A 42,702-nucleotide genomic window follows, 5' to 3' on the forward strand; every position below is an offset into this window, starting at 1 on the left:
AAAGCGTTACCGCCGATCGTTTGCGTGGCCGATCTGCGCGCGGCTCAGCCGAAACTTGATGCTGCCAAGAGAGACGCGGCCGCCGCACGGGCCGCCGCATGGGCCGCCGCAGGGGACGCCGCACGGGCCGCCGCAGGGGACGCCGCACGGGCCGCCGCATGGGACGCCGCACGGGCCGCCGCAGGGGACGCCGCATGGGACGCCGCACGGGCCGCCGCAGGGGACGCCGCAGGGGACGCCGCAGGGGACGCCGCATGGGACGCCGCACGGGCCGCCGCAGGGGCCGCCGCATGGGACGCCGCAGGGGCCGCCGCATGGGACGCCGCAGGGGTGAAACTCGAACCGACCGTCAAGCAGCTTCAGGCCAGCGCACACGACCTCTTTTCGCGAATGATCGACGCGGAGTAACAGCCATTGAGGCTTCTTTTCTGATTGAGGATGCGACCGTGTTACAGCCCTATGGAGCTTCAATCGGCAGGACCGAGCAAAACATCAATCGCCGCCTGTCCAGCTATCTCCGCGACAAGGTATGCCCAGCGCCGGGTGAACGGGCCGTTCCGCAGCGATATAGGACGCCCGCGCGCACCGAGAATGCCGAGATTATCGTGCCCCTTTATCTGAACCGTGACATCAAACATATCCGGAGCGGCTGGTGTGAGTTGAACGTCAATTTCGAAGCCTCGGTACTCAATAGTGCGACGCATGACAACCTCCATGAGGTGAATCTCAGCCTAGCACGAATGCAATTCAACCTCCTGACAGCCTGAGGACCACACATGACCACCCAAAACGAAAAGAGCCCCACTCCCAAACAGGCGAGCGAGGCAGCGAACAGTGGTGCTGGCCCTGTCCGCGAAGCTATTGTCGATGCGAACGCTGCGGGCAGCAATGGGACGAGTTCGAAAGTTCAAACCGTTTGGAGCAGCAACAACGAGGACTTCACGTGTTATGAGCTCGACGAACTGCTCGACATGCACGACGACCTCACCATCGGTGCCATCGTGTACTTCGGCGACGTTGCGCCGATTCCGACCAAGCACCTTTGCGACGCAGACGACGTAATCGACTTGATGGGCGAACGCGCATACGACGAAGTCGGCGAGTACGCCGATGGGTATCCGGACGTCACGTCGGAAGCGAAGGCAGAACTCAACGCGCTGCTGGCCCGCTGGATCGAAAAGCACGCGAAACCGACGTTCTACAGAGTCATCAACGTTCGCGAACACATCATCACAGCGGCAGACATGGAGGGCCGGGACCAATGACCACCACCAACCATAGCTGCGCTGATGCGCCCTACAGCGATGCCGAGAAGGCCGAGGACATGCGGATGATGAAGATCGTGCTCGACGATTACACCCGCAACGGAATCGCCACTATGACCGATTCTGAGAAGGTCACTTACCTGTCGGCATCGATGCTGTCGGCATACCAACTGATCCGGAGCGTCGCTGGCGACGAATGGGTGAAGGGCTGGCTCGAATCCGCGCTGTACGACGTGAAGAACAACCCCTGCGCATTCGTGATCCGCAAGCCGTCCTGAATCGAGGTGATTTACATGAACGACCAACAACATAGCCACGCTGATGCGCTGACGGACGAGCAAATCATCGAAGCAGGCTACATGCATACCGTCGATGACGACGAACCACTGTTCGTCTTTGGCCGCCCGGAATTGATCGCACTCGTCCGCGAGCTGATTCCGCCCCCTGTCGAGCAGCACGAAGCAGCGCCGGCCGAAAGCCACGAGTGCGTCTACGAAAACGGCGATGGAATCTGCCGGACATGTGCAGAGCTTGCGAAGCGCGCGAAGCACGAAACCGCGCCGGCTGATGCTGTGACGGCAAACGACCGCGAATTGCTGATTGGCATGATCGACGCTGCGATGGTGGAAATGAAGAACATCGATCCACCATTGAGCCGGTCGGATTGCAAGCGACTAATCTATGCAGCAGTTCTCGCGTGCAATCACGCAGTCCTATCGGGCCAACCCGCACCCTCCGCCCCGCTCGAAGGCACGGGCAATGGGGCGGATGAGCGGGTGGCGTTCCAGAAGTTCTACTACTCCCCAGCGTGCAAGACCATCGACGAATGCGCGCCGATCAGGGGCGCGAATTATTGCGGCGAACCTGAAGAAGAATTCGCATGGCAATTCTGGCAAGCGGCCCGCGCCCATCGCACTGAGGTGGCGGGAGCGATGCCGGAGGGGTGGAAGCTTGTGCCGGAAGTGATCACGCAGCCGATGATGCGCGCCAGCGGTATCGGCTCGCACTCGTGGGGATGCGCTCTCGAAGTCGCTCCGCAGCCTCCCTCCGCAGATGCAGCGGCAGCGCCGGCAGACGAGCGGGCGGCGTTCGGTTATGCCGTCCCTGTAGAGCTGGAACACATGGAGAAGGGCTACCGAAACTCCATGGTGATCTGTCGAAGCAAAGAAGGCGCGTATTCCGTCCCGATCTTTCGTACGTCCGAGGCTCCCCGCGCAGCAGTGCCGACAGCCTGGCAGCAGGCTCTTCCGCAAATCCCCGATCTCGTGAAGAGCATGGCGTGGCTGACGGTCTGCCTGCGCACCGAACTGTCCAGGCTCGACGACACCACGCACAAGGCCCTCGAAGAAGTCGAGGCACAGCTCTGCTGTGTGCGGGCGATCACGAACGGCGCGATCGACTACGAGGCGATGGTTGCCCGCGCGGCACCATCGCAGCCCGCAGCGGCAGCGGGGCAGGCGATAGCCGGGGGAATCGTAGGCGCGTGGGTAACCGATGATGATCGGTCGATCACGGCTGCGCAAAAGCAGAGAGCATTGGCCGATGGCGGTGCAACCGCGTCATCAGTGCGGCCGTATTCGATCCCGTGCTATCTCGATGCCCCGCCCGCGCAGGTCGCCACTCGGCAGGGGCTGACGGACGAGCAGCGCGAGCACGTTGACTACGCGATTCAAGTGCTTCGGCAAGTCGAGGCCGGCGACGGCACATTCGTCGGCCAGTGCGCGGATGCAATTTCCGGGCTCGATACCCTTCTCGAAGGAGCCAAGCGATGAATTGCAATTGCATCGGCGAGATCGAGAAGAAGCTCGCAAAGCGATACGGCGAAGAACTTGGCACGGATGCAACCGCCGATTGTCAATCCTCCGGGTTTGCAATGACGAGCAATTCGGTGGCTGTGATCCACAAAACCGAATTCAAGATCGTCGCCCAAGCCAAAGGGTTCACTCGCGGCAAGCTGGTCCCTGTGCTGTCGAGCTACTGCCCGTTTTGTGGGAAACCAACGAGTGAAGAGGCTAAGCAATGAGCGCCCGCAGGAAGCGCCTGACCCAACGCGAGATCGGGTTCATCCAGGGCGTTGCGTGGGCGGCTGGATTCGTTGAGTCGCAGGGTTGCCACATCGCGCCCGACGAATTGATTCTCCAAAGCGGAATTGAATTACGCGAATTCCGGCACGCAGCCGAGTACGACCTCGACCTGCTCCGCACCGCCAACCCTGACTTAAAACTGCCGAAGGGGAAAGCATGAATAAGCCGCTAACAGTCGATCAACGGCGCACCATCATGGACGCATGCCAGAGCATTTCACGCAGCGCTGATGCGTTTAAGTACGGCTGCTCGATCGATGGTGAGTGGCCCGATTCTGACGACAAAACGTTCTACGAAGCTGAACTGAACCTGCTCGAACGCTTGGTTGGACTGCTCGATTATCCAGGGCAGCCGGAGCCGCGCGCCGAGGTGACGGATACCGAGCGACTCGACTGGTTGATCGCGCAGCAGGCGTGGATTCAGTGGACCGTGCGTGATGGATCGATCCGGCAATGTCAAGTCTACGATCAGGACGAGGATGAGAATTACCACATCCTGTCTGGCGATGATCGTTACTTCAACACACCTCGCGAAGCCATCGACGCCGCTCGCGAAGGAGACGCTTGATGGATGCACGTCCCTTCCTTTTGGCCATGGCAATCGTGTTCGGCGCGCTTATGCTGATTTGTATTTCCGGCATGCTTTAGAGGTAAGTCATGAAAATACCCGGAGTTGAATCAAGCACCGTAAATCGGAAGTGGCGCATGCGTGTACGCCCGTGGCTCAACATAAAGTCGCTAAATCCCGAGTACTCCGTTGAAGTCCATCACCCCGAGTTCAAATGCTGGCTCGCATTGTATGAGAAAAAACGCGGGCTTCTAAGGTTTAAGACTGAGAATGCGGCGCAGGACTTCATCACCGAACTGAAAGCGCGGCCTCAACAAGGATTAAGCCATGAAGATCACCGATGACATGCTGACGGAATGGTTTCCAGCGTCGATTAATCCGGTTCACGAAGGTGAATATGAGACACGTGCACTTACGGCAAGTGGATTGCGACGCAAATTTATAGATGGCCAATGGTGGTATTTTTCAAGACGTAATGGCCGATGGTATCTATCTGAATTCAAAAAATTCCCCGGCGCTGAATGGCGTGGTTTGAAGGAGCCATACCGTGACTGAGTATCAGATCAGGGATTCAATCATCCAGGAATGTGTAAATATATGTGATGAGTTGGTACAAGCCTGGAATCAAGAGCTGCTCGCCTCAACGCACGGCGATGGAAGAGAGCATCACATGGCGGAAGCGACCAACCGATGCGCAGAAAGAATTCTTGCGCTTAAGGCGGCCAGCAATGCCGTCGAGCAAACCAGTCATCGAACCGCGCTCGACAGGGAGGCGATTATCGAAGAATGCGCGAAGGTATGTGACGAACTGGCTCACGAATGGGGTTCGGATGCAGTCGTTATCGATTTGAATTACGCCGGCTGCGATCGCGAAATCAGCCGCCGCGTCGAGCTCGCTTTGACCACGAGGGGAAAATGACCGAAATCACCGAACTGGCTCAAGAAATTGCCGCGCGCCTGACGCCGCACGCACTGTGGGATCTGGCCGAACTGGCGAAATATCTACACCGCAGCGAACAGCACACGCGGCAGTGGATCATCACGCAGGATGGGTTCCCTCGTCCGATCCGCATCCCATCGGGCAAGAGCGTGACCGAGCGGCCCCGGCCGCTCTGGCGCGCGAAGGACGTGATCGCGTGGGCCGAGTCTCACGTCGAAGCCTGATGAAGCTTGTCGGCAAGATCAGCGGCGTGCGGCGCGTAATACACCGCCTGCAGGATGCGCAGGTCTTGGTGGCCGCTGATCTTCGCCAGTTCCATCACGCTGAAAATCTTGGAAAGCCGCGTCAGCGCCTCGCGGCGCGCGTCGTGGAAATGCAGGTCGTCCAGCATCACCGCCTTCTTCGCCTTCGCAAACAGCGCGCTCCGTAGCGCAGGTTCGACGCCGAACACATTCCCCCCGAATTCCTTCCTCAGCGGATCAAGCTGCTTCAGAACGGCAAGCGCGCGCGGCGACAGTGGCACGTCGCGGGCCACGCCGGTCTTCGTGCGCGGCAGGTGCACGTAACGCTTCTTCAGGTCGACCGCATCCCACGTCATCCCCTCGATCTCCCCCGCCCGCATAGCCGTTTCGATTGCGAACACGAGCATCGCGCCGATGCGCGCTGACTTCGTTGCCGGTGTCTCATCGTCTCGATAGCCGAGCCGGCCGAGCAATAGCCCAACTTCCTCATCCGTAATACGCCGCTTCCGCGGCTCAGGCTCGGTCGGGCGCCGCATGCCGGTCAGCGGGCTTTCAGTGATCCATTTCCATTCGTCCCGTGCCGTCGTGAACACGTGCGACAGCAGGTTGATCTCACGCAGCACCGTCGCCGTGCCGACTTTGCCGCGGCCTGCGCTCTCGTCGCCGGCAAGCCGCGCATCGCGCCATCGCCCCATATGCTCGGCCGTCACATCGGCGAGCGGCATCGCAGCTAGGTCAGGAAAATTCCGGATGAACGCGGCGAAGCGAATCGCCTCCCAGCGCGCGGTGCGCTTCGTCGGGCTGACGCGCTTTTCATACTCGCAGAGCGCATCGGCGAGCGTGTGTTTCGTGCCGGGCGTCAGCTTGCCGACGTTGATTTCGTGCTCGATCCGTGTCGCCCAAGCGACAGCGTCCGCCTTGCTTTGGAACGTCTCCGATACGCTTACGCCCTTGCGGCGCACCTGCGCGCGCCAGACGCCGCCGCGCTTCGTATATGTCGCCATCCTGCCCCCTGGTGCAAATCATGGTGCATTTCTGGTGCACGCGGGTGCAAAAATGGCTTGTTTTTGCTACAACGCGGCTACCTTCACGAGGCGGAAAGATAGCACGGAAAGCCTTTGTAGGATTGGGTTTGCTACAGGAGGGATAGCTTGCGCTACAGAATTGGATGGTGCCGGGGACCGGACTCGAACCGGCAAGCCGATTAAGGCGGCGGATTTTCGTCACACCACTTCTTTCGAAGCCGGCGCGCCGCGATGCGCGCGCCGTTCGTGCGCTGGACTATGCCTTCGCCATCGCCCGCATGCGGCGTGTGCCGCATGCGTCACTTTAGGCGCCCCCCGTCTAGTCTCTACACCTTCCCCCCGCGCCGCTTGCGCGCTCGCTTCGGGCTTGGCTCGGCGTTGCCTCGGCGCATCGCGCGCCAGGGGTTTCGCCGAATTTGAAGGGTTCTGCACCGGCCGTTTCCGGCCGGGCACTCAATCGTTTAAGTCCGCTATGTTTACCAATTTCATCACCCCGGCAAGGGCGGAGCGCATTCTACCATCTGTGCGCCACGGCGCCCGCTTTCGTCCCCAATTGCCGCCCCCCCGGCCCGCCACGTTGCGTCAGCAGCGCGCGTCATCAGCTTTTCATCGACGCCCGCGACAATACCGAAGACGAAAACGTTTACATCCCATCACGCCGACCCACGCCATGACGCCGACTATTCGAGATGTCGCCGCGCTTGCCGGCTGTTCGATCGCCACCGTGTCGCGCGCCATCAACGCGCCGCACACTGTCAGCCCGGCCACGCTCGCGAAAATCCGCGCCGCGATCGACACGCTGCGCTTCCGTCCGAACCCTCTCGGCCGGCAGTTGCGCAGCGAGCGCACGCAGTTGATCGGCGTGGTGCTGCCGACGCTGTCCAACCCGGTGTTCGCCGAATGCCTGCATGGCATCGACGAACTCGCATCGCGCGCGGGCTTCAAGCTGATCGTGATGTCGACCGAATACGACACGGCGCGCGAGCGGCATGCCATCGAAACGCTGCGCGCGCAGCGCGTCGAAGGGCTGGTGCTGACCGTCGCCGATGCCGATGCCCATCCGCTGCTCGACGCGCTCGACGACGAAGGCTCCGTCTACGTGCTGATGCACAACGACACGCCGCACCGCCCTTCGGTGGCGGTCGACAATTACCGCGCCGCATACGACGGCGTGCAGATGCTGATCGGCCAAGGCCACCGGCACGTGCTGATGCTCACCGGCTCGCTCGACGCATCGGATCGCGCGCGGCAGCGTGCGCGCGGCTATGCGCAGGCGCTCGCCGATCACGGCCTCGCGCCGCTGGCCGCGCTCGAAGTCGACTTCAACGCTCAGACGCTGCCGCCCGCCGTGCTCGCGCATCTGAGCGCGCCCGCCACGCGCCCGACCGCGCTCTTTTGCAGCAATGACTGGCTCGCAATGGTCGTGATGCGCGGGCTGCGCGATGCGCGCCTGACGGTGCCGCACGATATCTCGGTGCTCGGCTTCGACGGCCTTGCGGTTGGCGAGCTGCTCGCGCCGCCGCTCGCGAGCATCGCAACGCCGAATCGCGAAATCGGCCGCGCCGCGTGGCGGCGCCTGACCGAGCGCATCGCCGGCGAGCGCCATGCGCCGCTCGCGCTGACGCTGCCGCACACGTTGCGCGCGGGCGCGACCGTCGCGCCGCCTCGCGACGCGCACGCGCCGAGGCTCGTGTGATGCCGCCGCGGCGCCCTCCCGCCACCGCCGCGCCGACGCCGTCTCGGCACGCCGCGCGCCGCGCCGCCCATGCCGCCCCGATCATCGATCGCCCATGCCTGCCCACTCAAGGAGACCTGCCGTGACTGTCCGCCGTTCGCTATTTCCGCGCCTGCCGCGCGCCGCGCTGCGCCGCGCCTGCGCCACCGCGCTGATGACGCTTGCCGCATCCGCACTGTCGGCCGCCGCACCCTCCGCGCACGCGGACGAAACCGCGATCTGCTACAACTGCCCGCCCGAATGGGCAGACTGGGCCGCGCAGATCGCGGCGATCAAGCAGAACACCGGCATTCGCGTACCGTTCGACAATAAAAACTCCGGCCAGGCGATTGCGCAGCTCATCGCCGAAGCGAAAAGCCCGGTCGCGGACGTCGTCTATCTCGGCGTGTCGTCGGCATTCCAGGCCAAGGACAAAGGCGTGATCGCGCCTTACAAGCCCGCGCACTGGAACGACGTCCCGGCAAACCTGAAAGATCCGCAGGGCTACTGGTTCGCGATCCATTCGGGCACGCTCGGCTTTTTCGTCAACAAGGACGCACTCGACGGCAAGCCGGTGCCGCGCTCGTGGGCCGATCTGCTCAAGCCCGAGTACAAGGGCATGGTTGGCTATCTCGATCCGTCGAGCGCGTTCGTCGGCTATGCGGGCGCGGTTGCGGTGAACCAGGCGCTGGGCGGCAGCCTCGACAACTTTCAGCCGGCGCTCGACTGGTTCCGCAAGCTCAGGGCGAACCAGCCGATCGTGCCGAAGCAGACCGCCTATGCACGCGTGCTGTCGGGCGAGATTCCGATTCTGATCGACTACGACTTCGACGCGTATCGCGCGAAATATAAGGATCGCGCAAACGTCGAATTCGTGATTCCGAGCGAGGGCACGATCTCGGTGCCCTATGTGATGAGCCTCGTCAAAGGCGCACCGCATGACGCGAACGGCAAGAAGGTGCTCGATTTCGTGCTGTCCGACGCGGGGCAGAAGCTGTGGGCCAACGCGTATCTGCGGCCAGTGCGCGCGCAGGCGCTCGCCGCCGACCTCGCGGCGAAGTTCCTGCCCGCCAGCGAATACGCGCGCGCGAAAAGCGTCGATTTCGGCAAGCTCGCGGCCGGCCAGCAAGCGTTCGGCCAGCGGTATCTTCAAGTGATGCAATGAATATTTCGTCACCCTGACGATTTGACGATTGGAAGGCGCTCTTCGATGTCCGATCTCACGTTTCCCGTGCGCTGGCGCATCGCGCTCGTCGCACCCGCGCTCGCGGTGTTCGCCGCGTTCTGGCTGTTGCCGATGGCCGCGCTCGTTCGCTTGTCCGGCGGCGACGCGTTCGCCGATGCATACGTCGCGCTGCTGTCGAACGCGCGCTATATGAAGAGCCTTGCGGCCACGCTCGCGCTGTCGGCGGCCGTCACGCTCGTCACGCTCGTGCTGTCGACGCTCTCCGGGCTGTTGCTCGCGCGCCGCGAATTCGCGTTCAAGCGCGCGCTGATCGCACTGCTGACGTTTCCGCTCGCGTTCCCGGGCGTCGTCGTCGGCTTCATGGTGATCATGCTCGGGGGGCGGCAAGGCCTGATCGGCATGCTGAGCGCGAAGCTCACCGGCAGCAAGTGGGTGTTCGCGTATTCCGTCGCGGGGCTCTTCGCCGGTTATCTGTATTTCTCGATTCCGCGCGTGATCGTCACGGTGATCGCCACCGCGTCGAAACTCGATGCGTCGCTGGAGGAGGCGGCGCGCTCGCTTGGCGCATCGCCGCTGCAAGTGTTGCGCGACATCGTGCTGCCCGCGCTCGCGCCCGGCCTCGCCGCCGCGGGCGCGATCTGCTTTGCGACCGCGATGGGCGCATTCGGCACCGCCTTCACGCTCGCCACCGATCTGAACGTGCTGCCGATGACGATCTACACGGAGTTCACGCTGAACGCGAACGTCGCGGCCGCCGCGGGATTGTCGATCGTGCTCGGGCTCGTCACATGGACGGTGCTCGCGCTCGCGCGCAGCGTGAGCGGCCAGACGGCCGCCGCCTGCGCATGACCGCGCGAGCCGCGAGGATTCGACGATGAACGCTCCCGCCCCTGCCCACCGCACCGCGCGCCGCGCACCGAACTGGCTGGCCGCGATCCAATGGGCGGTCACGCTCGCGCTCGGCGCCTTCCTGATCGTGCCCGTTGCGATGTCGGTGCTCGCCGGGCTCACAGTCAACTATTTCCACGGGCTGTCGAGCGGCCTCACGCTGCGCTGGCTCGGCCAGGTGTGGACGCAATATCGCGATTCGGTTTTCCTGTCGCTCGAGATCGCGTTCGCGACGCTCGCCATCACGCTCGTCACCGGCGTGCCCGCCGGCTACGCGCTCGCGCGCAGCCGCGGCCGCGCATCGCGGCTCATCGAGGAAGCGCTCGTGCTGCCCGTGGCATTGCCGGGCCTCGCTTCCGCGCTCGCGCTGCTTACCGTCTACGGCGGCTGGTCCGCGTTCCGCACCAGTCCGTGGTTCATCGTCGCCGGGCATGTCGTGTTCACGCTGCCGTTCATGGTGCGCGCGGTCGCGGCGGTCGCCGCGCGAGCCGATCTGCGCACGCTCGAGGAAGGCGCGGCCAGTCTCGGCGCTTCGTTCGCCGTGCGCTTCGCGAGCGTCGTGCTGCCGAATTTGCGCGACGGCATCGTCGCCGGCGGGCTCGCCGTGCTGACGCTGTCGATCGGCGAATTCAACCTGACGTGGATGCTGCATACGCCCGACACGAAAACGCTGCCGGTCGGGCTGGCCGATACCTACGCGTCGCTGCGGCTCGAAATCGGCAGCGCGTACACGATCCTGTTCCTGCTGATGACACTGCCGCTGCTGATCGCGATGCAGCGGCTCGGCGTCGATCCGACCGGCGCACGCAGCGGTGCGCGCCGTCGCCGCGCACTCGGCGTGCCGAGTGCCGGCAAGCGCGAGGCGCGGCGCGCCCCGCGTTTGGCGCGCCGATAAACGCCGGCTGCATCGCGCGGGCCATCGGTTGTCGACTGTGGACAGCCGAATGTCGATTGCCAACCACCGACTACCGGCCACCGACCACCGACCACCGATTGCCGATTGCCGATTGCCGATTGCCGATTGCCGACCATGACGATGAAACTCGAATCCGTTCCGATCACTTTGTCCCGCTGCGCGAAAACCTTCCACGGCACACGCGTGCTCGAACCGCTCGATCTCACGATCCGCGCGGGCGAAACGCTCGTGCTGCTCGGCCCGTCCGGCTGCGGCAAAACGACGACGCTGCGCCTGATCGCCGGGCTCGACATCCCCGATGCGGGCGGCGCGATCGTCTTCGGTAACGAAGACGTGACCGCCAGGCCGATCGACAAGCGCGGCGTCGGCATGGTGTTTCAAAACTACGCGCTGTTTCCGAATCTGTCGGTGCGCGGCAACGTCGGCTACGGGCTGAAGATTCGCAAGATGCCGCCCGCCGTGCTGCGCGCGCGGGTCGACGAGCTGCTCGCGATGATGCGGCTCGAAGCGCATGCGGACAAACCCGTCGACGCGCTGTCGGGCGGCCAGCGTCAGCGCGTCGCGCTGGCGCGCGCGCTCGCGGTGCGCCCGCGCGTGCTGCTGCTCGACGAGCCGCTGACCGCGCTCGATGCGCAACTGCGCGACACGTTGCGCCGCGAAATGAACGCGTTGCTGCGCGCGCTCGGCGTGACGACCGTTTACGTCACGCACGACCAGGCCGAGGCGATGGAACTCGCCGACCGGATCGTCGTGATGAGCGCGGGCAGAATCGAGCAGATCGGCACGCCGCGCGACATCTACTACCGTCCGGCGAACCGCGCGGTCGCGCGCTTCATCGGCACGCTGAACCGTCTCGAAGGCGCGTGGCGCGACGGCGCGCTCGTCACGACAGGCGGCGTGATCGCCGCCGCCGTGCCGGCCAGCGAATTATTCTTTCGGCCGGAGGATGCGCGCATCGTCGCCCCGGACGCAGCCGCGCTGCGCGGCCGGATCGCGCACTGCGCGTTTCTCGGTGAGCGCACGCGCGTCACCGTCGAGCATGCCGCGCCCGATGCGCTCGTCGTCGACATGCCCGGGCGCATCGATTTCGCATGTGGCACGGCGGTCGGCATCGAGATCGCGCCCGAAGGCCTGCTCGCGCTCGGCTGACGCACGGCCGTCAACACTGGCACACTGGCCACCACACCGGCCGCCACAAAGAACCACAAGGAACGACGATGCTGCTTGCCCATATCAGCGATCTGCACATCAAACGGCCCGGTGCGCTCGCGTATCGGCGCGTCGACACCGCCGCGCATTTCACGCGCTGCGTCGCGCGGCTCAATGCGCTGACGCCGCGTCCGGACGCGGTGCTGATCACCGGCGATCTGACCGACTTCGGCACCGACGACGAATATGCGCATCTGAAATCGCTGCTCGCGCCGCTGGAGATGCCGTATTACCTGCTCGTCGGCAATCACGACGATCGCGCGGCGTTGCGGCGCGCGTTCGTCGAGCGGGCGGAATTGCACACGGGCGGCGAGTTCGTGCAGTACACGATCGACGCCGGGCCGCTGCGCGTGATCGCGCTCGATTCGCAGATGCCGGGCACGAGCGGCGGCACGCTGTGCGACGCGCGGCTCGCATGGCTCGAAGCCGAACTGGACGCGGCGCGCGCGCGGCCGGTCGTGGTCGCGCTTCATCATCCACCGTTCGTCTCCGGCATCGAGCACATGGATGCGATGCGGCTCGCCCCGCCCGACGCCGGCCGCCTCGACGCGCTGCTGCGACGCCACCCGAACGTCGAACGCGTGCTGTGCGGGCACGTGCACCGCGCGATGTTCGCGCGCTTCGGCGGAACGATCGCCTCGGCGGTGCCCGCGCCCGCGCATCAAGTCACATTCGATCTGGGCCGCGACGGCCCGTCGTCGTTCACGATGGAGCCGCCCGCGTTCGCCGTGCATCGCTACGCGCCGGCAACCGGCATGACGTCGCATCACGTCTATGTCGATGCGAGCGACGGGCCGTATCCGTTCTTCGATCCGGCCGGCGGGTTGATCGACTGACTGCCGGTGCCGCGTAGCGCAGCGCGCCGCGGCCGGCATCGCCTGGCGCGCGGCCCCGGTCGGCACACGCGCCGCCCCATATGCGCAGACCGCGTCGACAGACAAGCCGGCCTCATCAACAGGCCGGCCCCATAGACAGGTCGATCCGCTCATCGGGCATCGTGCGCGCCGCGCAAGCGCCGCCGGCATCCGCGCAAGCGCACGCCGCGCACGCCGCACGCCGCGCTCGGCACGCAGGCCCGCTCGGCGCCGGTTCAGCGCCGGCTGCCGAACCGGTCGAAGACGGCAAGCAGATCGGCCAGCGCCTGCCTGCACGCCGCGGCTTGCGGCTTGTCGGCGCGCAGTGCCGCGAGCGCGCGGTCGATCGCGTCGTCGACCGTATGCCAATCGGCCGCGGCCCGCGGTTTCAGCGACGGCTCGGCGTCGTCCCATGACGTCTCCAGATCCTTGATGCGCGCCTTCGCGCCGGCGAGATCGCCTGTGTCGACGAGCTTGGCCGTATCGGCGGCAATCGCCCGGAACGGCGACAAATCGCCGAGTTTCGACGCGACGGCCGCTTCGGCCGACAGCAGCGCGACGGCACCGTGCCGCGACACGCTGCCGATACCGAATGCGGCGCCCGCGAGCACCGGAGCAAGGGCGAATGCGACGAGCTTGCGCTTGTTCATGCTGTTTCTCCACGAATGAATCGAATGATTTGAAGCAATGCGGCGCACATGGCGCATGCGGCGCAGGCGTCTGGCCCGGCCGTCTGCGGCATGCGTTCAGCGCCGTTGCGGCGACGCGCCGGGCTGGCCGCCGCGCACGGCGGCCACCGACAAGCCCGCGACGAGCACGACGATGACCGCGACAAACGCGGCGCTCGTCTTGATCGTGCCGAGCCCAAGGCCGCCGTACATCTGCGCCTGCGACAGAAAATCGCCCAGCGACGCGCCAAGCGGGCGCGTGAGGATGTACGCGAGCCAAAACACAAGCACACGGTTCATCCCGAGCGCCGCGGCCACGGCGGCGAGCGCGATCGCGCCGCCGAACGCCACGATCCCAAGCCGGAAACCGAGACCGAGCGCCTCGGTCGCGAGATCGCCCGCCGCGGTGCCGAGCGCGAACGTCAGCAGGATCGCGGCCCAGTAGAACCCCTCGCGGCGCGGCGTGACGATCGTGTGAATCGACAGCGTGCGTTCGCAGCGATACCAGAGCGCGAACGTCACCGCGAGCGCCGCGGCGAACAGCGGCGTGCTGACGTAGAGGCTGACGCCGAGGCCGTCGGTCAGCGCGTCGGTGATCTGCGTGCCGGCCACGCTGACGAGCACGATCGCCAGCCAATACCGCCACGGCACATAGGCGCGCGCGCGCAACTGGAGCGCCAGCGCGGCACTCAGCAGGCACGCCGTCAGCACGCCCGTGACGGCCGCGCCCAGCCCGACGTGCACCGCCAGATAATCGGCGCCGGTCTCGCCGACCGTCGTCGACATGATCTTGATGACCCAGAAGGCCAGCGTGACCTCCGGAACCTTGTTGAGCATGCCGGGGGCGGCATGCGAACGGATCGCAGGATTCATCGGACTCTCCTTGTCTCGCGGCGTGAATCGCATCGTGCGAGCCGTGCCGCTACGGCACCGGCGGGTGCCGCCGGCGCTCGAGGCTCGCTTGGACGCCACTATGCGAGCCGCGCGCTTAAGACCAGCTTAACGAAGCGGCCGTCAGCGGATTTTCGTGGCCTCCGGTATGATCGGCGCTCCGGCCTTGCGCCGTCCCGACTCACCGGCCCAGCCCGGCCGCGCATGCCGCGCGGCCGGGCGCGCCGATTCTTCCGTACACGCGTCATGTCCGCCTCGAACCCTGTTTTCGCCGATGCGTCGCGCCGCGACTCGCGCGGCTTGTTGCTGCTGCTCGCGATCATCGCGGGCGTTTGCGTCGCGAACATCTATTACAACCAGCCGCTGCTCGACAGCTTTCGCCTATCGTTTCCGGGCGACGCAGCATGGATCGGCGTCGTGCCGACCGCCACGCAGCTCGGCTACGCGACCGGCATGTTCGTGCTCGCGCCGCTCGGCGACCGCTTCGACCGGCGCACGCTGATGCTGGTGCAGATCGCCGGGCTGTCGCTCGCGCTCGTCGCCGCCGCCACGGCGCCGACGCTCGCCGTGCTCGCGGCCGCGAGCCTCGCGATCGGCATCCTCGCCACGGTCACGCAGCAGGCCGTGCCGTTCGCCGCCGAGATCGCGCGGCCCGCCGAGCGCGGGCAGGCAGTCGGCACCGTGATGAGCGGGCTGTTGCTCGGCATCCTGCTCGCGCGCACCGCGGCTGGCTTCGTCGCCGAATATTTCGGCTGGCGCGCGGTGTTCGGCGCGTCGGTCGCGGCGCTCGCCGCGCTCGCGGCCGTGATCGCGATGCGCCTGCCGCGCAGCACGCCGACGTCGACGCTGCCATACGGCAAGCTCCTCGCATCAATGTGGCAGCTCGCGCGCGAATTGCGCGGGCTGCGCGAAGCATCGGCAACCGGCGCGGCGATCTTTGCCGCGTTCAGCGCGTTTTGGCCGGCGCTCACGTTGCTGCTCGCCGGCGCACCGTTTCATCTCGGCCCGCAGGCAGCGGGGCTGTTCGGCATCGTCGGCGCATGCGGCGCGCTCGCCGCGCCCTATGCAGGCCGCTTCGCGGACAAGCGCGGCCCGCGCGCGATCGTGACACTCGCGATCGCGCTCGTCGCCATATCGTTCGTGATTTTCGCGTTGTCGGGGACGAGCCTCGTTGGGCTCGTGATCGGCGTGATCGTGCTCGACATCGGCGTGCAGGCCGCGCAGATCTCGAATCAATCGCGCATCTACGCACTCAAGCCCGAAGCGCGCAGCCGCGTGAACACGGTCTACATGGTCTGCTATTTCGTCGGTGGCGCGATCGGCTCGTGGGCGGGCGTTACCGCATGGCGCGCGACGGGATGGCTTGGCACGTGCGCGGTGGGGTTGCTGTTCGCGCTCGTCGCGGCGTTCGTTCACTACAAAGGCCGGGCGGATACAGCGTAAGCGCGCGCGGCGAGGCGCTTGGCTGGGGCTTCAAGTCTTCGGATCAAGTCTTCGGAACGTTTGAAGGCCCGGAGTTCGACGAGCGACCTTCGAATCGTGTCGACGCTGCTCAACGCGTGTGGCATCGAGCCGCCGAGTCGCATCTCGAATCCTAACGAGCCGTTCCGGACGATTCGCCGCGCAGCGACGAATACTGCGCATCCATACCGCAAACCGCCGGGCCGCAATCAGCGCGCCGCGGCCAACGGCAAGCGCGAGCCGCCCGCGACCGCCGGACTGCATGAACGCGCGCAACGGCCGGCGCCCGCCGGCGCGCTGCGCGTGAACGCTACCGCGGCTTACTGCGGCTGCTTGCGCGCCGGATCGAAGATGAACGACAGGCCGACGCTGCCGAGAATCGCCACCGTCGCGATCACGGTCGCGAGCGTCACCGGCTCGCCGAGCAGCAGCGCGCCAAGCGCGACGGCCACGACCGGGTTCACGTACATGCAACTGCTCGCGATGATCGGGCTCGTATGGCGGATCAGATAACCATACGCGACATACGCAGCCATCGTGCCTGCAAGCATCAAATAAACGAACGCGGTGCCGGGCAGCAACGCGACGTGCTCGATGCGCTCGCCAAGCAGCCACGCAATCACCGTCGAGGCCGCGCCGCCCAAGCCGATTTGCAGCGCCGTCGATAAAAACAGATCCCGCGGCAGCGCGAGCCGTGCGGCCAGATGCGCGCCGCCCGCCCAGAACAGCGCGCCCGCGAGCACCGTAATACTGCCGAGCGTCGAGCCGGGCGACGACGCGCCGCCCGAATTCAACACGATGATGCCGGCCATCCCGAGCCCGACGGCCGTCCACTCGCCGGCGGTGACGCGCCGCCCGGCAATCGACGCGATCACGGTCGCGAACAGCGGCACGGTCGCGACCATCACGGCCGCCGAGCCGCTGCTGACGGTTCGCATCCCGAGCGCGATGAATCCCGACGACAGCGTGACGAGCATCGTGCCCACCAGCACCGCGTTGCGGACTTCGACAAACGTCGGCCAGACGGGGCGCCGCCGCATCGCGAAGATGAACAGCCCGATCCCCGCGAGCAGATTGCGCAGCCCGGACAGCATCAGCGGCGGAAACGAGCCGAGCGCGACATGCAGCGCGAGATAGGTCGAGCCCCACGCGAAATAGATGAACGTCAGCGCCAGCGCCACCCGGCCGCCGCGGCTGCGCGGCAGACGAGGCGGATGGCGCTTGACGAACGCGAGCAAACGGTCGAATGGCGTCATCGGTCAGCTTGCCTGCGCGAGATTGCGCATATCGGCGCAAAGCGCGATATGGCCTGCCGGGCAAATCGCCTGAAGGACAGCGGCGGATGACTGTATGCGAAACGGCGGGACGAGACGTGCGACGGCAAGCATGACCGATGATGGCGGAAGAGGATTGAAGAGCTTGAACGAAAACGGGCGCGGCCGAATGGCACGACGCCGCGCGGACATTATGCATTAAGGAATAGAAAATAATTGTCAAGCCGATTCGAATGCGCATTCGGTGATGTTTCGGCGCGACATTTCATGGGTGCGAATGCTGTCTTCGATCCACGGCCGATATCGGCAAGCTGCCGCAGCGCTCCATCGCCATCATCGCGATACGCCGTTGTCGCATTTGCGCTATTTATTGTCGCTTTTCAGTAGGCACGGCCGTGGCCAGCGAGTTCGCGCACAAACCCAGATCGACCGCCTGCAACACCTCGCCCGTGCCGGCATCCTCGGCGAACGCGACAATGCCGTAACGCGCCGCATCGCGCATGCGCCAGCCGTCGGGATACGGCAGGCTGCGCCGCACGTCGAGCCTTACCGCCGGCGCAGGCGCAGGCACTGTCGACACGAGCGGGCCGAGCCATTGCCGCACGACGCGCTCATGACGCAACGTCGCCCCGCGGTTCTCGCCCGCGCGCACGTCCGACGTCAAGCCGTTCTCGTACAACGCGACATAGGCGTTGAGCGCGCGCGGCGCGCCGTCGCGCGCGAGCACCGACAGCGCGACATCGAGCGCGTGCGGACCCGGTATCGCCGCCAGCGCAATCCCGATACGCGCGGGCTGCGCCGCCGTCGCGGCGACACGCCGCGCGAACGCGTCCACATCCCGCCAGTCGCGCATTTCACGGCCAGCCACCGCGATTTCCGGCGTATAGACGACGCCGCCGCCGTACTTGGCCGCCAGCGCGGCCTGCCGCTCGGCGAAGCGATGCTGCGCGAAGCGATCCGCCCAGCCGAGGCCATCCCAGTAATCGACGTGCAGCGCGAGCGGCACGACACGCAACGCCGTGCGCTGCGCGGCGAGCCGCGCGAGCCAGCCGTCGGCGCTCGGGCAACTGCTGCACCCCTCGCTCGTATAGAGTTCGACGAGCACTTGCCGGCTGGCCCCGCTGCGCGCAGCGCACACGGCGCCTGCCGCATCGGCGGCGCAGGCCGCGCCGAACGCGAGTGCCGCGACGGCAATGCGCATCGAGACCGGAAGCCACTGCGGCAACATGGCGGCGTCGATCTCAGTTCGTCATCGGGCTCGGCTCGCCCGGCGACATCGTCTTTTTCATCGCGCTCGCCGGCGCATGGCGCTTGTGCATCGCATGCTTGGACGCACTCGCCGGCTTCATGCGCATGCTGTCGCCGGGCATCGCGCCGCCGGGCATCGCGCTTTTCGGCATCGCACCTTGGGGCTGCGCCATTGCACCGTTGGACATCGCATCGGCCCGCATCGCTGCCCCGTCCTTCTGCATCGCCGCGTTCTGCGCAAGCGCGGCTCCGGCAGCCAGCGCAAATCCGGCCGCACAGGCCCAAGCCATCAGGCGCTTTTTCATGGGATCACTCCGTCGTTTTTGGTTGAGGAGCCGAATAGTCGTCGCGCGCGGCCGGATATGACAGGCCGCGCGAAAAAAATGCCGCGCCGCCGCGCAAATGCCGCACGGCCCGCGACGCACACGGGGCGAGCGTGCGATCCGCCCCCGGTTGAAACCGTTGCCGTCCCGGTGTATCGTGTGCGCTTGCTAACGCGGGGGTCCTGCGTGGCGATCGGTCTGCCGATTGCCGCAGCGGGTGAGAAATACCCTTTGAACCTGATCTGGATAATGCCAGCGCAGGGAAGCGTCCGGGCTTCGTCACAACTGCGTCAGAATCCCGTCGCATTGCGAATCTCGTCTCCTGCTTAGCACCCCGCTTCAGCTTGCATGAGACCAGAGCGCGCTGCGTGAGACCGGCGTCGGTGCTTGAGCACTCACTCCGGTCGACACACGCGAAAGCGCCCACTCTGATCGATAGGAGATCGCATGAACGCCAACCCCAAATTCCTTTCCGCCGACGCGCGCGTCGACGCCGCCGCCATCGCGCCGCTGCCGAACTCGCGCAAGGTCTATGTGACGGGCTCGCAGCCGGACATCCGCGTGCCGATGCGCGAAATCACGCAGGCCGACACGCCGACGAACTTCGGCGGCGAGCGTAACCCGCCGATCTATGTGTACGACACCTCCGGCCCGTACACCGACCCCGACGCGAAAATCGACATCCGCCAAGGCCTGCCCGCGCTGCGCCAGCGCTGGATCGAGGCGCGCGGCGACAGCGAGACGCTCGCGGGCCTCACGAGCCAATACGGCCGCGAGCGCGCGGCCGATCCGGCCACGGCCGAGCTGCGCTTTCCGGGCCTGCACCGCCAGCCGCGCCGCGCGAAAGCGGGCGCGAACGTCACGCAGATGCACTACGCGCGCGCGGGCATCATCACGCCGGAGATGGAATTCGTCGCGATCCGCGAAAACCAGCGCCGCACCGAATATATCGAGAGCCTGAAGGCGAGCGGCCCGAACGGCGAGAAGCTCGCCGCGATGATGAGCCGTCAGCATCCGGGCCAGGCGTTCGGCGCCGCGGCATTCGGCGCTCATGCGCTCGCGGCGATCACGCCAGAATTCGTGCGCGACGAAGTCGCGCGCGGCCGCGCGATCATTCCGGCGAACATCAACCATCCGGAATCCGAGCCGATGATCATCGGCCGCAACTTCCTCGTCAAAATCAACGCGAACATCGGCAATTCGGCCGTCACGTCGTCGATCGGCGAGGAAGTCGACAAGATGACCTGGGCAATCCGCTGGGGCGGCGACACGGTCATGGATCTGTCGACCGGCAAGCACATCCACGAAACGCGCGAGTGGATCATCCGCAACAGTCCGGTGCCGATCGGCACGGTGCCGATCTACCAGGCGCTCGAAAAGGTCAACGGCCGCGCCGAGGATCTGACCTGGGAAATCTTCCGCGACACGCTGATCGAGCAGGCCGAGCAAGGCGTCGACTATTTCACGATCCATGCCGGCGTGCGCCTGCAATACGTGCCGCTCACCGCGAACCGGATGACGGGCATCGTGTCGCGCGGCGGCTCGATCATGGCGAAGTGGTGCCTCGCGCATCACAAGGAAAGCTTCCTGTACGAACGCTTCGAGGAAATCTGCGAAATCATGAAGGCCTACGACGTGAGCTTCTCGCTTGGCGACGGCCTGCGCCCCGGCTCGATCTACGACGCGAACGACGAAGCGCAGCTCGGCGAGTTGAAGACGCTCGGCGAACTCACGCAGATCGCGTGGAAGCACGACGTGCAGACGATGATCGAAGGCCCCGGCCACGTGCCGATGCAACTGATCAAGGAAAACATGGATCTGCAGCTCGACTGGTGCGACGAAGCGCCGTTCTACACGCTCGGGCCGCTGACCACCGACATCGCGCCGGGCTACGACCACATCACGTCGGGCATCGGCGCGGCGATGATCGGCTGGTTCGGCACCGCGATGCTGTGCTACGTGACGCCGAAGGAGCACCTCGGCCTGCCGAACAAGGACGACGTGAAGGAAGGCATCATCACGTACAAGCTCGCCGCGCACGCGGCCGATCTCGCGAAGGGCCATCCGGGCGCGCAGGTGCGCGACAACGCGCTGTCGAAGGCGCGCTTCGAATTCCGCTGGGCCGACCAGTTCAATCTCGGCCTCGATCCGGACAAGGCGCGCGAATTCCACGACGAAACCCTGCCGAAGGATTCGGCGAAGGTCGCGCATTTCTGCTCGATGTGCGGCCCGCATTTCTGCTCGATGAAAATCACGCAGGACGTGCGCGAGTTCGCGGCCCAGCAAGGCCTGTCCGAAGCCGATGCGCTCGCCAAGGGGCTCGAGGTGAAGGCCGTCGAGTTCGTGCAGAGCGGTGCGCAAATCTATCAGCGTCAATGACGCCCGCACGGCCGCCCACGGCCGCATGTTCGACCGCCCCCTCGAAAGCCCGCGCAGCGCGGGCTTTTGTTGTTTTCGCGCGCGATCGCGCGGGGGGCCGCACGCTTGGCCGCGTTCGCCGCCGACGGCGCCCCCACGCATGCCGTGCCGGCTTGCCGCAGGCGCCTGACGCGGCGAAACATTTGATTACGAAAGCGCGAACGCCCTAACAAGTCTTTACAGCGCAACCGAAGCGGCCCGCGTAGATTTTCAGACGTAGGCAGCATGACGAAATACGCGTCTACACGTCTCTGTTACGTCACTTTTATCCGGGACGTCACTTTTATCTGAGGATTGGACCATGAAATCGATTCGGCGTATTGGGGTATGCGCGATGCTCATCGCCACGGTCGCAGGCCTGTCGGCGTGCGATACGATGACCACTCAACAGCGTAACGCGGCGATCGGCGCAGGCATTGGCGGCGTCGCCGGCGCGGCGCTCGGCGGCAACGCGCTGTCGACGGTCGGCGGTGCGGCGGCGGGCGGCCTGATCGGCAGCCAGGTCGGCAAGTAACGCCGGTGCGCGGGCCGGGCGCGGGCCGTTCGACGCCGCCCGGCGAACGACACGCGCCGGCAGCCAAGCCTTTGGCACAACGGCGGCGACGCGCGCGTCCTACGTGGCGCGGCGGCTTCGCGAAATGATCGGTTACCGTTTCACACAGCGTTTCATATAAGACCGATCTAAGCTCGAACGCATCGAAACCTGCCCCGCACGCGAGCGCGTCACCATCATGTACAAGACCCTCATCGTCACCGCGGCCGCGAGCCTAGCGCTCGCCGGGTGCTATTACCCATATGGCTACTATCCGGCCGGCTACGCCGCTGCGCCCGTCGAAACCGCGCCCGTCTATACTGCGCCCGCGTATGTCGCGCCGGCCTATCCGAGCTACTACTATCCGGCGCCTTCGCTGTCGCTCAATTTCGGTTACTGGGGCGGTCATCGGGGTTATTGGGGCGGCGGTCGCGGCTATTGGCGTCACCACTGAGCGCCAACCGCCCGGACGCACGTACAGGACGCGCCAGCGGCCGCGCGGGAGCCGTTGCGTTCTTCTCCGATCATTGCTTGCTGTTTGATCGGTTGTTTCGTCACAGCGTGAAACGTCGGACGACAGCGCGGTGTAAGATGCTTCAAGCATTTATCTCCACCCGCCTCCCGTCCTGCCCTGTCGATGAATTTCAAGAACGCACTCCTGCTGATCGTCCTCGCCGCGCTATGGGGCGCGTCGTTTCTTTTCATCCGCGTCGGCGTGGCCGAGTTTGGCGTCGCGCCATTAATGGCGCTGCGCGTCGCAATCGGCGCGCTGTTCCTGATCGCCCTCTCGCTCCCCCGCTACCGCCCGCGCGAGCTTGCCGCGACGCTGCGCAAGCATGCCGGGCCGCTCTTCATGGTCGGCGTGTTGAACTCCGGCGCGCCGTTCTGCCTGTTCGCGTTCGCCGAGCTGACGCTGTCGGCAGGCGTCACGTCGGTCATCAATGCGACCGCGCCGCTCTGGGGCGCGCTCGTTGCGTATCTATGGCTCAAGGAAGCCCTGCCGCTGCCGCGCGCGCTCGGCCTCGTGATCGGTTTCGCGGGCGTGCTCACGCTCGTCTGGGACCAAGTGTTCTCCGCGCACGGCTCGAACCAGGCCGCGCCCGCCACGGTCGCGCTCGCCGCCGCGGCCGCGCTCGGCGCGACGCTGCTGTACGGCATCGCCGCGAACTATACGAAACGCAAGCTCACGGGCGTCGACCCGCTCATCAGCGCGACAGGCAGCATGATCAGCTCGACGCTCCTGCTGGCGCCGTTCGCGCTCGCGACCTGGCCGGCCGCCGCCGTCTCCGCGCACGCATGGGAAGCCGTGCTCGCGCTCGGCATCGCGTGCACCGGCATCGCCTATTTCATCTTTTTCTACCTGATCGCCCATGTCGGCCCGGCGCGCGCGATCACCGTCACGTTCGTGATTCCCGTGTTCGGCATCCTATGGGGCGCGCTCTTTCTCGGCGAGCACGTATCGACCGGCATGATCGAAGGCGGCGCGATCGTGCTGCTCGGCACCGCGCTTGCGACCGGCGTGATCAAGCGGCTTCCCGGCCTCGGCGCCCGGCACAGCGAGGCGCGCTGACGCCGGCACACGATGAGCAAAGCGCCGGAGTTCTCGCTCGACAGCCTGATCTCGCGGCTCATCGTCTGCGACGACGGCTGGTGCGCGCGCTATCACGACGCGATGCTCGCGAGCGTTTTCCAACCGGTGATTTCGCTTACGCACAAACGTGTCGTCGGCTATGAGGCTCTCGTGCGCGCCACCGACGCGAACGGCGCGCATGTCACGCCGGACGTGCTGTTCGCCCGTGCGCAGGCGCGCGGCGAAACGGTGCTGCTCGATCGGCTCACGCGCTGCCTGCACGCGGCGAACTTCGCGGCGCAGGACACCGGCCTGAGCTGGCTGTTCCTGAACGTGCTGCCGCAAATTTTCGTGTCTGGCGGCGCGCCGCGCGAATTCATCGAGACGCTGTGCGCCCGCTTCGCGCTGCCGCCGGCGCGCGTCGTGCTCGAGGTGATCGAACAACCGTCGCGCGACGAAGTCGCGCTCGCACATACGCTCGATGCAATCCAGCACGGCGATTTTCTGATTGCGATCGACGATTTCGGCACCGGCTTTTCCAATTTCGATCGCATCTGGCAAATCAAGCCGGACATCGTGAAACTCGACCGCTCGATCGTCGAGCACGCGCTCACGGCCAACGACGCGCACCGGCTGATTCCACCGCTCGTCACGATGCTGCATCACGCGGGCGCGTTGGTACTCGCGGAAGGCGTCGAAACCGACGACGCGCTACAGTTGCTGATGGATGCCGACGTCGATTTCGTTCAGGGCTTCTGCTTCGGCCAGCCCGGCCCTTCGATCGCGCACGCGGGCGCCCAGGTGAGCGCATGCGTCGAGGCCGCATGGTCGCGTTTCGCCGAACGGATGCGCCAGCGGCGCAACAGCGCGCAGCCGGGTGTCGACGCGATCGAGCGCATCGTGCTCGCGGGCGCCGCCGAATACGCGGCGACCGGCGATCTGCGCGGCGCCGCGCAACGCATGTTCGCGCATCCGAGCGTGCGGCGAGTGTTCGTCGCCGAGGCGAACGGCGATCAGATCGAACCGTCGATCGCGTCGAACACGCCACGCACGGCAACGCGGCGGCTCGCGCCGCTGATGTCGGATCTGCACTGCAACTGGTCGCGCCGCGCGTATTTTCAGCGCGCGATCGCCACACCGGGACGCGTTGCGTTGATGGGACCGCACGTGTCATTGACGGACGGCCGCGACTGCTATACGGCAGCGGTCGCGATCCTGCTCAACGCCACGCTAAAAGTGTTCTGCGTCGATCTCGCCTCCGCGCCCGGTATCGATGCCGGCGCACGCTCGGCCGGCATGTAGCCGCGCGCTTCGTCCGGCACACCGGCCGCGCGCGCGGTCATTTGCGCCTATTCGGTCATCTGGCCGCGGCCCGCTTTGCCACGGCCCGCTTTCACATCGCCACGCTGCCGCTTGTCGGCCAGACGGCGCTCCTTCGACGCACGCGTCGGCCGTGTCGCGACCCGCTTACGCGGCGTCACGCCCGCACTGCGGATCAGCTCGTCGAGCCGCGCAAGCGCGGCCGCGCGGTTCTTTTCCTGCGTCCGGTATGTCTGCGCCTTGATCACGATAACGCCGTCGCGCGTGATGCGCTGATCGGCCCGCGCGAGAAGACGCGCCTTCAGCGCATCGGACAGCGACGACGCGCGAATGTCGAAGCGCAGATGGATCGCGCTCGATACCTTGTTGACATTCTGCCCGCCCGCGCCTTGCGCGCGAATGGCCGTCAACTCGACTTCGTCCGGCGAAAACGCATAGCGCAGCGTCATATCGCCCCCTCTTGCGACATCGGCTGCTGCGCGCACAGCAGCGCATCGGCGATCCTCGCGGCAAGCCCGGAATCACGCGCGGTACGCGTTGCGACCGCTTGCGCGAACACCGTGCGCGAGCCGATCACCTGCACGCGCGAGCGCGCACGCGTGATTGCCGTATAGACCAGTTCGCGCGACAGCACGCGATTGAACGACGCGGGCAAAATCAACGCCGCTTCGTCGAACTCCGAGCCTTGCGATTTGTGAACGGTCAATGCAAACGCCGTTTCGTGCGGCGGCAGCGCGGCCGGCGTGACGGCGCGCGTGCGGCCGTCCGCACCGCGAAACCAGACGCGCAGCGTGCCCTGCGCGTCCGGCAGCGCGATACCGACATCGCCGTTGAACAGCCCGAGCGCGTAATCGTTGCGCGTCACCATCACCGGCCGTCCCGCGAACCACTGCGCGCCGAGCGCGAGCGGCACGCGCACGGCGCGGCGCACCTCCGCCGCGATAAGCGCGTTGACTTCGTCAGCGCCCCGCATGCCGGTGCGCGTCGCGCATAGCGCACGGAAGCGGTTAAGCATATCGAAAAGCGGCCCGGGGTCCGGCACCGGCGCGGCGAGCGCGTCGCGCAGCGACGCGGCATAACCGGAGAAGCCCTGCGCAATCCGCTCGACGGTCGCGCCCGGCAACGTCGGGCCATTGCCGTCGTCGTGCAGACATGCGGCCGCGCCGGGGTCCGTCGATAGCGCCTCCAGTGCCTGCCGCGCATCGCCACGGCGAATCGCAACCGACAGCCGGCCGATCGGCGAATCGAGCCCGAAGCGGTAATTGCGTTCGAGCCAGACGACGCAATCGGTCAACGGCGCGATCGCGCGGCCTGCAACGCAAGCGGACTCGACGCTCTGCCGCACCGTTGCCGCGCCCGGCACCGGCGCGCCGGTGTGCCGAGCGGCAGCGGCAACGGCAACGGCAGAACCCGCGTGATCCCACTGCGGCAAGCCCGTGCGCGCGCCAGCGGCGGCGTATGGCCCGGTATGCGCGTCGACATTCGCATTGCGCGCCAACGACGTGGCGGGACGCTCGTCGGGCACGGCGGCGTGCGGCATCTCGGCATCGGACGCCGCGAAGCTCGCGTCGTCCAGCCATGCCAGTTCGCCCGAATCGATCCACGCAAACGAATCGGCAGCCGTGCCCTCCCCATGCGCGTCGCCGCTCAAGCCCGCATCACCACCGGACTCGGTCTGCCCGCCGGGTTCGGCTTGCCGATCCGGGAGATCTGCCGGGCCCGGTTGATTCGGCTTGCCGTCGAAGGCGCCTTCGTCGTCTGTCTCGAACAGCGAGCGCTGCACGGCGTGCATCATCCGCTGCGCGCCGCGCGCGCCGGATCGCCGCGCAACGGGCCGAGGCCCGTTCGATGCCGCCGAGCCGCCCTGCACGGAGTCGGACGCGTTGGCGGGCATCGCCGCGCCGGTCAACGCGGCACTTGATGCAGACCCGGCGCCGCTCGCGATATCGGCCGGCGCGGAAGCCGCGCGGCCGCCGAAACCCTCCGGCAACGCGCCGGCGAATTCGGCCGCCTCCATGCCGAGCGCGCGCGCGATCCGATCGATGGCCGCCGCGCTGAACGCCGGTTGCGCGCTCAATTCCGCAAATACCGCTCCCGCCTCGACCGCCGCGAGCTGGTCCTTGTCGCCAAGCAGCACGATGCGTGTGCTCGGTGCGAGCGCATCGAGCAGATGCGCGGCAAGCGCGACGTCGATCATCGACGCCTCGTCGACAACGACGAGATCGTAAGGCAACGGATTATCGCGATGATGCGCGAAGCGCCCGCCCGCGCCGCCTCCCAGCAACCGATGCAGCGTGTACGACGTCTGCGGCAAACGCGCGGCGAGTTCGGGCGGCAAGCTGCCGGCCCGCGCGAGCAACGCTTCCTGCATCCGTTGCGCTGCTTTGCCCGTCGGCGCGGCGAGCGCGATTCGCAAATCGGGCTGTGTGTCGAGCAGGCACGCAATCACGCCGACGACCGTCGTCGTCTTTCCCGTGCCAGGCCCGCCGCTCACGATCGTCACGCGTCCCGTCAGCGCGACGAGCGCGGCCACCCGCTGCCAATCGACGCCACGCTCCTTCTGCGGCCCGAAATAACGTCCGAGACGCTCGCCGAGCGCCTCGGGCGACGGCACGCAAGCTTCGGCGGCACCGCAAACGGCCGCGTCACCGGCGTGCCACGGGCGAGCCCGCTCGACGAGCGCGCGCGCCAACCGCGTTTCGTATTCGAAATAGCGTGCAAGATAAAGGCGTCCATCGCGATCGACGACAAGCGGACGCTCGCCGCCGCGGACAATGCCGTCAAATGCGACCATGCCGCTCGCCGCGAGCATCTCGCGCACGTCGGCAAATGACTCGCCGTACCGCTGCGCGAGCGCCTGCAACGACACGCATACGTGCCCCGCCGCCGTCGCACGACTCGCGGCGAACGCCGCGCGCGCCGCCCATCGAGCCGCTACGGCCGGCGCGCCCTGACGACGCGCGAGCCCGCCGATCCGGCGCGCAAACCCCTCGGCGAGCGCGAGGCCGAAATCGGCCGGCTCGGGCAGGCGCTCGGCGAGCCCGCTCGTCCATCCGAAGCGATCGTCGACCGTATTCATGCGTCCCCCATCAACGCATCGAGTGCTTCGACGAGCGTGCGCGCGGGCTTGCGCGCATGCACGCCGGCCGGCGCGCCGCCTGCCCGCCAATCGGGCCGCACGCCGCGCACGAACAAATACAAATAGCCTGCAACGTGCGTGTCGTAGTCGTAGCCCGGCAGCCGCACGCGTAGATAGCGATGCAGCGCGACCGTGTAAAGCAATGCCTGCAGATGGTACGCATGCTGCGCCATCGCGACATCGAGCGCACGCGGACCGTATGCGTCCGCCGTCGCGCCGAGATGATTCGATTTCCAGTCGACGATCCAGAAGCGGCCCTCGTGCTCGACGATCATATCGATGAACCCCTTGATGAATCCGGTAAGCGTGCCGGCTTCGAGCGCGACGTCCGGATAGCCGTGAGCGGCAAGAAGACGCCGTAATGCATTGAAATCGAGCGCGGGCGCCGGAAATAGAAACGCCATCTCGGTCAAGCGCCGTGCCGGATCGAGCGCCGCCAGGCGCATGCCCGGCACGAGTTCGGTCGCGGCAAGCTGATCGACGAGCCGCGTCATCATCGCGGGCAGCCGTGCGGCGAGCGCGTGCTGCGCCTCGACCGGGCGCTCGTGCAACGCACGCAGCGCCGCGGGCTGCCATGTCGACGGATCGGAAAAATCCGCAAGCTCGAATAGCCGGTGCAGACACTCGCCCGCCGCCGCGCCGCGCGGGAAATCGACGATATCGTCGCCGGACGGCTCGGACGGCACGGGCGGCGACACCTGCGCCAATGCCGCTTCGATCGGCGGCACATGCGCATCGAGCGCCGCAGCAAGCGCGTCGTGATCAGGACGCAGTTCGTCGTCCAGCACGCTTGCCACATGGCTCTCGCGAAGCGCGATCGCGGAAGTCAGCGAACTGAAGCTCGCGATCCGCCACGCGTCGCGCAGCCCGCGTACCGCGCGCCGCGCCGCGCGCAACCCGCCCGCTTCGTGGCCGCCCACAAGCGGCTCGCGGCGGGCGGGCGCGGGCAGTGGCACAAGCGCGATCGGCCCGAGCGCGAGCGCTTGCCAGCGCTCGGTCAGCTCCGCATCGTCGGTGGGCTCGTCGAGCCACGCATCGAACTCGCGGCCCGCGCCTGCGACGAGCCAGTTCAACACGCTGCGGCGCGCCTCCTTGGTCGAGCGCGACGACAAATACGGCCCCGCGACCAGATAGCACCGGTACACGGCGCGCGTCAGCGCAACATAAACAAGCCGCGCGCGCTCCGCTGCCTGCTCGCGCATCGCATCGCGGGCCGCGCGCTCGGCGATCGCATCGTCGCAGCCGTAATGCAGCACCACGTGGCCCGTGTCGTCGTGATACTCGCGTGCGTCAGGCAAGCCCGAACCGTTCGGATCGCGCAGCGCGCCGTCGTTCAGAAACGGGCAGAACACGACCGCATATTCGAGCCCCTTCGATTTGTGGACGGTCACGATCTGCACGAGGTTGCGATCGGATTCGAGCCGCAATTGCGCGTCGTCGCCACCGCCGCCAAGACGCTGCGCCGCGAGCCAGCGCAACGTCGGCGCGATGCCCGGCTGCGCGCTCGCGCGTGCCTGCGTCAGTTCGGCCAGGTGATTGACGTCGGTCACGCGGCGCTCGCCGTCCGGCCCCGCCATCAGACGCTCGGCGATCGAAAGCTCGCTCGCCAGCGTGCGCCACATCACCGCGAAACCGCGCTCGCGCCACAGCAGCCGGTAGCGGGAGAACCGCTCAACCCAGCCCATCGCGTCGGTAGCGCCGCCCGGCGCGCGCGCGGCATCGCTCGCCGCCGCATGCGAACCGCCACGCGCGGCCGACTCGCCCCATGCTTGACCGGCTTCGCCCTGCACCGCATCGCCCTGCTCGAGATGCCAGAGCGCCGACGCGTCGAGGCCGAACCAGTCCGACGCAAGCGCCGAGCGCAAACGCCGCAGATCGCCCGGCGCATCGATCGCCGCCAGCACGCGCTCGAGTTGTTCCGCATCGATCGTCGCGAACACGGACGCCTGCGCCAACTCGACGCTGCCGATCCCCCACGCCGCCAGCACGCGCTTGACCAGGCTGCCCTGCTTGTGCGTCTGGACCAGCACCGCGATATCAGACGCCGCGAGCGGCTCGCCGCCGAGCGTCACCGCGCGTTCGCGCGCACCGCCCATCAGGCGTGCGATCTCGGCCGCACACGCCTGCGCAGCTTGCCGCTGGGCGTCGCGTTTCGTCAATGTCCATTCGCCCGACGGCAGCATCCAGACGCGGAAATCGCCCGTGCCGGCCAGCGGATCGGTGGCGTCGGCAAATGGCGCTCGCTCGCGCGCGCCCGCGCGCACCGGATCGTAATTGAGGCCGGGCAACACGAACGCATGCGGATTCGCGCCGAAAAAGCGGTTGCATGCATCGACGATCGCGGGCGTCGAGCGTTGATTGACCGCGAGCGTATAGCGCGCCGATGCCGTGGCGCGCGCGGCGAGGTACGTATGCAGATCCGCCGCGCGGAAGCTGTAGATTGCCTGCTTCGGATCGCCTACGAGAAAAAGCGGTCCGGCCGGCGCGAAGACCGTATTGAAGATCGCGAATTGCAGCGGATCGGTGTCTTGAAACTCGTCGATCAAAGCGGCCGGATAGCGCGCGCGCAGCGTATCGCGCAACCACGGATGCGCATCGAGTGCGCGATACAGATTCGCGAGAAGATCGTCGAAAGACACGACGCGGCGCTTGCGTTTGCGCCGCGCGAGTTCGCCCGGCGCTTCGGCAAGCCATTGCGCGACGAGCGACAACCAACGCGCGCGCTGCGCGGTTTCGAGCGCGGCGAGCGCCTCTTCCAGCGCCTGCGCGGCCTCGAAGAACGCGTGGCGCGGCGTCGCGCCGTTCTTTTTCGTCGCCTTCTCGAGCGCCGCCTGAGTCAGCTTGAGCGCCGCACGCGGCAACGCGGCAAACGCGCTCGCCTGCCCGAAATAGCGCGCCCATGCGTCGAGCGCGCCGGCAAGCGCTTCCGGCTTGTGCGACGTCTGCTTCAGCGACGGCTGCGCGGCGACGAGCAGCGTCTCGAGTTCGTCGCGCGACGCGCGCCAATGCGCGGCGGCCGCGTCGAAACGCTCGCGCGCGATGACCTCATCATCGTCACGGGCCGCTTCGAGCCCATCCCAGCGCAGCTCGGCAAGCGGCTTCTTCAAACGCCGCGCAAGCTGCGCGTCGAGCACCGCCGGCCCCGCGCCGTATTCGACGAGCCACTCGGCAAACGCCGGGTGCGCAGCCGCGGCCGGCTCGACGCGCGTGCGCCAAAAATCGGCGGCGAGCTCGAAACGCAATGCGCCGTCATCGGCGTCCATCTCGAACGAGAACGGCATCGCCGCGGCGAATGGCGCTTCTTGCAGCGCACGCTGACAAAACGCGTGAATCGTATGGATCGCCGCCTGATCGAATGCGTGCAACGCGCGCCGCACGCGCTGCACCGCCGTTTGCCGATCGATGCCGCGCTGCGGCGCGAGCGTCGTCGCGAACAATTGCGCAATGAACGGATCGGCGCCGCCTTCGCCCGTGCCGAGCACATGCGCAAGCTGGACGAGACGGCTGCGAATCCGCTCGTGCAGCTCCGCGGTCGCCGCTTTCGTAAACGTGACGACAAGAATCTCGTCCACGCCGAGATCCTTTTCGAGCAGAAGCCGCACGTAAAGCGCGCAAATGTTCCACGTCTTGCCCGTGCCCGCCGACGCTTCGATCTGGTTGACGCCATCGAGCGCACACGTGAACACGTCAAGTTCAGCGGCGCGTGTATCCGTTTGTGCCGCCCGGCTCATGACGACCTCCGCAAATGCTCGACCAGCGGATCGAATACGAGATGCGCGAGCGCACCGAACCGCTCGTCGAGCGACGGACTCGCGCCGCGCCACGCAAGCGCGAGCGCCGGATCGTCGGCCTCGCCCGCAACGCGATCGTTGATCCAGACGCCGGCCGCCTTGGCTTCGCCATCCGAAACGAGTGCCCACGCGCTTCTCGGAAAGAACCCAAGCGGCATGCGCCGGCCCGCGCGGAACAGCGCGGCAAGCGGCGCAAGCTGCTCGAGCGGCGCGGCCACCGGCACGAATTCAAACGCCTCGCCGCTACCGAACCAAAGCGTGCGGCGCGGGCCGTCCGGATCGATCGCGCAATAAACGAGATGCGCGAGCCACGCGGACAAATAATCGCGTGCGCCCGGCCGCGCATAACGGTACATCACCTGCCCTGCCGACGTGAGCCTCGCAAGCGCGCCGTGAAGGCGCAACGGCTCACGCGTTGCCGCACGCGCCAACTCCGCGTCGTGCATGCCGAACCACGGCGCGCCGCTCGTTTCCGGCCAAAGCGGCGTCACGTCGAACGCGAACGGCACGCGCGTCGCGCCGCCGGCAAGCGCGCGGCGCACGTTGCCCGCGAGTTGCGCGAGCGCGCCGAGCGCGCGATCGCGCCGCACCGCGCCCGTCGCGCCACCCGGCAATTCGGGACTCGCGTCGGCAACGCGCCACGCGTGATCGAACGCAGCTGCATCGGCCTCGCCCGCCGTATCGATCAGCAGCGGCAGCACGCGCGCGGCAAGCATATCGCTGCCGCCGTAATCGAGTTCGAACGGCTCGACGTCGACGAGTTCGGCCTGCGCATCGGCAAGCGCGATGCCGAGCCGCGCACGCAACAGCGCACGCGCCGGATGACGCCAAAACCGCTCGAAATCGGCAAATGCAACCGGCTCGGCGGGCTCCGGCGGCAGCGGCCGCGCGAAAAACGGCTGGGCAGCCGCCGCCGCGCCGTCGGCAAGCAAACGCGCAAGCGTCTCGCGCGATGCGTCGTAAGTGAAAAGCGCGCCGCCCGGCGCGAAATATTCGGCGGAAAACGGCTGCAACGGATGCTCGACGACGAATGCACGGCGCGCGGCATCGATCGCCTCGGGCGATGCATCGGGTCCCGCCGACACGGCCGCCAGATGGTCGAGCAGTTCGTCGACGAGCGCCGCGGGCGGCAAAGGCGCATTGTCGCGAATGCTGCGGCCCGTGTAGGCGATCAGCAAACGGTCCCGCGCGGCAAGCAACAGATCGAGGAACAAATTGCGCTCGTCGTCCCGGCGCTGCCGGTCGCCGAGCTTCGCAAATGCCGCCATCAAATCGAATTCGTCGGCCCGTGCGAGGCTCGGCAGCACGCCGTCGTCCATCCCGAGCAGGCAAACCGCGCGATAAGGCAGCCCGCGCAAGCTCGTCAGCGACGAAAACGTGACGCCCCCCCACGGCACGCCACCGCGCGCGGGATCGTCGAGCGCGGCGGCAAGCCCCGCGCGCACGACGGCGGCCGGCATTTCGACACCGGCCGCGCCCTCTTCCATTGCAGCAAGCATTGCGTCGAACGCGTCACGGACGCCGGAAAGCGCGTCGGCAAACAGCGGGCCGGAATCGAAGAAACGCGCGAGCGCATCGGCGAACACATCGCTCCAGTCCTGCGGTGTCAAATCGCCGGCAATGCGTTGCGCGAAGCCGTCCAGATCGCCGGTAAAGCGCGCGAGCCGGCCAAGCAGCTCGGCTTCGCTGCCCAGCGCGCCGCCGATCGGCAGCCATGCATCGACGGGCGCCGCGCCGTCCGGCATCGCATAGCCGAGAAAAAGCCGCGTCAACGCGTCGGCAAACGTATGGCGCCGCGCGGGCGGCGCGCCAGCGGCATTGCCGGCATCCGCGTTGGCGAGCCCGCGCCGCGCGCCCGCTGCGGCAAGCCACGCCTGCACGGTCTCGAGCGCGGCGGCATCCACCCCGTAGCGCGCGGCAACCGCATCCACGCGCAGCCATTCGATCAGCTCCGGCGCACCGACATCGCGCTCCGGCAGCGCAAGCCAATCGAGCAGCACGCGCGCGACCGGATTCGCATGCGAAGGCGGCAGGCCGGAGATGCGGTATGGAATACGCGTCGCGCCGCTGCCCGCCGTCGTGCCGAACACCGCGTCGATGAGCGGACCCGCCGTGGCAAGATCCGGCATCGCGACGAGCACGTCCGACGGCGAAAGGCTCGGATCGGCGTCGAACCAGCCGAGCAGCCGGTCGTGCAACACCTCGAGCTGACGCGCGAGGCTGTGGCACACATGCACCTCGATGCCGTGCTCGCCGGGCGGCTCGCCGAGCGCCGCTTCCGGCTCAAGCGCGAGGATCGCGTTCTGCACGCGTGCGAGCCAGGTCGGCGCGGGGTTTTCCTCGTAGCGCGACGCGTCGCCCGCCGCCGCGCTCTCGGTCAGTTCGTGCAACACGTGGAGCTGCGCCTGCGTTTGCCGCCCCCATTGCGCCAGCAGCGGATGGCCCACCTCCTGATAATCGAACTGCCCGGCCGCGCGCAGCGATTCGGCACGTGCGGCGCTCACGATGTCGAACCAGAACTCGCGACACGGATTCAGCGCGTAAATGCGCACGTCGATCCAGCGCGACAACTCGCGCAGCAACGCGATATGCAGCGGCGGCATCGTCGGCAGCGCGAATACATGAACCGACGCCGGCCACCCGGCGCGCGCGCGCGCATCGGGGTCGAGCGAGCCGGCATCACGCAAAAAGCGGTGCGCAGGCGGCGCTGCACCGTCGGACAACTCGGCCGCAAGCGCGCGCCAGAGTGCCGCCTGCCAAGCCTCGTCGTCGCGGACCGGCTCGGCGCCGTGGCGCGGCGCGCCTTCGAGCGCCAAGATCGATTCGCCCGCCTGCCACTGCGCAAGCCAATCCGGGCGATAGGCAAGGTAATGATCGAACACCGTCGCGATCCGGTGCGCGAGTTCGTAGCGCATCGGCGCGTCGGCGGCGGCCAAATACGCGCAAAGTCGCGAGGACTTGCGCCACGGCCCGTCGTCATGCGCCGACAGCAGGCGATAACAGCGCCACACAAGGCGATCGGGCGCAAACGGAGAGTTCGGCGGTACGGCCATTACTTTGCCGATCTGCGCCCATAGCCATTGCGCGAGGTAGCGGAAATCCACGTTCGCGCATACGCGGTGCCGCTGCGCGATGTCGAGTTCGAGCCGCCGGCGCAGCGCCGCGCTCGGCACGATGACCTGCTGGGTTTCCCACGGCCCGGCGCCGGCCGCCACGGCGGCGAGATCGTCGAGCAACGCATCGACCAGCGTCTCGTGGCGGTTCGAGTAGAAAAGATGAAGCATGACAGCCGGTAAAAACCTGTAAGGACCGCCGGACGCAGGCCCGGCCTATCAAGGAACCAAGGATAACAAAGCGCGCACGGCCGGAGAATCGGCCGTTCGGCCAATAGTCCGCGCCATGCGGCACGCGCTACCATGCCGCTCGGAATCGTTCGCTCGCGCCATGCGTGCCGCTTACCGCTCGCCACGCGACGCGCCCGATGCGAAATGCGACGCGCCGCGCGGCTGCGAGGCCACGGAAATACGATAGACTCGTCGCCAACTCAGACCTCCCGGTGCTTCGTCGCCCGTTCTTTCGCTCATCGATGCGCTATTCGACCGAAATCAGGAAATTCCTCTACAGCCAGTATTTCTACGGTGGCCTGAGGATCGCATTCGGCGTGTCGCTGCCCGCCGTGCTTTGTCTCATCGTATTTCACAACCGCGAACTCGGCTTCACGATCGCGACGGGCGCGCTCGGCGCCTGCGTGGTGGACATGCCGGGCCCGCTCAAGTACAAGCACAACGAGATGCTCGCGTGCAGCGTGATCGGCTTTTTCTCCGCGCTCGCCACCGGGCTCGCGACGCCGCACATCTTCGCGCTTTGGCTTACGATCGTGCCGCTCACGTTCGTGCTGTCGCTCATCGTCGTCTACGGCAACCGCTGGCCGCAGATCAGCTTCGCGACGCTGTTCATGATGGTGATGACGCTCGAAGAAACGCTCACGCCGAAGCAAGCCCTCATCAACGCTTCATGGATTCTCGCGGGCGGCCTCTGGTATACGTACTGGGCCACGCTCGTATCGCGCCTGCAGGCGCGCCGCATCGAACAGCAGGCGCTTGCCGAGAGCCTTTTCGCGTGCGCGTCATACCTGCTCGCGCGCGCCGATTTCTACGATCTCGACGCCGATCTGGACGAGTGTTACCGCAATCTCATCGCCAAGCAGATCACGGCCGTCGAAACACAGGAAACCGCGCGCGATATCGTGCTGCGCAACTTGCCGAAGCTGCGGCGCGGCAAGCTCGATCCGGGCCGCACGATGATGTTCAACCTGTTCATCAACAGCGTCGATCTGCATGAGCTGTTCGTCGGCGCGCACACCGATTACCCGCTCGTGCGCAATACGTTCGGCGGCTCGGACCTGATGATCTTCTACCGCGACCTGATCCGCAAGGCGGCGGCCGATCTCGAGGAAGTCGGCCTAGCGGTGCTGGAAAACCGCATGCCGCACGCGCGGGTCAGCGTGAAGGCGGAGCTGCGCGCGATCGAATACGAGATCGAGCTGATGCGCAAGAAACAGTTCGCGACGACGAACGCCGAAGCCTACGCAGCCGTACTCACGACGTTCCGCCGGATCTGGAGCGCGACGCGCCTGATCGACAAGATGCGCCGCAATCTGTCGGGCAGCGTCGACGCCCAGCAAACCGAGCTGAAGATCGACAAGACGCTGTCGCGCTTCCTGCAGCGGCGCCGGATGTCGCCGCTTCTCATCTTTTCGAACCTGAACATGGGTTCGCCGAGCTTTCGCCACGCGCTGCGGGTGACGGTCGCGGTCGCGGTCGGCTTCTGGCTCGGGCGCCTGCTGCCGCTCACCAATGCCTACTGGATCGTGATGACGAGCATCATCATCCTGAAGCCCGGCTACTCGCTGACCAAACAGCGCAACGCGCAACGGATCGTCGGCACGCTGATCGGTTGCGCGGCGAGCCTCGCGCTCATCTATACGGTGCACGAACCGCATGTGCTGATCGCGATCATGTTCGCGTCGATGGTGATGAGCTACAGCCTGCTCCTCTTCAACTACGCGGCGAGCGTGGTGTTCACGTCGTCATATGTGCTGCTGATGTTCCACCTGCTCGCGCCCGGCAACATGCGCATCATCGGCGAGCGCGCGATCGACACGGTGGTCGGCTGCATGATCGCGATCGCTGCCAGCCGGCTGTTCCCTTACTGGGAATACCGCGCGATCGGCAAGCTCGTCGCCGATATGCTGGAAACCACCCGTCAGTATTTCGAGGCAACCTGGCGCGCAAGCCGCAGCCAAGCCGCGCCGAGCGTGCCCGCGGCAGACGGCGCGGCGGCGGTGCCCGCGGTCGCGGCCGCCGTCGAAACCGCGCCCGGCGCGATCGACGACGACTATCCGTATCGGCTCGCGCGCAAGAACATGCACATCGCATTCGCGAACCTGGGCCAGGCGTTCCAGCGGATGATGATCGAGCCGAAAGCGCATCAAAAGTTCGTGCCGGAGCTAAACGACCTGCTGGTGCAAACCCATGTGCTCGGTGCGCAAATCACGGCCGCCGCGCCGCTGCTGCGGCACGCCGCGCGCGCGCAGCACGGTGACCCGCCCGCGCTCGAGCGCGGCCTCGCCGCCGTGCGTGACAATCTCGAACAAGCCGAGGCCCGCACGCCGCCGCCCGCGGACCATGCGGAAGCGGCCAAACAATTGACACGCGAGCTTGATTCGATGGTCGTCGATGCCGAGCGCTCGGACCCCGGCGCCGATCTCACGCACGATCTGAAAGTGCTTGCGCATCAATGCAAGCAGATGCTCGCGTCGTCGCTGCTGATCCGCAAGGACGCAAGCGCGATCCGTCTGCCGGAATGAGCGGCGCGATCGCGCGCGCTCAGCCGCCCGTGCGAGCCGACGCCGCACTCGCCGGCGCGGCCTGCGATGGGTGCGCTTCGTCGTATTCGTGCTTCTGCGAAATCGCGTTATAAAGAATCGTACCGATCACGAGCGCCACCATCACGACGATCAGAATCGCCACCCCGAATACCGGATTCTTCTTGCGTGGATCGTTCATCGCGTGCGGCTCTCCGTTGAGAAAACGTCAAAGCGGGCATTCTACGCGCAACCGCGCCGGCGCCGCACGCAGGCCGTCATCCGCAACCGCCGCTGCGCACGGGCAGCGCGGTCGAATATTTGATCTGCTCCATCGCGAACGACGAGCTGACGTCGAAAAGCGGCATCGCGCGAATGAGCTGCTTGTAGACGCGATCGTAATCGTCGATGCCCGTCACGACGACGCGCAGCAAATAGTCGATCTCGCCGCTCATCCGGTAAACCTCGACGATCTCCGGCATGTCTCGCACGAGCTGCGTGAAACGCGTCGCCCACTCCTCGGTGTGCTGGTTGGTGCGCACCGACACGAATACCGTCGTGCCGACGCCGAGCTTGCGCGGATCGCATAGCGCGACCTGCGCACGGATCGCCCCGGTTTCCTTCAGCTTTTGAATGCGCTTCCAGCAAGGCGTCTGCGACAGGTTCACCCGCTGCGCCAGCTCCGCGATCGGCAGCGTCGCGTCGGCCTGCAACAGTTCGAGCAACTTCAGATCGATCTCGTCCATTTCCGCGACTCTTTGCAAATAGAAAATTATTCTATTCTCGAATGATGGCAGGGAACAATATGGAATCCATTTCTTCGCCACTGCGCGTATAACTAAAGCGGCAAAGCCGACCCGCGCGCCGCGCGGGCAAAACAATATTCCAGCCCGATGAGTTACGCCGACCTGCTGTCACCCACATCGAATCGCCCCGCCCCGTCGCGGGAGTCGGCCGCGCCTGCGCGATCGTCCGAACCATTGCGAGAACCCGCAACGGCCACCGCGCCCAGTCCGCTCGCACGCCTGTGCGCACGAATCGACGCGGCATTCGACTCGCTCGCGCATGAGGCCGCCCCCTCCCACCATCCGGCATTCGCGCAGGCAGTGCGCGACGCGCTCGCCGAAGCCGCCGCCGCGCATGGGTTGCTCGTGCCTGCGCAGCGGGAAAGCAGCGCCGATCACTATCGACGCCATCTGCTCGCCGCCGATCCGCTCGGGCGCTATGCGGTGGTATCGCTGGTCTGGCGGCCTGGCCAATGGAGCCCGATACACGGCCATCGGACCTGGTGCGGCTACGCCGTGCTCGAAGGCGAGCTGACCGAAAACGTCTACCACTGGGACGGCGTCACCGGCCACGCGAGAAACGCGCGAATCCGTGCGCGAGCGCAGGGCTCGACATCGTATGTCCGCGCCGGCCTCACCGGCATTCACCGGCTCGGACATGGCGGCGGCGCAACCGATACGCCCGCGATCTCGCTGCACGTGTACGGCGTGCGCGGCGAAGACGTGGCCACCCATGTCAACCACATCGTCGCGGCAGCCGATGCGCCTGATTGACGCCGCGCGTGCTCACGCGCATCCCGCACGCCCATGACGATCGCGGCGCACGGGCATCCCGGCGCCGCGATCGGCCAACAAGGAGATGACGTAAAAGCCGGCGGCGGCCGACGAGAATTCCGCGCATTCCGCGCTTAGACGCCCCGCCGCTGCCGGCGGCGATCAATACGCGGCGGTCGCGGCTTGGCGAATGAAGCGGTTCTGTTCGAGTTCGTCGACGAACGCGACCGCATAATCTTCGGCTGAGATCGTGCTGTTGCCTTGGGCGTCAGTGATCAACTTGCCCGCGCCCGTGCGGAACCGGCCGGTACGCTCGCCCGGCTGGATCAGCGCGGCGGGCGAAAAGAAGGTCCAGTCCAGATCCTGCACGGTCGTCAGATAATTGAATGCATCGCGATGCGCAAGCGCGACGGCCTTGTACGCTTCGGGAAACCCCTCGCTGTCCACGAGTTGCTTGCCCGGCGCGACTTCGAGCGTCCCCGCGCCGCCCACGACGACGACGCGCTTGACGCCCGCGCCGCGCGCGCCGTCGACCAGCGCCTTCGCCGCACTCACGATCTTCTCCGCATCCTCTTGCTTCGGGCCATATGCGCTCGCCACGACGTCGTGCCCCGCAAGCGCCGCTGCGACGCTCGCCGGATCGAACAGATCGGCGGCCTTGGTACTGGCGTGCTGCTCGTCGGCAGCGGGCCGGCGCGACAGCGCCGTCACCTGATGTCCACGGCGGGCAGCCTCGGCGGCAATCCGCGAGCCGATCATGCCAGTCGCGCCGAACAGCGCAATTTTCAAGGTACGTTGAGTCATGATGTTTCTCCTGGTAAATGAATATGTAACTTTTTTGATTACATATTCGATCGAAAAAAACGGGATTGTCGATCCCTGTCATAGCCGTCCATCGCGGCGCGGCAATGCAGCCGCCGCCCTTTCAACCGCAGCCCGAGCGCCGTGCGTGCCCCGCGCCGGATGCCTCCGAGCGCAGCACGTCGCCCGCCACATCCGCCAGCGTGCGTGTGGCGAGCGATGCTTCCATCGCCCGCTGCGCGTCGTCGATGTAATGAGTCAACAACTCCTGGATGTGCCGGCCGACAAGACAAGCCGGATTCGGCATTTCCCGATGCAGCGCGAAAAGCCGCGCTTCGTCGACCGCGCGATAGATGTCGAGCAGCGTGATTGCCGACGGCTCGCGCGCCAACAACGCGCCGCCGCCCGCACCCAGTTGCGACGTCGTCAGCCCAGCCGCGGCGAGCATCGACAGCAACCGGCGGATCAACGCCGGATTCGTGTTCACGCTGCCCGCGATCATGTCCGACGACAGCGGCACGCCTTCTTGCAACGACAGCAAAGCAAGCACGTGAACGGCAAATGCAAACCGGCTGCTCGTATTCATGATTCACCCGCGACGGAAATGCCCGGAGCTTGCGCTCGGCTATAAGTAACCATCATAGTTACATATAGCCGGAGTGGCAAGTGAAATTTTATTTGCCCACTTGTGCGCCGCTCGCGGTAGGCGCTTGCGCGGCGGTCTGGCCCAATTGCTGAAGCACGCGGTTGGTTGCCGCAAGGCCCGCGCTGGCCGCAACCGCGGCCTGCCCGATCGCCGCGGATGCGGCGCTCTGCAACTGCGCCTGCACGGCAGCCGATACGGCACTCGCGCTGACGGGCGGCACGGCCGACGCGGCCGATGCAACCCCTTGTTTCGCCGCGTCGATCTGCTGATTGACGAGGCTCGCCACCTGATCGAGCTGCTTCGTCGCCTGCGCGGCCGCCTGTGCCGCGACGCTCGCGGCCGTCTGGGCCGCCGCGCTTGCGGCAGCCTGCGTCACGGCGCTCGTGGCGGCCTGCGCGGCGCTCGCCGCGGCCTGAGCCGTGCTTGCCGCCGCCTGAGCCGCATCGTGCACGGCAGCGTCTGCCGGTGCGGCCGGCGGTGCGCTGACTTGCTCAGGCTTCTTACAGCCGGCGAGCGCGAGCATCGCGGCCGCCGCGAGTGCGGCAACATGGACAGGAGCTTGCGCGGCGCGACGGCGAATACCTTGACGGCCACGGTCGGAAGAAACAACAGCGCGGGAAGTGTCGATCTCGGTCATGATGGTGAAGGACTCAATAACGCAACTTTCGTATCCGAAAGATTGATGATACGACGGCCCGCCATGCGCCTCGCCACTTCTGTTTCTTTTTTACAATTCTCCCGCCGCCCGCCATACGCGTTCATACGAGCCGGCACGCAATATCAGCCATCCCAAAATATGAGACGCGCATCCAATCGCTGAGAAACAAAAAAAAAGCGCCACGGGAACCGTGGCGCTAAAAAAGTTCTAGCCATTCCGAGGGCCGTGCTAGAACCTGAGAGACTGCATCGAACATCGTTCCCGATTAAACTACGAAACGGCGTTTCGAAATTAGAGACATTCTTTCCTTTTCCGTCGCACAAGTCAAGCGAAAAATGCAAGCGCGCATCCAATTTTAAACAGTGCGCCGCCTCACACTTCCTTAGAAAACTCAATGGGAAGCCGCAATATATTGCATGAAATGAAAGATCTATCGCATTATGCGCATTCATTGATATTTGTCCGATAATTAATCAAAATCCGAAATGAAGTTTCGAAAAACTGAGAGAACCTTGTGACCGCACGTTCTAACGCTCAGTCGGTGCCCCGCGAACGGGAATCGACGTCCGACGAAATCACCGCCCTTGCACGCGGACTGGCGGTGTTGCGTCATGTCGCCGCTGCCGATGCGCCCGCCAGCAACCGTGAACTGGCAGAATTGACAGGCATCCCGAAACCGACGGTTTCACGCATCACCGCCACGCTCGTCAACACGGGGTTCCTTTACCAACTGCCCGACAGCGAGCGCTTCGTATTGACCGCTGCCGTGCTCGAACTCAGCAACGGCTTTCTGCGCAACTTCGACATCCGCGCACGCTCGCGCCCCTTCCTCGTCGAGCTTGCCGAGAAGACCTCGCTGTCGGTCCATCTGGCGGTGCGAGACCGACTCGACATGGTGGCGATCGACGTCGTGCGCCCGCGTTCGGCCGTACTCGTCACGCGGCTCGAAGCCGGCTCGCGGATGGACATCGCGCGCACCGCCGTCGGCCGCGCGTATCTGGCCACGCTCGACGCCGATGCGCGCCGGGAACTGCTCGGCGCACTGCAGGCCGCCGCGGGCGACGAGTGGCCGCACGTCGTCGCGCGCCTGAACCCGGCGCTCGAACTCATCGCGCATGACGGCTATGCAATCGCGATCGGCGAGTGGCGCGAGGAGTTGAATGCGATCGCGGCCGGCTTCGTCGCGCCGACTGGCGAACGCTACGCGGTCAATTGCGGGGGTGCCGCGCATCAATGTTCGGCCGACTACTTGCGCTCGGTCGCCGCGCCGGCGCTGCGCGAATGCATCGAAAAAATCGTCCGGGAGACCGGCGGCGCATCCTGGCCGAACCCGCCGAGTTGACCGTGCGCCGCGCACGCGCATCGCACGCATGGCGCACGCGCCCGTGAAGAGGTGCGCGGCACGCCCTCCCTCCACTCGCGTCACAATCTTTCACTTCCGTCCTTTTCCTGCGCGGCCGGCGGCAGCGCAGGATACCGCGCGCCGCCCGCGCCATCAGCGATTGCCGCCTGCCTGCGGGTTTATCTGTAACGACCGTAATTCCGCGAAAGATAGCGCGCTAGACTGTAACCATTGTGGGACGTAGCATCATGCATCGCTGCAGTGGCCGCCGCGTCGCGCGTCGCTTCTTTGCCGCTCTTTTCTTG

At 66.3% G+C, this 42,702-nt stretch carries 40 protein-coding genes, 1 pseudogene and 1 riboswitch; of the genes and pseudogenes, 25 read left to right on the forward strand and 16 right to left on the reverse strand.

What is annotated here, in order from left to right:
- Positions 1 to 408 (forward strand): annotated as a pseudogene (locus tag BSIN_RS26525) (hypothetical protein); the annotation flags it as partial.
- A 59-nt stretch (positions 409 to 467) separates the two neighbouring features.
- Here the strand turns inward: BSIN_RS26525 and BSIN_RS15500 are convergent.
- Positions 468 to 704 carry a hypothetical protein gene (locus BSIN_RS15500; protein WP_089341191.1) on the reverse strand — a complete coding sequence of 79 codons (237 nt, stop codon included), beginning with the start codon at positions 702 to 704 and terminating at the stop codon, positions 468 to 470.
- A 72-nt stretch (positions 705 to 776) separates the two neighbouring features.
- Between BSIN_RS15500 and BSIN_RS15505 the strand changes: the two genes are divergently transcribed.
- The 9 genes from BSIN_RS15505 (at position 777) to BSIN_RS15545 (ending at position 5,080) form a co-directional block, all read left to right on the forward strand.
- Complete coding sequence (locus tag BSIN_RS15505; RefSeq protein WP_256583822.1) at positions 777 to 1,265, forward strand: hypothetical protein; 489 nt, start codon at positions 777 to 779, stop codon at positions 1,263 to 1,265.
- Positions 1,262 to 1,543 carry a hypothetical protein gene (locus BSIN_RS15510; protein WP_089341163.1) on the forward strand — a complete coding sequence of 94 codons (282 nt, stop codon included), beginning with the start codon at positions 1,262 to 1,264 and terminating at the stop codon, positions 1,541 to 1,543. The genes BSIN_RS15505 and BSIN_RS15510 overlap by 4 nt, the downstream gene beginning before the upstream one ends.
- A gap of 15 nt (positions 1,544 to 1,558) precedes the next feature.
- Entirely contained in the window at positions 1,559 to 3,037 is a 1,479-nt protein-coding gene (locus tag BSIN_RS15515) for a hypothetical protein (RefSeq protein WP_089341164.1), read from the forward strand.
- On the forward strand, positions 3,034 to 3,288 hold the full coding sequence (locus tag BSIN_RS15520; RefSeq protein WP_089341165.1) for a hypothetical protein: 255 nt from the start codon (positions 3,034 to 3,036) through the stop codon (positions 3,286 to 3,288). The genes BSIN_RS15515 and BSIN_RS15520 overlap by 4 nt, the downstream gene beginning before the upstream one ends.
- The gene (locus BSIN_RS15525) at positions 3,285 to 3,509 is read left to right on the forward strand and encodes a hypothetical protein (protein WP_089341166.1); all 225 of its coding nucleotides are present in this window, start codon (positions 3,285 to 3,287) and stop codon (positions 3,507 to 3,509) included. The genes BSIN_RS15520 and BSIN_RS15525 overlap by 4 nt, the downstream gene beginning before the upstream one ends.
- A complete protein-coding gene (locus BSIN_RS26530) occupies positions 3,506 to 3,916 on the forward strand; it encodes a hypothetical protein (RefSeq protein WP_256583823.1) in 411 nt (136 codons plus the stop codon). The genes BSIN_RS15525 and BSIN_RS26530 overlap by 4 nt, the downstream gene beginning before the upstream one ends.
- A gap of 327 nt (positions 3,917 to 4,243) precedes the next feature.
- On the forward strand, positions 4,244 to 4,471 hold the full coding sequence (locus BSIN_RS25430; protein WP_143757467.1) for a hypothetical protein: 228 nt from the start codon (positions 4,244 to 4,246) through the stop codon (positions 4,469 to 4,471).
- Positions 4,464 to 4,835, forward strand: a complete 372-nt coding sequence (locus BSIN_RS15540; protein WP_143757468.1) for a hypothetical protein — start codon at positions 4,464 to 4,466, stop codon at positions 4,833 to 4,835. Before BSIN_RS25430 ends, BSIN_RS15540 begins: the two co-directional genes overlap by 8 nt.
- Positions 4,832 to 5,080: a helix-turn-helix transcriptional regulator gene (locus BSIN_RS15545; RefSeq protein WP_089341169.1), complete on the forward strand. Its 249-nt coding sequence runs from the start codon at positions 4,832 to 4,834 to the stop codon at positions 5,078 to 5,080. The genes BSIN_RS15540 and BSIN_RS15545 overlap by 4 nt, the downstream gene beginning before the upstream one ends.
- Here the strand turns inward: BSIN_RS15545 and BSIN_RS15550 are convergent.
- Positions 5,065 to 5,823 carry a site-specific integrase gene (locus BSIN_RS15550; RefSeq protein WP_256583824.1) on the reverse strand — a complete coding sequence of 253 codons (759 nt, stop codon included), beginning with the start codon at positions 5,821 to 5,823 and terminating at the stop codon, positions 5,065 to 5,067. The two genes, BSIN_RS15545 and BSIN_RS15550, sit on opposite strands and share 16 nt — an antisense overlap.
- Before the next feature lie 970 nt (positions 5,824 to 6,793).
- On the opposite strand from BSIN_RS15550, the gene BSIN_RS15560 reads away from it, so the two are divergent.
- The 6 genes from BSIN_RS15560 (at position 6,794) to BSIN_RS15585 (ending at position 12,872) form a co-directional block, all read left to right on the forward strand.
- Positions 6,794 to 7,819, forward strand: a complete 1,026-nt coding sequence (locus BSIN_RS15560; protein WP_089341193.1) for a LacI family DNA-binding transcriptional regulator — start codon at positions 6,794 to 6,796, stop codon at positions 7,817 to 7,819.
- 121 nt (positions 7,820 to 7,940) lie between these two features.
- Entirely contained in the window at positions 7,941 to 9,002 is a 1,062-nt protein-coding gene (locus tag BSIN_RS15565) for an ABC transporter substrate-binding protein (RefSeq protein ID WP_089341171.1), read from the forward strand.
- A 45-nt stretch (positions 9,003 to 9,047) separates the two neighbouring features.
- Positions 9,048 to 9,872 carry an ABC transporter permease gene (locus BSIN_RS15570; RefSeq protein ID WP_089341172.1) on the forward strand — a complete coding sequence of 275 codons (825 nt, stop codon included), beginning with the start codon at positions 9,048 to 9,050 and terminating at the stop codon, positions 9,870 to 9,872.
- Between the two features lie 25 nt (positions 9,873 to 9,897).
- On the forward strand, positions 9,898 to 10,806 hold the full coding sequence (locus BSIN_RS15575; RefSeq protein ID WP_143757469.1) for an ABC transporter permease: 909 nt from the start codon (positions 9,898 to 9,900) through the stop codon (positions 10,804 to 10,806).
- A 141-nt stretch (positions 10,807 to 10,947) separates the two neighbouring features.
- Positions 10,948 to 11,976, forward strand: coding sequence for an ABC transporter ATP-binding protein (locus tag BSIN_RS15580; protein ID WP_089341195.1), 1,029 nt, complete (start codon positions 10,948 to 10,950; stop codon positions 11,974 to 11,976).
- A 68-nt stretch (positions 11,977 to 12,044) separates the two neighbouring features.
- Positions 12,045 to 12,872, forward strand: coding sequence for a phosphodiesterase (locus BSIN_RS15585; protein ID WP_089341173.1), 828 nt, complete (start codon positions 12,045 to 12,047; stop codon positions 12,870 to 12,872).
- 254 nt (positions 12,873 to 13,126) lie between these two features.
- Here BSIN_RS15585 and BSIN_RS15590 read toward each other — a convergent pair whose 3' ends face one another.
- Both BSIN_RS15590 and BSIN_RS15595 read right to left on the reverse strand, forming a co-directional pair.
- Positions 13,127 to 13,540, reverse strand: coding sequence for a histidine kinase (locus BSIN_RS15590; protein WP_089341174.1), 414 nt, complete (start codon positions 13,538 to 13,540; stop codon positions 13,127 to 13,129).
- Positions 13,541 to 13,636: 96 nt separating this feature from the next.
- Complete coding sequence (locus BSIN_RS15595; protein ID WP_173678696.1) at positions 13,637 to 14,395, reverse strand: COG4705 family protein; 759 nt, start codon at positions 14,393 to 14,395, stop codon at positions 13,637 to 13,639.
- A gap of 300 nt (positions 14,396 to 14,695) precedes the next feature.
- On the opposite strand from BSIN_RS15595, the gene BSIN_RS15600 reads away from it, so the two are divergent.
- Positions 14,696 to 15,892: an MFS transporter gene (locus tag BSIN_RS15600; protein WP_089341176.1), complete on the forward strand. Its 1,197-nt coding sequence runs from the start codon at positions 14,696 to 14,698 to the stop codon at positions 15,890 to 15,892.
- Positions 15,893 to 16,230: 338 nt separating this feature from the next.
- On the opposite strand, the gene BSIN_RS15605 is transcribed toward BSIN_RS15600, so the two are convergent.
- The 3 genes from BSIN_RS15605 to BSIN_RS15620 all read right to left on the reverse strand — a co-directional run bounded on the left by BSIN_RS15605 (position 16,231) and on the right by BSIN_RS15620 (position 18,737).
- Positions 16,231 to 17,166 (reverse strand): EamA family transporter, encoded by a 936-nt coding sequence (locus BSIN_RS15605; RefSeq protein ID WP_089341177.1) that lies wholly within the window; start codon positions 17,164 to 17,166, stop codon positions 16,231 to 16,233.
- A 385-nt stretch (positions 17,167 to 17,551) separates the two neighbouring features.
- Positions 17,552 to 18,412: a DUF1223 domain-containing protein gene (locus BSIN_RS15615; RefSeq protein ID WP_089341179.1), complete on the reverse strand. Its 861-nt coding sequence runs from the start codon at positions 18,410 to 18,412 to the stop codon at positions 17,552 to 17,554.
- A gap of 13 nt (positions 18,413 to 18,425) precedes the next feature.
- Complete coding sequence (locus tag BSIN_RS15620; RefSeq protein WP_089341180.1) at positions 18,426 to 18,737, reverse strand: hypothetical protein; 312 nt, start codon at positions 18,735 to 18,737, stop codon at positions 18,426 to 18,428.
- A 183-nt stretch (positions 18,738 to 18,920) separates the two neighbouring features.
- Positions 18,921 to 19,037, forward strand: a riboswitch (TPP riboswitch).
- 165 nt (positions 19,038 to 19,202) lie between these two features.
- Here BSIN_RS15620 and thiC point away from each other — a divergent pair.
- The 5 genes from thiC to BSIN_RS15645 all read left to right on the forward strand — a co-directional run bounded on the left by thiC (position 19,203) and on the right by BSIN_RS15645 (position 24,577).
- Positions 19,203 to 21,134, forward strand: a complete 1,932-nt coding sequence (gene thiC / locus BSIN_RS15625) for a phosphomethylpyrimidine synthase ThiC (protein ID WP_089341181.1) — start codon at positions 19,203 to 19,205, stop codon at positions 21,132 to 21,134.
- A gap of 340 nt (positions 21,135 to 21,474) precedes the next feature.
- Entirely contained in the window at positions 21,475 to 21,687 is a 213-nt protein-coding gene (locus BSIN_RS15630) for a YMGG-like glycine zipper-containing protein (protein ID WP_059514057.1), read from the forward strand.
- A gap of 217 nt (positions 21,688 to 21,904) precedes the next feature.
- The gene (locus BSIN_RS15635; RefSeq protein ID WP_089341182.1) at positions 21,905 to 22,159 is read left to right on the forward strand and encodes a hypothetical protein; all 255 of its coding nucleotides are present in this window, start codon (positions 21,905 to 21,907) and stop codon (positions 22,157 to 22,159) included.
- A 183-nt stretch (positions 22,160 to 22,342) separates the two neighbouring features.
- The gene (locus BSIN_RS15640) at positions 22,343 to 23,275 is read left to right on the forward strand and encodes a DMT family transporter (RefSeq protein WP_089341183.1); all 933 of its coding nucleotides are present in this window, start codon (positions 22,343 to 22,345) and stop codon (positions 23,273 to 23,275) included.
- A gap of 12 nt (positions 23,276 to 23,287) precedes the next feature.
- Positions 23,288 to 24,577: a sensor domain-containing phosphodiesterase gene (locus BSIN_RS15645; protein WP_089341184.1), complete on the forward strand. Its 1,290-nt coding sequence runs from the start codon at positions 23,288 to 23,290 to the stop codon at positions 24,575 to 24,577.
- 47 nt (positions 24,578 to 24,624) lie between these two features.
- Here the strand turns inward: BSIN_RS15645 and arfB are convergent, their stop codons facing one another.
- From arfB to recC, 4 genes are read right to left on the reverse strand one after another with little or no spacing between them, the layout of a single operon-like run.
- Entirely contained in the window at positions 24,625 to 25,044 is a 420-nt protein-coding gene (arfB, locus tag BSIN_RS15650; protein ID WP_089341185.1) for an alternative ribosome rescue aminoacyl-tRNA hydrolase ArfB, read from the reverse strand.
- The gene (locus BSIN_RS15655) at positions 25,041 to 27,674 is read right to left on the reverse strand and encodes an AAA family ATPase (RefSeq protein WP_089341186.1); all 2,634 of its coding nucleotides are present in this window, start codon (positions 27,672 to 27,674) and stop codon (positions 25,041 to 25,043) included. The genes arfB and BSIN_RS15655 overlap by 4 nt, the downstream gene beginning before the upstream one ends.
- Positions 27,671 to 31,465 (reverse strand): exodeoxyribonuclease V subunit beta, encoded by a 3,795-nt coding sequence (gene recB, locus BSIN_RS15660; protein WP_089341187.1) that lies wholly within the window; start codon positions 31,463 to 31,465, stop codon positions 27,671 to 27,673. Before recB ends, BSIN_RS15655 begins: the two co-directional genes overlap by 4 nt.
- Entirely contained in the window at positions 31,462 to 34,809 is a 3,348-nt protein-coding gene (recC, locus tag BSIN_RS15665; protein ID WP_089341188.1) for an exodeoxyribonuclease V subunit gamma, read from the reverse strand. Before recC ends, recB begins: the two co-directional genes overlap by 4 nt.
- A 302-nt stretch (positions 34,810 to 35,111) precedes the next feature.
- Here recC and BSIN_RS15670 point away from each other — a divergent pair, with 302 nt between their 5' ends.
- The gene (locus BSIN_RS15670) at positions 35,112 to 37,394 is read left to right on the forward strand and encodes an FUSC family protein (RefSeq protein WP_089341189.1); all 2,283 of its coding nucleotides are present in this window, start codon (positions 35,112 to 35,114) and stop codon (positions 37,392 to 37,394) included.
- Between the two features lie 19 nt (positions 37,395 to 37,413).
- Here the strand turns inward: BSIN_RS15670 and BSIN_RS15675 are convergent, their stop codons facing one another.
- Both BSIN_RS15675 and BSIN_RS15680 read right to left on the reverse strand, forming a co-directional pair.
- Positions 37,414 to 37,593: a hypothetical protein gene (locus BSIN_RS15675; RefSeq protein ID WP_059514085.1), complete on the reverse strand. Its 180-nt coding sequence runs from the start codon at positions 37,591 to 37,593 to the stop codon at positions 37,414 to 37,416.
- 76 nt (positions 37,594 to 37,669) lie between these two features.
- Positions 37,670 to 38,137, reverse strand: coding sequence for an Lrp/AsnC family transcriptional regulator (locus tag BSIN_RS15680; protein WP_059514088.1), 468 nt, complete (start codon positions 38,135 to 38,137; stop codon positions 37,670 to 37,672).
- A gap of 147 nt (positions 38,138 to 38,284) precedes the next feature.
- Here BSIN_RS15680 and BSIN_RS15685 point away from each other — a divergent pair, with 147 nt between their 5' ends.
- Positions 38,285 to 38,950, forward strand: a complete 666-nt coding sequence (locus BSIN_RS15685) for a cysteine dioxygenase family protein (protein ID WP_089341190.1) — start codon at positions 38,285 to 38,287, stop codon at positions 38,948 to 38,950.
- A gap of 162 nt (positions 38,951 to 39,112) precedes the next feature.
- Here BSIN_RS15685 and BSIN_RS15690 read toward each other — a convergent pair whose 3' ends face one another.
- From BSIN_RS15690 to BSIN_RS26905, 3 genes are all read right to left on the reverse strand, one after another.
- Positions 39,113 to 39,754 (reverse strand): NAD(P)-dependent oxidoreductase, encoded by a 642-nt coding sequence (locus BSIN_RS15690; protein ID WP_059514095.1) that lies wholly within the window; start codon positions 39,752 to 39,754, stop codon positions 39,113 to 39,115.
- A gap of 121 nt (positions 39,755 to 39,875) precedes the next feature.
- Complete coding sequence (locus tag BSIN_RS15695; RefSeq protein ID WP_059514098.1) at positions 39,876 to 40,337, reverse strand: Rrf2 family transcriptional regulator; 462 nt, start codon at positions 40,335 to 40,337, stop codon at positions 39,876 to 39,878.
- Between the two features lie 88 nt (positions 40,338 to 40,425).
- On the reverse strand, positions 40,426 to 41,034 hold the full coding sequence (locus tag BSIN_RS26905; protein WP_502213865.1) for a BCAL1086 family glycoprotein: 609 nt from the start codon (positions 41,032 to 41,034) through the stop codon (positions 40,426 to 40,428).
- 535 nt (positions 41,035 to 41,569) lie between these two features.
- Here BSIN_RS26905 and BSIN_RS15705 point away from each other — a divergent pair.
- Complete coding sequence (locus BSIN_RS15705; RefSeq protein WP_069234730.1) at positions 41,570 to 42,397, forward strand: IclR family transcriptional regulator; 828 nt, start codon at positions 41,570 to 41,572, stop codon at positions 42,395 to 42,397.
- Positions 42,398 to 42,702 lie beyond the last annotated feature (305 nt).

It is taken from the genome of Burkholderia singularis (assembly GCF_900176645.1).
Classification (GTDB): domain Bacteria; phylum Pseudomonadota; class Gammaproteobacteria; order Burkholderiales; family Burkholderiaceae; genus Burkholderia; species Burkholderia singularis.

Coding starts and splice junctions, on each gene's coding strand:
- BSIN_RS15500 (WP_089341191.1), bottom strand. CDS start 704: ATGCGTCGCACTATTGAGTACCGAGGCTTCGAAATTGACGTTCAACTC.
- BSIN_RS26530 (WP_256583823.1), top strand. CDS start 3,506: ATGAATAAGCCGCTAACAGTCGATCAACGGCGCACCATCATGGACGCA.
- BSIN_RS26905 (WP_502213865.1), bottom strand. CDS start 41,034: ATGACCGAGATCGACACTTCCCGCGCTGTTGTTTCTTCCGACCGTGGC.
- BSIN_RS15605 (WP_089341177.1), bottom strand. CDS start 17,166: ATGACGCCATTCGACCGTTTGCTCGCGTTCGTCAAGCGCCATCCGCCT.
- BSIN_RS15690 (WP_059514095.1), bottom strand. CDS start 39,754: ATGACTCAACGTACCTTGAAAATTGCGCTGTTCGGCGCGACTGGCATG.
- BSIN_RS15685 (WP_089341190.1), top strand. CDS start 38,285: ATGAGTTACGCCGACCTGCTGTCACCCACATCGAATCGCCCCGCCCCG.
- BSIN_RS15680 (WP_059514088.1), bottom strand. CDS start 38,137: ATGGACGAGATCGATCTGAAGTTGCTCGAACTGTTGCAGGCCGACGCG.
- BSIN_RS15580 (WP_089341195.1), top strand. CDS start 10,948: ATGAAACTCGAATCCGTTCCGATCACTTTGTCCCGCTGCGCGAAAACC.
- BSIN_RS15670 (WP_089341189.1), top strand. CDS start 35,112: ATGCGCTATTCGACCGAAATCAGGAAATTCCTCTACAGCCAGTATTTC.
- BSIN_RS15630 (WP_059514057.1), top strand. CDS start 21,475: ATGAAATCGATTCGGCGTATTGGGGTATGCGCGATGCTCATCGCCACG.
- recC (WP_089341188.1), bottom strand. CDS start 34,809: ATGCTTCATCTTTTCTACTCGAACCGCCACGAGACGCTGGTCGATGCG.
- BSIN_RS15510 (WP_089341163.1), top strand. CDS start 1,262: ATGACCACCACCAACCATAGCTGCGCTGATGCGCCCTACAGCGATGCC.
- recB (WP_089341187.1), bottom strand. CDS start 31,465: ATGAGCCGGGCGGCACAAACGGATACACGCGCCGCTGAACTTGACGTG.
- BSIN_RS15645 (WP_089341184.1), top strand. CDS start 23,288: ATGAGCAAAGCGCCGGAGTTCTCGCTCGACAGCCTGATCTCGCGGCTC.
- BSIN_RS15545 (WP_089341169.1), top strand. CDS start 4,832: ATGACCGAAATCACCGAACTGGCTCAAGAAATTGCCGCGCGCCTGACG.
- BSIN_RS15585 (WP_089341173.1), top strand. CDS start 12,045: ATGCTGCTTGCCCATATCAGCGATCTGCACATCAAACGGCCCGGTGCG.
- BSIN_RS25430 (WP_143757467.1), top strand. CDS start 4,244: ATGAAGATCACCGATGACATGCTGACGGAATGGTTTCCAGCGTCGATT.
- BSIN_RS15505 (WP_256583822.1), top strand. CDS start 777: ATGACCACCCAAAACGAAAAGAGCCCCACTCCCAAACAGGCGAGCGAG.
- BSIN_RS15640 (WP_089341183.1), top strand. CDS start 22,343: ATGAATTTCAAGAACGCACTCCTGCTGATCGTCCTCGCCGCGCTATGG.
- arfB (WP_089341185.1), bottom strand. CDS start 25,044: ATGACGCTGCGCTATGCGTTTTCGCCGGACGAAGTCGAGTTGACGGCC.
- BSIN_RS15550 (WP_256583824.1), bottom strand. CDS start 5,823: ATGCCGCTCGCCGATGTGACGGCCGAGCATATGGGGCGATGGCGCGAT.
- BSIN_RS15600 (WP_089341176.1), top strand. CDS start 14,696: ATGTCCGCCTCGAACCCTGTTTTCGCCGATGCGTCGCGCCGCGACTCG.
- BSIN_RS15655 (WP_089341186.1), bottom strand. CDS start 27,674: ATGAATACGGTCGACGATCGCTTCGGATGGACGAGCGGGCTCGCCGAG.
- BSIN_RS15635 (WP_089341182.1), top strand. CDS start 21,905: ATGTACAAGACCCTCATCGTCACCGCGGCCGCGAGCCTAGCGCTCGCC.
- BSIN_RS15575 (WP_143757469.1), top strand. CDS start 9,898: ATGAACGCTCCCGCCCCTGCCCACCGCACCGCGCGCCGCGCACCGAAC.
- BSIN_RS15520 (WP_089341165.1), top strand. CDS start 3,034: ATGAATTGCAATTGCATCGGCGAGATCGAGAAGAAGCTCGCAAAGCGA.
- BSIN_RS15570 (WP_089341172.1), top strand. CDS start 9,048: ATGTCCGATCTCACGTTTCCCGTGCGCTGGCGCATCGCGCTCGTCGCA.
- thiC (WP_089341181.1), top strand. CDS start 19,203: ATGAACGCCAACCCCAAATTCCTTTCCGCCGACGCGCGCGTCGACGCC.
- BSIN_RS15695 (WP_059514098.1), bottom strand. CDS start 40,337: ATGAATACGAGCAGCCGGTTTGCATTTGCCGTTCACGTGCTTGCTTTG.
- BSIN_RS15525 (WP_089341166.1), top strand. CDS start 3,285: ATGAGCGCCCGCAGGAAGCGCCTGACCCAACGCGAGATCGGGTTCATC.
- BSIN_RS15560 (WP_089341193.1), top strand. CDS start 6,794: ATGACGCCGACTATTCGAGATGTCGCCGCGCTTGCCGGCTGTTCGATC.
- BSIN_RS15615 (WP_089341179.1), bottom strand. CDS start 18,412: ATGTTGCCGCAGTGGCTTCCGGTCTCGATGCGCATTGCCGTCGCGGCA.
- BSIN_RS15515 (WP_089341164.1), top strand. CDS start 1,559: ATGAACGACCAACAACATAGCCACGCTGATGCGCTGACGGACGAGCAA.
- BSIN_RS15620 (WP_089341180.1), bottom strand. CDS start 18,737: ATGAAAAAGCGCCTGATGGCTTGGGCCTGTGCGGCCGGATTTGCGCTG.
- BSIN_RS15595 (WP_173678696.1), bottom strand. CDS start 14,395: ATGCTCAACAAGGTTCCGGAGGTCACGCTGGCCTTCTGGGTCATCAAG.
- BSIN_RS15675 (WP_059514085.1), bottom strand. CDS start 37,593: ATGAACGATCCACGCAAGAAGAATCCGGTATTCGGGGTGGCGATTCTG.
- BSIN_RS15590 (WP_089341174.1), bottom strand. CDS start 13,540: ATGAACAAGCGCAAGCTCGTCGCATTCGCCCTTGCTCCGGTGCTCGCG.